Source organism: Photobacterium sp. NCIMB 13483, from assembly GCF_003025475.1.
GTDB classification, from domain to species: Bacteria; Pseudomonadota; Gammaproteobacteria; order Enterobacterales; family Vibrionaceae; genus Photobacterium; species Photobacterium piscicola.
On sequence record NZ_PYLV01000006.1, the window covers coordinates 57,672 to 115,112 of the forward strand.

At 41.0% G+C, this 57,441-nt stretch carries 60 protein-coding genes (2 of these 60 running past the window's edge); 22 read left to right on the forward strand and 38 right to left on the reverse strand.

Annotated elements, in window-relative coordinates; all coding sequences use genetic code 11:
* From rpoZ to C9I86_RS07020, 3 genes are all read right to left on the reverse strand, one after another.
* On the reverse strand, positions 1–94 hold the start of the coding sequence (rpoZ, locus tag C9I86_RS07010) for a DNA-directed RNA polymerase subunit omega (RefSeq protein ID WP_036789323.1). 185 nt of this gene lie to the left of the window's left edge; 94 of the gene's 279 nt are visible here — the first part of the coding sequence; it begins with the start codon at positions 92–94; its stop codon lies off the left edge, out of view.
* A gap of 51 nt (positions 95–145) precedes the next feature.
* Positions 146–772, reverse strand: a complete 627-nt coding sequence (gene gmk, locus C9I86_RS07015) for a guanylate kinase (RefSeq protein WP_045035896.1) — start codon at positions 770–772, stop codon at positions 146–148.
* Between the two features lie 210 nt (positions 773–982).
* The gene (locus tag C9I86_RS07020; RefSeq protein WP_080159205.1) at positions 983–1,846 is read right to left on the reverse strand and encodes a YicC/YloC family endoribonuclease; all 864 of its coding nucleotides are present in this window, start codon (positions 1,844–1,846) and stop codon (positions 983–985) included.
* 257 nt (positions 1,847–2,103) lie between these two features.
* On the opposite strand from C9I86_RS07020, the gene rph reads away from it, so the two are divergent.
* On the forward strand, positions 2,104–2,820 hold the full coding sequence (gene rph / locus C9I86_RS07025; protein ID WP_080159204.1) for a ribonuclease PH: 717 nt from the start codon (positions 2,104–2,106) through the stop codon (positions 2,818–2,820).
* Positions 2,821–2,982: 162 nt separating this feature from the next.
* A complete protein-coding gene (pyrE, locus tag C9I86_RS07030; protein WP_107276005.1) occupies positions 2,983–3,627 on the forward strand; it encodes an orotate phosphoribosyltransferase in 645 nt (214 codons plus the stop codon).
* A 90-nt stretch (positions 3,628–3,717) separates the two neighbouring features.
* Here pyrE and slmA read toward each other — a convergent pair whose 3' ends face one another.
* The 3 genes from slmA to coaBC all read right to left on the reverse strand — a co-directional run bounded on the left by slmA (position 3,718) and on the right by coaBC (position 6,224).
* Positions 3,718–4,308, reverse strand: coding sequence for a nucleoid occlusion factor SlmA (slmA, locus tag C9I86_RS07035; protein ID WP_036789332.1), 591 nt, complete (start codon positions 4,306–4,308; stop codon positions 3,718–3,720).
* Positions 4,309–4,541: 233 nt separating this feature from the next.
* The gene (gene dut, locus C9I86_RS07040) at positions 4,542–5,000 is read right to left on the reverse strand and encodes a dUTP diphosphatase (RefSeq protein WP_080159202.1); all 459 of its coding nucleotides are present in this window, start codon (positions 4,998–5,000) and stop codon (positions 4,542–4,544) included.
* 9 nt (positions 5,001–5,009) lie between these two features.
* A complete protein-coding gene (gene coaBC, locus C9I86_RS07045; protein ID WP_107276006.1) occupies positions 5,010–6,224 on the reverse strand; it encodes a bifunctional phosphopantothenoylcysteine decarboxylase/phosphopantothenate--cysteine ligase CoaBC in 1,215 nt (404 codons plus the stop codon).
* Positions 6,225–6,461: 237 nt separating this feature from the next.
* Between coaBC and radC the strand changes: the two genes are divergently transcribed.
* From radC to C9I86_RS07080, 6 genes are all read left to right on the forward strand, one after another.
* A complete protein-coding gene (gene radC / locus C9I86_RS07050; protein WP_080159200.1) occupies positions 6,462–7,136 on the forward strand; it encodes a DNA repair protein RadC in 675 nt (224 codons plus the stop codon).
* A 171-nt stretch (positions 7,137–7,307) separates the two neighbouring features.
* Entirely contained in the window at positions 7,308–7,544 is a 237-nt protein-coding gene (gene rpmB, locus C9I86_RS07055; protein WP_045039707.1) for a 50S ribosomal protein L28, read from the forward strand.
* Positions 7,545–7,557: 13 nt separating this feature from the next.
* On the forward strand, positions 7,558–7,725 hold the full coding sequence (rpmG, locus tag C9I86_RS07060) for a 50S ribosomal protein L33 (protein WP_005371942.1): 168 nt from the start codon (positions 7,558–7,560) through the stop codon (positions 7,723–7,725).
* Between the two features lie 245 nt (positions 7,726–7,970).
* On the forward strand, positions 7,971–8,465 hold the full coding sequence (locus tag C9I86_RS07070; RefSeq protein ID WP_080158805.1) for a hypothetical protein: 495 nt from the start codon (positions 7,971–7,973) through the stop codon (positions 8,463–8,465).
* Positions 8,466–8,487: 22 nt separating this feature from the next.
* The gene (gene mutM, locus C9I86_RS07075) at positions 8,488–9,297 is read left to right on the forward strand and encodes a bifunctional DNA-formamidopyrimidine glycosylase/DNA-(apurinic or apyrimidinic site) lyase (RefSeq protein WP_107276008.1); all 810 of its coding nucleotides are present in this window, start codon (positions 8,488–8,490) and stop codon (positions 9,295–9,297) included.
* A gap of 132 nt (positions 9,298–9,429) precedes the next feature.
* The gene (locus tag C9I86_RS07080) at positions 9,430–10,434 is read left to right on the forward strand and encodes an NAD-dependent epimerase (RefSeq protein ID WP_080158803.1); all 1,005 of its coding nucleotides are present in this window, start codon (positions 9,430–9,432) and stop codon (positions 10,432–10,434) included.
* 52 nt (positions 10,435–10,486) lie between these two features.
* On the opposite strand, the gene coaD is transcribed toward C9I86_RS07080, so the two are convergent.
* Together coaD and C9I86_RS07090 are read right to left on the reverse strand one after the other, a co-directional pair.
* Positions 10,487–10,969 (reverse strand): pantetheine-phosphate adenylyltransferase, encoded by a 483-nt coding sequence (coaD, locus tag C9I86_RS07085; RefSeq protein ID WP_107276009.1) that lies wholly within the window; start codon positions 10,967–10,969, stop codon positions 10,487–10,489.
* Positions 10,970–10,979: 10 nt separating this feature from the next.
* Positions 10,980–12,053 (reverse strand): glycosyltransferase family 9 protein, encoded by a 1,074-nt coding sequence (locus tag C9I86_RS07090; protein ID WP_080158801.1) that lies wholly within the window; start codon positions 12,051–12,053, stop codon positions 10,980–10,982.
* An 89-nt stretch (positions 12,054–12,142) separates the two neighbouring features.
* Between C9I86_RS07090 and C9I86_RS07095 the strand changes: the two genes are divergently transcribed.
* The gene (locus C9I86_RS07095; protein WP_080158810.1) at positions 12,143–12,871 is read left to right on the forward strand and encodes a 3-deoxy-D-manno-octulosonic acid kinase; all 729 of its coding nucleotides are present in this window, start codon (positions 12,143–12,145) and stop codon (positions 12,869–12,871) included.
* Positions 12,872–12,873: 2 nt separating this feature from the next.
* Here the strand turns inward: C9I86_RS07095 and waaA are convergent, their stop codons facing one another.
* Positions 12,874–14,154, reverse strand: coding sequence for a lipid IV(A) 3-deoxy-D-manno-octulosonic acid transferase (gene waaA, locus C9I86_RS07100; protein ID WP_107276010.1), 1,281 nt, complete (start codon positions 14,152–14,154; stop codon positions 12,874–12,876).
* Positions 14,155–14,303: 149 nt separating this feature from the next.
* On the opposite strand from waaA, the gene C9I86_RS07105 reads away from it, so the two are divergent.
* Positions 14,304–15,341, forward strand: coding sequence for a CDP-glycerol--glycerophosphate glycerophosphotransferase (locus C9I86_RS07105; RefSeq protein WP_199190755.1), 1,038 nt, complete (start codon positions 14,304–14,306; stop codon positions 15,339–15,341).
* Positions 15,342–15,409: 68 nt separating this feature from the next.
* Positions 15,410–16,180: a glycosyltransferase family 2 protein gene (locus tag C9I86_RS07110; protein ID WP_107276012.1), complete on the forward strand. Its 771-nt coding sequence runs from the start codon at positions 15,410–15,412 to the stop codon at positions 16,178–16,180.
* 53 nt (positions 16,181–16,233) lie between these two features.
* On the opposite strand, the gene C9I86_RS07115 is transcribed toward C9I86_RS07110, so the two are convergent.
* The 9 genes from C9I86_RS07115 to lpxM are packed head-to-tail and all read right to left on the reverse strand — an operon-like array spanning position 16,234 to position 25,008.
* Positions 16,234–17,361, reverse strand: a complete 1,128-nt coding sequence (locus C9I86_RS07115) for a glycosyltransferase (protein ID WP_107276013.1) — start codon at positions 17,359–17,361, stop codon at positions 16,234–16,236.
* A 7-nt stretch (positions 17,362–17,368) separates the two neighbouring features.
* Positions 17,369–18,334 carry a WavE lipopolysaccharide synthesis family protein gene (locus C9I86_RS07120; RefSeq protein ID WP_107276014.1) on the reverse strand — a complete coding sequence of 322 codons (966 nt, stop codon included), beginning with the start codon at positions 18,332–18,334 and terminating at the stop codon, positions 17,369–17,371.
* Positions 18,327–19,058, reverse strand: a complete 732-nt coding sequence (locus C9I86_RS07125; RefSeq protein ID WP_080158795.1) for a glycosyltransferase family 2 protein — start codon at positions 19,056–19,058, stop codon at positions 18,327–18,329. The genes C9I86_RS07120 and C9I86_RS07125 overlap by 8 nt, the downstream gene beginning before the upstream one ends.
* On the reverse strand, positions 19,055–20,644 hold the full coding sequence (locus tag C9I86_RS07130) for a capsular biosynthesis protein (protein WP_080158794.1): 1,590 nt from the start codon (positions 20,642–20,644) through the stop codon (positions 19,055–19,057). Before C9I86_RS07130 ends, C9I86_RS07125 begins: the two co-directional genes overlap by 4 nt.
* Positions 20,635–21,015 (reverse strand): HAD hydrolase family protein, encoded by a 381-nt coding sequence (locus C9I86_RS07135; RefSeq protein WP_080158793.1) that lies wholly within the window; start codon positions 21,013–21,015, stop codon positions 20,635–20,637. Before C9I86_RS07135 ends, C9I86_RS07130 begins: the two co-directional genes overlap by 10 nt.
* Before the next feature lie 17 nt (positions 21,016–21,032).
* A complete protein-coding gene (locus tag C9I86_RS07140; protein ID WP_107276015.1) occupies positions 21,033–22,115 on the reverse strand; it encodes a glycosyltransferase family 4 protein in 1,083 nt (360 codons plus the stop codon).
* A 2-nt stretch (positions 22,116–22,117) separates the two neighbouring features.
* Entirely contained in the window at positions 22,118–22,867 is a 750-nt protein-coding gene (locus C9I86_RS07145; protein ID WP_107276016.1) for a glycosyltransferase family 25 protein, read from the reverse strand.
* Positions 22,860–24,053, reverse strand: a complete 1,194-nt coding sequence (locus C9I86_RS07150) for an O-antigen ligase (protein WP_158258930.1) — start codon at positions 24,051–24,053, stop codon at positions 22,860–22,862. Before C9I86_RS07150 ends, C9I86_RS07145 begins: the two co-directional genes overlap by 8 nt.
* Positions 24,054–24,060: 7 nt before the next feature.
* Positions 24,061–25,008 (reverse strand): lauroyl-Kdo(2)-lipid IV(A) myristoyltransferase, encoded by a 948-nt coding sequence (gene lpxM, locus C9I86_RS07155; protein ID WP_107276018.1) that lies wholly within the window; start codon positions 25,006–25,008, stop codon positions 24,061–24,063.
* Between the two features lie 307 nt (positions 25,009–25,315).
* On the opposite strand from lpxM, the gene C9I86_RS07160 reads away from it, so the two are divergent.
* Positions 25,316–25,993, forward strand: coding sequence for a TetR/AcrR family transcriptional regulator (locus tag C9I86_RS07160; RefSeq protein ID WP_080158788.1), 678 nt, complete (start codon positions 25,316–25,318; stop codon positions 25,991–25,993).
* Positions 25,994–26,041: 48 nt separating this feature from the next.
* Here the strand turns inward: C9I86_RS07160 and envC are convergent, their stop codons facing one another.
* Together envC and gpmM are read right to left on the reverse strand one after the other, a co-directional pair.
* Entirely contained in the window at positions 26,042–27,334 is a 1,293-nt protein-coding gene (gene envC, locus C9I86_RS07165; RefSeq protein WP_199190756.1) for a murein hydrolase activator EnvC, read from the reverse strand.
* A gap of 7 nt (positions 27,335–27,341) precedes the next feature.
* Positions 27,342–28,883 carry a 2,3-bisphosphoglycerate-independent phosphoglycerate mutase gene (gene gpmM / locus C9I86_RS07170; RefSeq protein ID WP_107276019.1) on the reverse strand — a complete coding sequence of 514 codons (1,542 nt, stop codon included), beginning with the start codon at positions 28,881–28,883 and terminating at the stop codon, positions 27,342–27,344.
* A 373-nt stretch (positions 28,884–29,256) separates the two neighbouring features.
* Between gpmM and C9I86_RS07175 the strand changes: the two genes are divergently transcribed.
* The 4 genes from C9I86_RS07175 to cysE all read left to right on the forward strand — a co-directional run bounded on the left by C9I86_RS07175 (position 29,257) and on the right by cysE (position 32,342).
* Positions 29,257–29,694 (forward strand): rhodanese-like domain-containing protein, encoded by a 438-nt coding sequence (locus tag C9I86_RS07175; RefSeq protein WP_080158786.1) that lies wholly within the window; start codon positions 29,257–29,259, stop codon positions 29,692–29,694.
* Positions 29,695–29,824: 130 nt separating this feature from the next.
* A complete protein-coding gene (gene secB / locus C9I86_RS07180; protein ID WP_060997786.1) occupies positions 29,825–30,295 on the forward strand; it encodes a protein-export chaperone SecB in 471 nt (156 codons plus the stop codon).
* A 21-nt stretch (positions 30,296–30,316) separates the two neighbouring features.
* Positions 30,317–31,327 (forward strand): NAD(P)H-dependent glycerol-3-phosphate dehydrogenase, encoded by a 1,011-nt coding sequence (gene gpsA, locus C9I86_RS07185; protein WP_107276020.1) that lies wholly within the window; start codon positions 30,317–30,319, stop codon positions 31,325–31,327.
* A gap of 199 nt (positions 31,328–31,526) precedes the next feature.
* Entirely contained in the window at positions 31,527–32,342 is an 816-nt protein-coding gene (gene cysE, locus C9I86_RS07190) for a serine O-acetyltransferase (RefSeq protein WP_080158785.1), read from the forward strand.
* An 89-nt stretch (positions 32,343–32,431) separates the two neighbouring features.
* Here cysE and C9I86_RS07195 read toward each other — a convergent pair whose 3' ends face one another.
* The 3 genes from C9I86_RS07195 to C9I86_RS07205 all read right to left on the reverse strand — a co-directional run bounded on the left by C9I86_RS07195 (position 32,432) and on the right by C9I86_RS07205 (position 35,058).
* On the reverse strand, positions 32,432–32,896 hold the full coding sequence (locus tag C9I86_RS07195) for a tRNA (cytidine(34)-2'-O)-methyltransferase (RefSeq protein WP_080158784.1): 465 nt from the start codon (positions 32,894–32,896) through the stop codon (positions 32,432–32,434).
* A gap of 96 nt (positions 32,897–32,992) precedes the next feature.
* A complete protein-coding gene (cpxA, locus tag C9I86_RS07200; protein WP_080158783.1) occupies positions 32,993–34,366 on the reverse strand; it encodes an envelope stress sensor histidine kinase CpxA in 1,374 nt (457 codons plus the stop codon).
* On the reverse strand, positions 34,366–35,058 hold the full coding sequence (locus tag C9I86_RS07205; RefSeq protein WP_107276021.1) for a response regulator: 693 nt from the start codon (positions 35,056–35,058) through the stop codon (positions 34,366–34,368). Before C9I86_RS07205 ends, cpxA begins: the two co-directional genes overlap by 1 nt.
* Positions 35,059–35,259: 201 nt before the next feature.
* On the opposite strand from C9I86_RS07205, the gene C9I86_RS07210 reads away from it, so the two are divergent.
* A complete protein-coding gene (locus C9I86_RS07210) occupies positions 35,260–35,742 on the forward strand; it encodes a CpxP family protein (protein ID WP_107276022.1) in 483 nt (160 codons plus the stop codon).
* A gap of 507 nt (positions 35,743–36,249) precedes the next feature.
* Complete coding sequence (pfkA, locus tag C9I86_RS07215) at positions 36,250–37,212, forward strand: 6-phosphofructokinase (protein ID WP_080158780.1); 963 nt, start codon at positions 36,250–36,252, stop codon at positions 37,210–37,212.
* Positions 37,213–37,360: 148 nt separating this feature from the next.
* Here the strand turns inward: pfkA and tpiA are convergent, their stop codons facing one another.
* The 7 genes from tpiA to C9I86_RS07250 all read right to left on the reverse strand — a co-directional run bounded on the left by tpiA (position 37,361) and on the right by C9I86_RS07250 (position 44,052).
* Positions 37,361–38,131 (reverse strand): triose-phosphate isomerase, encoded by a 771-nt coding sequence (gene tpiA, locus C9I86_RS07220; protein ID WP_080158779.1) that lies wholly within the window; start codon positions 38,129–38,131, stop codon positions 37,361–37,363.
* A 222-nt stretch (positions 38,132–38,353) separates the two neighbouring features.
* On the reverse strand, positions 38,354–38,650 hold the full coding sequence (locus C9I86_RS07225; RefSeq protein ID WP_080158778.1) for a DUF3135 domain-containing protein: 297 nt from the start codon (positions 38,648–38,650) through the stop codon (positions 38,354–38,356).
* A 125-nt stretch (positions 38,651–38,775) separates the two neighbouring features.
* Entirely contained in the window at positions 38,776–39,519 is a 744-nt protein-coding gene (locus tag C9I86_RS07230; RefSeq protein WP_080158777.1) for a ferredoxin--NADP reductase, read from the reverse strand.
* Between the two features lie 13 nt (positions 39,520–39,532).
* Positions 39,533–40,150, reverse strand: coding sequence for a metalloregulator ArsR/SmtB family transcription factor (locus C9I86_RS07235; RefSeq protein WP_080158776.1), 618 nt, complete (start codon positions 40,148–40,150; stop codon positions 39,533–39,535).
* 211 nt (positions 40,151–40,361) lie between these two features.
* Complete coding sequence (glpX, locus tag C9I86_RS07240; RefSeq protein WP_080158775.1) at positions 40,362–41,369, reverse strand: class II fructose-bisphosphatase; 1,008 nt, start codon at positions 41,367–41,369, stop codon at positions 40,362–40,364.
* A gap of 216 nt (positions 41,370–41,585) precedes the next feature.
* Positions 41,586–43,112: a glycerol kinase GlpK gene (glpK, locus tag C9I86_RS07245; protein WP_107276023.1), complete on the reverse strand. Its 1,527-nt coding sequence runs from the start codon at positions 43,110–43,112 to the stop codon at positions 41,586–41,588.
* A gap of 88 nt (positions 43,113–43,200) precedes the next feature.
* A complete protein-coding gene (locus C9I86_RS07250; RefSeq protein WP_080158773.1) occupies positions 43,201–44,052 on the reverse strand; it encodes an MIP/aquaporin family protein in 852 nt (283 codons plus the stop codon).
* Between the two features lie 595 nt (positions 44,053–44,647).
* On the opposite strand from C9I86_RS07250, the gene zapB reads away from it, so the two are divergent.
* Entirely contained in the window at positions 44,648–44,890 is a 243-nt protein-coding gene (gene zapB / locus C9I86_RS07255) for a cell division protein ZapB (protein ID WP_036789682.1), read from the forward strand.
* A 104-nt stretch (positions 44,891–44,994) separates the two neighbouring features.
* On the opposite strand, the gene rraA is transcribed toward zapB, so the two are convergent.
* The 7 genes from rraA to priA form a co-directional block, all read right to left on the reverse strand.
* Positions 44,995–45,480, reverse strand: a complete 486-nt coding sequence (gene rraA, locus C9I86_RS07260) for a ribonuclease E activity regulator RraA (RefSeq protein ID WP_107276024.1) — start codon at positions 45,478–45,480, stop codon at positions 44,995–44,997.
* An 87-nt stretch (positions 45,481–45,567) separates the two neighbouring features.
* On the reverse strand, positions 45,568–46,476 hold the full coding sequence (locus C9I86_RS07265; protein WP_107276025.1) for a 1,4-dihydroxy-2-naphthoate polyprenyltransferase: 909 nt from the start codon (positions 46,474–46,476) through the stop codon (positions 45,568–45,570).
* A gap of 149 nt (positions 46,477–46,625) precedes the next feature.
* Positions 46,626–47,957 (reverse strand): HslU--HslV peptidase ATPase subunit, encoded by a 1,332-nt coding sequence (gene hslU / locus C9I86_RS07270; protein WP_107276026.1) that lies wholly within the window; start codon positions 47,955–47,957, stop codon positions 46,626–46,628.
* Between the two features lie 10 nt (positions 47,958–47,967).
* Entirely contained in the window at positions 47,968–48,495 is a 528-nt protein-coding gene (gene hslV / locus C9I86_RS07275; protein WP_080158769.1) for an ATP-dependent protease subunit HslV, read from the reverse strand.
* Between the two features lie 182 nt (positions 48,496–48,677).
* On the reverse strand, positions 48,678–49,280 hold the full coding sequence (locus tag C9I86_RS07280; RefSeq protein WP_080158768.1) for an SPOR domain-containing protein: 603 nt from the start codon (positions 49,278–49,280) through the stop codon (positions 48,678–48,680).
* Positions 49,281–49,449: 169 nt separating this feature from the next.
* Positions 49,450–50,475, reverse strand: coding sequence for a DNA-binding transcriptional regulator CytR (gene cytR, locus C9I86_RS07285; RefSeq protein ID WP_255418369.1), 1,026 nt, complete (start codon positions 50,473–50,475; stop codon positions 49,450–49,452).
* A gap of 182 nt (positions 50,476–50,657) precedes the next feature.
* Positions 50,658–52,859, reverse strand: coding sequence for a primosomal protein N' (gene priA / locus C9I86_RS07290; RefSeq protein ID WP_107276027.1), 2,202 nt, complete (start codon positions 52,857–52,859; stop codon positions 50,658–50,660).
* A gap of 267 nt (positions 52,860–53,126) precedes the next feature.
* Between priA and rpmE the strand changes: the two genes are divergently transcribed.
* Complete coding sequence (gene rpmE / locus C9I86_RS07295; RefSeq protein ID WP_080158765.1) at positions 53,127–53,339, forward strand: 50S ribosomal protein L31; 213 nt, start codon at positions 53,127–53,129, stop codon at positions 53,337–53,339.
* Positions 53,340–53,459: 120 nt separating this feature from the next.
* Here the strand turns inward: rpmE and metJ are convergent, their stop codons facing one another.
* Positions 53,460–53,777: a met regulon transcriptional regulator MetJ gene (gene metJ / locus C9I86_RS07300; protein ID WP_036789456.1), complete on the reverse strand. Its 318-nt coding sequence runs from the start codon at positions 53,775–53,777 to the stop codon at positions 53,460–53,462.
* Positions 53,778–54,084: 307 nt separating this feature from the next.
* Between metJ and C9I86_RS07305 the strand changes: the two genes are divergently transcribed.
* Positions 54,085–55,251, forward strand: coding sequence for an O-succinylhomoserine (thiol)-lyase (locus C9I86_RS07305; RefSeq protein ID WP_107276028.1), 1,167 nt, complete (start codon positions 54,085–54,087; stop codon positions 55,249–55,251).
* Positions 55,251–57,441, forward strand: partial view of a bifunctional aspartate kinase/homoserine dehydrogenase II gene (locus C9I86_RS07310; protein WP_107276029.1) — the 5' portion only. The gene runs 224 nt beyond the window's last position; 2,191 of the gene's 2,415 nt are visible here — the first part of the coding sequence; the start codon lies at positions 55,251–55,253; its stop codon lies off the right edge, out of view. Before C9I86_RS07305 ends, C9I86_RS07310 begins: the two co-directional genes overlap by 1 nt.

A 57,441-nucleotide genomic window follows, 5' to 3' on the forward strand; every position in this document is an offset into this window, starting at 1 on the left:
TTTGCATTTGACGTGCGCGGCGAGCAGCAATTTGGATCAGATCGAAACGGTTGCCAATTTTATCAACAGCGTCTTGAACGGTTACGCGTGCCATGGAGGACTCCAGTGGTTATTAAATTAGGAATAGAAAATTGTACAAAATAACTTACTGATCTGCTAGTAGCGCAGTCAACATGCTTCTATATTTAGCAGTTTGCTTGTCTTGCTTCAATCGTTCTGCACGAATAATTGCTTTAAAGTCAATTAACGCGACATCGAAATCATCATTAACGATTACATAATCGTATTCGTTATAGTGTGAAATTTCTGAACGAGCTTCTTCCATACGACGGGCAATAACGGCTTCGCTGTCTTGACCACGGGTATTAAGTCGACGCTCCAATTCCTCTTTTGACGGAGGTAGGATAAATAAGCTCTTGGCGATAGGCATTAGTTTACGGATTTGACGCGCACCTTGCCAATCGATATCTAAAAAGACATCAATGCCTTTATTCAATTGCTGTTCAATCCATGGACGAGAAGTACCATAGTAATTGCTAAACACTTCGGCATGCTCAAGGAATGCACCTTGTTCTACCAAGTCGGTAAATTCTTCTACGCTAACGAAATTGTAATGAACGCCGTTTTCCTCGCCCGGGCGCATGCCACGAGTCGTATGGGACACGGATACTTTCATGTCATAGGTCGGGTTAGTTTCAAGAAGGGCATTAATCAAACTTGATTTTCCAGCACCACTTGGGGCCGACACGATGTATAGAGTACCTTTGCTCATTGCCTATTTTCACTCAGTGATAGAAGGGCGCGAAGATTATCACGATCTGCGCATAATTGAAATTAGCTGATTGCTTGAAAATTCATCTTTTTATTGAGTCAATACAACTTAAGCCTAGCTGGCTTTAATGATATTTCATAATCAGACTACATTTTCAAACAACTTTCCAAGCTAAATAGCATCAGCTTGGAAAGTTTGGGCAAGGGTTACTTACTCAATATTTTGAATCTGTTCACGCATTTGCTCGATCAATACTTTTAGTTCAACGGCAGATGCTGTGACGTCAGTATTAATTGATTTTGATGCCAATGTGTTTGATTCACGGTTAAATTCTTGCATCATAAAATCTAGACGACGGCCACATGCGCCACCTTTAGCAAGAATCTTTTGGGTTTCTTTTACGTGAGAGTCAAGGCGATCAAGCTCTTCGGCGACATCACTTTTCTGTGCCAGCATGATCAGCTCTTGTTCAATACGGTTACTATCAAGATCGACTTTTGCTTCATCAAGACGTGACATAATACGCTCGCGTTGCCATACCATTATCTGTGGCATTAGCGTACGAACTTTAATGGCTTCTGTTGAAATAGCGGCTAAACGATGATCGATTAATTGTTTCATGTTATCGCCTTCGCTTGCACGGGCGGCAATAAAATCATCCATTGCTAGCTCAAAGCCAGTTAATAGATCTTTATTAATCATATCTAAATCTTGTTCTGGTGCTTCCATCACTCCTGGCCAATTAAGCACTTGGAATGGACCAATATTACCTTCACCCGCAGTTTCTGTTACCCAACGAGCTGCATTAATAACTTGTTTGGCTAGTGCTTCATTGATTGTCAATTCAGTATTAGTGGCAGTGTTGGCTTCGTAGCGAAGGTTACATTCGACTTTGCCACGTGCTAAACGTTTACGAAAACGTTCACGCAATACCGGCTCAAGGCTACGGAATTGCTCTGGCATACGAATGTAGGTTTCAAGATAACGTTGGTTTACTGAGCGGATTTCCCACACAGCAGTACCCCAGTCGCCTTTTATTTCGCGACGGGCGTAGGCAGTCATACTATGGATCATTGGCTTGTGGCCCTTAGGTTATGATGGTTGCGGCGGCTAAACTTAGCGCATTTAACGGTAAGTCAGGTCTTCTAATAACAATAGCGATGCGTCGTAACCGAGTTTTATCATTATATGCGAAATCGCCGCTTACGGGCTACTGTTGTGAATGCAAAACAAGGTTGAATCTATCGTTTAAGCGGTGGTTTTCTCGTGCACTGGGATTGAGATGTCGCTATAATCGCCGGTTAATATCATCCAGCCAAAGGGAAATCCCGATGCGTCCAAGCGGAAGAAGTGCCACTCAGGTACGTCCAATCACTATTACTCGTAACTATACAGCCCATGCTGAGGGTTCAGTATTAGTTGAATTTGGCAACACCAAAGTAATTTGTACTGCCAGTGTTGAAGAAAATGTGCCGCGTTGGCTTAAAGGTAAAGGCCAAGGTTGGGTGACTGCAGAATACGGTATGTTGCCACGTGCAACCCATACCCGTAACCGTCGTGAAGCCGCGAGTGGTAAGCAAGGCGGTCGCACCATGGAAATTCAGCGTCTGATTGCACGTAGTTTACGTGCTGCGGTTGATTTAAAAGTCCTTGGTGAACAAATGATCACGGTTGACTGTGATGTGATTCAAGCTGATGGCGGTACACGTACTGCTTCTATTACAGGTGCGATGGTTGCTTTAGTGGATGCAATTAATTATATGCTTGAAAAAGGCATGATTAAGAAAAGCCCACTTAAAGGCATGGTTGCTGCTGTTTCGGTTGGTATCTATAAAGGTGAACCAATTTGCGATCTTGAGTACCTTGAAGATTCAGCTGCTGAAACTGACATGAATGTGGTCATGACCGAAGACGGTAAAATGATTGAAATTCAGGGTACGGCTGAAGGCGAGGCATTCAGTCATGAAGAGTTATTGGCAATGTTAGCGCTGGCGAAAGACGGTATATCCGATATTATTTCGATGCAGAAACAAGTATTAGAAAATTAGTTATTGAGCGGTTCCTATTAAGGAGCCGCTTTTTTTTATCTAAAATTTATAGGCTATAGGAATAGTCATAAGTTTTAGCTGCAACAGTTTTACATTCTTCGCAATGTAAAGGTTGTGTCCATTTCAACATTGTAAAACACGAAAGTCGTTTAAGGAGCCACAATGAAAGCATATCAGCGTCAGTTCATCGAATTCGCCCTAGAGAAAGGTGTCTTAAAGTTTGGTGAGTTCACTCTGAAGTCCGGCCGTAAGAGTCCGTATTTCTTTAATGCGGGTTTATTTAATACTGGTCGTGATCTTGCACGTCTAGGCCGTTTCTATGCTGAAGCATTGGTTGACGCTAACATTGAATTTGATGTGTTGTTTGGCCCTGCGTATAAAGGGATTCCCATTGCAACTACCACCGCTGTTGCATTAGCGGATCACCATGATGTAGATACGCCATATTGTTTTAACCGTAAAGAAGCGAAAAATCACGGTGAAGGTGGCAATCTTGTTGGGAGTGATCTTGTGGGGCGCATTATGTTAGTTGATGACGTTATTACCGCAGGCACAGCTATTCGTGAATCAATGGAAATCATTAAGGCGAACGGTGCTGATTTAGCGGGTGTGTTAGTCGCTATCGATCGTCAAGAAAAGGGCCAAAGTGAATTGTCTGCGATTCAAGAAGTTGAACGTGATTTTAGTTGTGCAGTCATTTCAATTGTGTCGCTAGGCGATGTGGTCACGTATTTAAGTGAGCAAACAGGTATGGAGCAGCATTTAGCTGCTGTAACGGCCTACCGTGTTCAATACGGCGTTGAATAACCGTTTAATTAACTAGTTATTATAAAAAAGCGAGGGTCAATGGACGCTCGCTTTTTTTATGGTGCTTTATAATGTGGTTTGTCAGTGTGATTAACCTAACTGACCACTAAGCAATTGCCAGTAGTCATCAAAATTTTCAGTTGGCTTATATTTAAAGCTTGAACGAACATAACGACTAAGACTGCCTTCAACTTGACCTAATAGCTGTGCTGCTAAAATCGATTCATCAACAGGAAAGCCTTTACCTTCTCGTAATTTACGTTCTTTTAGTATTTGGCGTAACTGTGATTCAATACGTTCAAATAATTGGTTGATGCGTGATTGTAAGCGATCTTGTTCAAACATCAGTGCGTGACCTGTCATGATACGACTGAGGCCAGGGTTACGTTCACCAAACATTAAGATTAGTTGTAGCACCATACGCAGACGAGTAAGGGTATCTTTTTCGTCATCAAGAATGCGGTTAATTCGAGTAGTAATTGAATCTTCGATAAATTCAATCAGGCCTTCAAACATCCGTGCTTTACTTGGGAAGTGGCGATAGAGTGCAGCTTCCGAGACCCCAACATTAGCCGCCAGCATTTTGGTCGTAATACGTTGGCTTCCTTGATTAGATTCCAACATATGAGCAAGACACTGAAGTATCTCTTCGCGGCGATTGCTTTTTTTGGTGCCAGCCATGAATTATCGTTCCTTTGCAAAATGAGACTGTCCATGGACAGCATGAAACCCGCCTATCTTAGCGATGCCATTGCGTCGTGAAAAGCGATCGATGGTAAATGTATGCAGTTTATCAGCAAAAAAAGCGCCACCGTCAAAAGTTGCGCTTTGTGCTTGATCGTTATCGGTTATTTTATCATCAAAACCGCTTTATGCGTTAAAAGCATAATTGGCATGTATTGATTGAGGTGGTTTTATTTTCGGCCTGAGTGACCGAAACCGCCTTCACCACGATGGCTTGCATCATCAAAATCCGTAACGATATTAAATTGCGCTTGTACCACAGGAAGGAAAACTAACTGTGCAATACGATCGCCCGGCTCGATAGTGAAAGTGGTATCACCCCGGTTCCAAACGGATACCATCAATTGACCTTGGTAATCAGAATCAATCAGACCGACAAGGTTACCTAAAACAATACCATGTTTATGACCAAGACCTGAACGCGGTAAAATTGTTGCCGCTAGATTAGGGTTGCCAATATGAATAGCTAAACCTGTTGGTACGAGGTGGGTTTCACCTGGGGCAACGATTAATGCTTGATCAAGACATGCACGTAAATCCAGTCCAGCTGAACCTGTCGTTGCATACGCAGGTAATGGAAACTCTGTTCCAACGCGTGGGTCAAGAATTTTAAGATCGATAGTATTCATAATTATGCTCTAGTGCGTGACATGTTGATAAAGGCTAACAATTTCGGTAAGCAATTGCTGACCAAGATCGGTTTTAGAGGCTAATGGTAATGTTTTATCGCCATTAGGCCAGTATAAATGTAAGGCGTTGTTATCACTGTTGAAGCCTTGCCCTTGGACAGATACGTCATTGGCGCAAATTAAATCGAGGTTTTTATTGGCTAATTTACCACGAGCATAATGTTCAACATTTTGTGTTTCAGCCGCGAAACCGACAGTAAAGGGACGGTTTTCAGTAAGAGCGGCAACACTGGCAACGATATCTGGGTTTTTCACTAGTTGAATGACCATTTCATCATTGCCGTCTTGTTTTTTCATTTTTTGCGGCGCGACATGGGCGGGGCGGAAATCGGCAACCGCGGCACAGGCAATAAAAATATGGTTATTGATTGCTTGTTCTAATGCGGCTTGATGCATCTCTTCAGCGCTATTGATGTTAATACAGGTGACGCCATTAGGAACGGCTAAGTTAACGGGACCACTGATTAAGGTTACGTTTGCACCACGTTGTGCTGCGACCTGTGCGACGGAATATCCCATTTTACCTGAACTGTAATTACTCAAATAACGTACAGGATCAATGGCTTCACGTGTTGGACCCGCAGTGATAACAATGTTTAGGCCACTAAGATCGGCAGGACGGAAAAAATCTTCACAGTGATGGACTAATTGCATCGGCTCTAACATTCGCCCTGGGCCAACATCGCCGCATGCTTGTTCACCACTGGCAGGTCCCCATAACATCGCGCCACGTCGTTGCAGAGTAACAAGGTTCTCTTGAGTGGCGATATTACGGTACATCTGTTGATTCATTGCAGGAGCGACGGCAATGGACGCATCCGTGGCTAAACACAGTGTTGAGAGTAAGTCATTTCCCATACCCGCGCTGATACGTGCGATTAAGTCTGCAGTTGCGGGCGCCAGTAAGACTAAATCAGCCCATTTAGCTAACTCAATATGTCCCATGGATGCTTCAGCGGAAGGATCTAATAAGCTACTTGAAACGGGGTTTCCCGACACTGCTTGCATCGTTAATGGTGTAATGAATTCTTGTGCTGCTTTAGTCATGACGACTTGAACTTGTGCGCCACGTTCAATTAAACGACGGGTCAGTTCTGCGCATTTATAGGCAGCGATACCGCCGCTAATGCCGAGAAGGATTTTTTTTCCTGCCAGAGTTTGCATGGTTTTGCCTGTGTTTAGATGCCAATAAATTTTGCAGACACGATAGCATCAAACGTATTAACGGTCATTGACTGCAATTCATCGTTTTATCTTTAGAGGTGATCGTTTCGAGGTTCTATTGCTGTAATGCGAGGTGTTAAGCATAAACTTTGGAGACGCTTTCATGGAACATTGATTGTAAAGTTGTATAAAAGTAGCAGCCTGTTTTGCTAATAGTTGATCAATACAGGAGGGAATATGTCGCTTAAGCAATTGCCATTAGCATCTCGACCGCGAGAAAAATTATTATCTCACGGTAGTGATGCGCTTACTGATGCCGAATTATTAGCTATTTTTTTACGTACAGGCATAAAAGGAATGAATGCGTTGGAATTGGCGACGTATTTATTACAAGAATTTGGTTCATTACGCGCTTTGCTGGCGGCAGATAAAGAAACTTTTTGTCAGGTTAAAGGCTTAGGCCCAGCGAAATTTGCACTTTTAAAGGCCGTTTTAGCTATGGGGGATCGATATTTAGAAGAAATTTTAAAAAAAGATAGTGCGCTCACAAACCCACAAAATACTCGCCAATATTTAGTCAAAAAATTACGTCATAAACAGCGCGAAGCCTTTTATATCCTATTCCTAGACAATCAACACCGAGTGATTACGGGAGAGATATTATTTGAAGGAACACTCGATTGTGCGAGTGTTTACCCACGTGAAGTTGTAAAAAGATCGTTAGAACTTAATGCAGCCGCGTTAATTTTAGCGCATAATCACCCATCAGGCGTTGCTGAACCTAGTCAGGCTGACCATCGAATAACCCGCAAGATCAGCGATTCGCTGGCTTTAGTCGATATTCGTGTTCTGGATCATTTTGTTGTCGGTGAAGGGGATGTTATTTCCTTTTCCGAGCGCGGTTGGCTATAAAATAGACAATTATCGAAAAAAAAAGTGAGAAAGGATCTGCTCGGGACTTGAGCAACTGGTTTTGACTTAGTATAATGCGCGACCTTTGATAGCTGTGGTTATATGTGAAATTGCATTTCACATTAAATTTCCATGGTAGATATCGAGCGAAACGATTTGGAGAAGACAGTAATGTCCCGAGTATGCCAAGTAACTGGTAAGCGTCCTGTAACGGGTAACAACCGTTCACACGCACGTAATGCCACCAAGCGTCGTTTTCTGCCGAACCTGCAAACTCATCGTTTCTGGGTAGAAAGCGAAAAACGCTTCGTTAAACTACGTCTTACTGCTAAAGGTATGCGTATCATTGATAAGAAAGGTATTGATACCGTTCTTGCAGAGATGCGTGTCCGCGGCGAGAACGTTTAGAGGAATTTGAACAATGGCTAAAGGCATTCGTGAGAAGATCCGTCTAGTATCATCAGCTGGTACAGGCCACTTCTACACTACCGACAAGAACAAGCGCAACATGCCAGGCAAATTTGAGATCAAGAAATTTGATCCAGTAGTTCGCCAGCACGTGCTTTACAAAGAAGCTAAAATCAAGTAATTGATTTTTAAATCTTTGATAAAAACCCAGCCTAGCTGGGTTTTTTTATATTTAAAATTCGGTATTCTTTCCTGCTTTCCCTGCTTTCCCTGCTTTCCCTGCTTTCCCTGCTTTCCCTGCTTTCCCTGCTTTCTTGCGATAAATTTTATTCTCGTCATTAAACAATAATCTAATTGTCTGTTGTTATTGATGATGGCAATGTTATCTTAACCCGCATCAATAAAGACGTATAGGAGCGCCTGAGCATGCGGTTAACGCGACGTGGATGGAATAACGTCATCATTATTGGTGTTTTAGTTTTTATCGCTGTCATACAGCTGCCAGAGCTTATTCGTACTCGTCTAATAATACCTACCGCGCCTGTATCATCATCAACGGTGATCCCATTATTTGCGCAAAATCGTATTATTCAACGTTTATTGTTGCCTGCAATCACTTTTCAGCATGCTGATACGGGATGGCAAAGCCAACCTACGGTGACGTTTGATATTGCTACTTTGATTTCACGCTGGCAAACATTAGTGGGGACAAAGGTAAGTGAGCACCAGTTAGCTGCTTTAAAAAGTCAGCTGACAACGCCGCGCACGATTGAAGTGTGGCTGGTTGGTCATTCTCTGCCACAACGGATCACTGCCTATCAATTACCTTATTTTTGGTTGTTTAACAACGGTAGCGGACAGTGGTTAGCGGTGACTGTCGATGCTGATTTTCTCTTTCCACCATTATCGTCAAAATTATAATGATTATTGGAGCAAGATAACGATGCCTGAATTACCTGAAGTGGAAGTGACTCGTATGGGGATCACTCCCCACGTTGTTGGACAAACAGTGACAAAAATAATTATTCGTAATGCCCGTTTGCGCTGGCCGATTCCTGATGCAATTAAAAGTATTGAGGGCCAAGTGATTCGAAAAGTCACGCGCCGAGCAAAATATTTATTATTAGAAACCGATATTGGGTATGCGATTGTCCATCTTGGTATGTCAGGTAGTTTACGTATTTTACCTGCGGGTTCTGCCGTAGAGAAGCATGATCATGTCGATGTCGTTTTAGGCAGTGGTGAGATTCTACGTTATAACGATCCTCGTCGCTTTGGCGCATGGTTATGGCAACAGGCAGGGGAAAGTCATACTGTGCTAGAGAAAATGGGCCCAGAGCCATTGAGTGACGATTTTAATGTGGATTACTTAGTTACCAAAGCAAAAGGAAAGCGTAAAGCGATTAAATTACTGATCATGGATAATCATATCGTAGTGGGTGTAGGTAATATTTATGCCAATGAGTCATTGTTTGCCGCGGGGATAAATCCGCAATCGCCAGCAGGAAAAGTCTCAATCGCACAATTGCAGTTATTAGTTTTTGAAATCAAAACCGTTTTACAAAAAGCTATTGCTCAAGGTGGCACGACCTTAAAAGATTTTAAAAATGCAGATGGTAAGCCTGGATATTTTGCTCAAGAGTTGCAAGTCTATGGTAAAGGGGGTCAGCCTTGCCCTCGTTGTGGTGAGCTTTTAACTGAAATAAAGCTTGGGCAGCGAGCCACTGTTTTCTGTGCTGACTGTCAAGGTTAACTCAATTGTCTAGTTAGTTTTCGTTAACGATGGGTTCATTTTTATTGAGCAAAAATAATGGTGGGAATTGCTATCATTGCTAAATGATTTATAAAATAAATTGCATGTTGATATTACTTTAAGGGCTAGGAAATGAAATATTTAGTGACCGGTGTTGCTGGTTTTATTGGTAGTGCTGTTACCGAGCGTTTATGTCAACAAGGCCATCAAGTGGTTGGTATCGATAATCTTAATGATTATTACGAAGTAGCACTTAAACACGCACGTTTAGCCCGTATCGAACACCCAGATTTTACCTTTATTGAAATGGATCTTGCGGATCGAGAAGGGATCGCAGGCTTATTTGCTGAGCATCAATTTAATCGTGTTATTCATTTAGCGGGTCAAGCGGGCGTTCGTTATTCAATAGATAATCCAATGGCTTATGGTGATAGTAATTTAATTGGCTATTTGACTATCCTTGAAGGTTGTCGTCGTAATAAAGTAGAGCACTTGGTTTATGCTTCATCAAGTTCGGTGTATGGCTTAAATCAAAAAATGCCGTTTGATACTGCCGACAGTGTTGATCATCCGGTATCATTGTATGCCGCAGCTAAAAAAGCCAATGAATTGATGGCGCACAGTTATTCTCATCTTTACGGTCTTCCAACCACAGGCCTACGTTTCTTTACGGTATATGGTCCGTGGGGACGTCCAGATATGGCATTGTTTAAATTTACTAATGCGATCATGGAAGGCAAGGAAATTGATATCTATAACAATGGTGATATGAGCCGTGATTTTACTTATATCGATGATATTGTTGAAGGTGTGATGCGTATTCAGGATGTGATTCCACAGCCAAATCCTGAGTGGACAGTAGAGACTGGCTCACCAGCAACCAGCTCTGCACCATATCGTATTTATAACATTGGTCATGGTAGCCCGGTCAAATTAATGGACTATGTTGAAGCACTAGAAGCATCATTAGGTGTTGAAGCCAAGAAAAACTTTATGCCCATGCAACCGGGCGATGTTTACATGACATATGCTGATACTGACGATTTGTTTGCAGCAACGGGGTATAAGCCTGCGGTTGAAGTAAAACAAGGCGTACAGGCTTTCGTTGATTGGTACCGTGAGTATTATAATAAGTAAGCTGTGAAGATTGAGAAGAAAGGGGGAGCCAATGTGCTCCCTTTTTTTATTATTATTTTATGAATTTAGCAAGTAGGGCTTGTGTGATCAATGGATCAACAAACTGACTTACATCCCCTTTATGTAATGCGACTTCTTTTACAATAGTCGATGAAATAAATGAATTTTCTTCTGCTGGGGTTAAAAATACCGTTTCAAGCTCAGGCATCAAACGACGATTCATATTGGCTAATTGAAATTCATATTCAAAATCAGACACCGCCCGTAACCCACGCACTAAAATATTAGCATTGTGCTCTTTGGCAAAATTAACTAATAACCCTGAAAAGCCAACAATTTCAACATTAGGCAAATGTGCTGTAATTTGTTGAGCCAGTTCGACCCGTTCTTCTAAAGTGAATAATGGTTTTTTGCTGGGGTTAAAAGCAACACCGACAATCACATGATCAAACATCGCAGCTGCGCGCTCAATCAAATCAAGGTGACCGTTAGTGATTGGATCAAAAGTGCCTGGGTAGATAACACGAGTAGTCATAATGGGTTACTTATTTTGTCTGTGAATGTAAAGTTTCAGCGCTAGAGAGTGATGCAATAATAGCATCCAGTTTCTCTGTTACCATCGCAACACTAATTTGTGGCATGATATCGTTACCTTTGACGCGAGATCCCCATGGTAATTCGCCTAATGGTTTGCCGTAATGTTGTTCAGCGACTTGCTGGTAAACACTGACCGTATATGGCAATGATAAATACGGTCCAGTACGAGCTGGATTACTATGACCATAGAGTCCAATGACGGGTGTGTTTTGGGTGGTTGCTAAATGGGCTGGACCTGAATCTGGCGCTAGCACAACAGTTGCTGCACGTAATAATGCCGTCAGCTGTAATAGGGTTGTTTTGCCGATTAAATTAGTGATAGGTACTTGGCTATGACTGATAATGTGTTGGCCTAATTGTTGCTCACGTTCACTGGGTGAGCCGCAAAGTATAATGGCTAAGCCTTTGGTTGCCGCATAATCGGCAATAGCTGCATAACGTTCTGGAAGCCAATTACGTTCATCTTTACTGGCGGCGGGAGATATCACTAATGTTGGTTGTTGAATATATTGTTCAGCAACACTGTTATCTTCAGTGGTAAGTGGAATATTCCATTCTGGTGTAGTAAAGGGAACCCCAATGTAACGTGCAAAGTCCGCCATGTTATCAAGTACATGGATACTGTTTGTATTGGGTAGGTGTTTATTGGTAACCAACCATTGGCCTTCTTTGGTGCGGTTTTTACTAAACCCAACACGATACTTAGCTTTAATCCCTAAAGATAGTACACTGGCACGCAAGGCGACTTGCATATCCAATAGCGCATCAAAACGTTGTGATTTGAGTTGTTGCCAAACCTGTTTAATGCCATGCCAGCCCGCTTTTTTATCAAAACTGATCACCGTAATATTGGGTAAGGCATTGACTAATTGTGCTTCAACTTTACCGACAACCCACGTGATTTCAGTGGTTGGCCATTGGCGTTGGATAGCTTGGACGACAGCAATCGCATGGCAAACGTCACCAATAGCAGACAAGCGTAAGATACAAATTGAACGTGGTGGCGTTGAGAACAGAGCCATGGGGTTACCTTATTAAAAGTGGTTGGTGAATTATGCCGCTAGCTATTGAAATTGTAAAATATTCAACAATAAATGCGAGAGAGGCTGTAGTGCAGGAAATTATCAGTAACAACCAGGCCATTTGGTTTGATAGCGATTATCTAAGTGCAGATCCGCATGGTTGCTTTGATATTGAGTATTGGCGTCAGCGTGATGCAGTTATTGGTTCAGCCAAAGGGCGTGGCACAACATGGTTTGTTGCCGATGAAAAACTAGAAATGGCATTGCGTCATTATCACCGCGGTGGGCTGTTTGCTAAAGTGAACAATGATAGTTATTGGTTTACTGATTGGAAGACGACTCGCAGTGGAGCTGAATTAGCCTTATTAAAATTATTACGTGATGGTGGGGTTAATGTACCTCGACCTATTGCTGCGCGTGCAGTTAAAAGGGGTATGGCTTATAAAGCGGATATTTTGGTTGAGAAAATTGCCAATAGTCGTGATTTGGTGGCATTGCTACAAACTCAAACATTAGCTGCGACAGTGTGGCGTGATATTGGTCAAATGATCGGTAAGATGCATGATTTGCAAGTGTGCCACACTGATTTAAATGCCCACAATATTTTACTCGATGATAGTCAGTGTCCGTGGCTGATTGATTTTGATAAGTGTGATTGTCGTGACGGTGATGATTGGAAAGTGGATAATCTGACACGTTTAAAGCGCTCTTTTCTCAAAGAAGTCGATAAACGTGCGATTAAGTGGTGCGAAGATGATTGGACCGCTTTATGTAATGGTTATGCTAACAAAAGTCAGCTGCGTATTACTATTGGTTAGTACTAATGATTGGTTAAATACGGGCTAATATTAGTGACTGTTTTGTCCACGGCACCTTGATTTTCTAATACGATCCTTTGGCCCTGCGCGCCCATTTTTTGCTGGCGTTCGGGGTCATTAAATAACGCGATTAGTTGCAATGCGAGCTGGTGGCTATCTTGACAAATTTCAATTGCACCAGCGGTTAACAATTGTTGAGTAATATCTTCAAAGTTATAAAAACTGGGACCGGTAATTGCCGGTTTAGCGACGGCAGCAGGTTCTAATAAATTGTGACCACCCACTTTTTCTCCAACTAAACTTCCTCCCATAAACGTCACATCAGCTGTCGCTAGCATGACTAACATTTCCCCCATTGTATCAGCGAGATATAATTGAGTGTTCGCTTTAATTGGGGTGGTGTCTGTGCGACGATGAACATTTAAATCACGATCTATTGCAAGTTTTGCCACACTATCAAATCGTTGCGGATGGCGAGGCACAATAATTACTAATGCATTTGTAAATTGTTGCTGTACCAGTTGATAAGCATCAAGTACTTGTTCATCTTCACCTTGATGGGTACTTGCGGCAACAAAAATAGGCCGCTGCTTACCGAGTTGCTGGCGTAGACTCTGAGCTTGCTCAAAAACAGTGTTTGCAATGGTAATGTCGTATTTGATTGAGCCAGTAACCGCGATTTGATGTTGTTGCGCACCAATGTCGATAAAGCGTTGAGCATCATCATCATGTAAACACAATATTTTATCTATTTTATTGAGTAATTGATGAGTGAAGAAACTAAATGAGTGATAGCGCTTAGCTGAGCGCTCGGATAAACGCGCATTAACAATAATCGTTGGAATTTTTTGGTTGTGAACACAGCTCAAGGTATTGAGCCATAATTCTTTTTCAACGATCAGGAATAATTGAGGCTTAATTGTTTTTAAAAATCTTCTTACACACCAAGCAAAATCAATTGGCATGTAACGATGTTCAACTAATTCGCCTAATTTAGCCACTTGTTCAGCACCAGTGCTGGTGGTTGTGGTTACAACAATAGCTTGTTCAGGATAGGCTTGTTTGAGTGCTTTGATGACAGGTACAATCGCGATAGCTTCACCAACAGAAGCTGCATGAATCCAAATTGGTGCAGTTGCCGTGGCGAGGCGAGGAGTAAAACCAAAATGCTCTTTCCAACGAGCACCAAAACGGGGTTTGCCTGGTTTGGTTCGATAAAGTCCCCATAATAATAGAGGAGCAGCTAAAGCTAATAGTAGGGTATAAAAAACGCGAACTAGCATGGTGGCTCTACCTGTAACAATAAAATCCTATTATAACCAGCAATCAAAAATCTTACAGCTTGATGATTCAGTGGCTAATTAAGGTAGAATGTTTTTATCTTTTATGGACAAAGAGTACGACTATGACTCATTCACCTCGGCGGTACTTAATGTATATCGCTCAAAATTATTCATTTGCTATTTTACGACCGTTACAACAAGCGATCTTGAAGCAAGGTGGGCAGGTGTGTTGGTTTTTTGAGGGGAATGATGTTGAAGGTGATTTCTTACATGCTGATGAGCAACGATTAACCTCTGTTGCGGACGTTAAAGCTTGGCAACCTGATGCTGTTTTTGTGCCAGGTAATGTTGTACCACGTTGTATTCCTGGAGTAAAAGTTGGTGTGTTTCACGGCTTTAATGCTGGAAAATTAAACCGTCGAGGCCGAGAAGACCATTTTGAAATTCGTGGTTGTTTTGACTTATATTGTACTCAAGGGCCAGATACAACTGCACGGTTTACACAATTAGCCCAGCAATATGGTTTTTTTAAAGTAAAACAAACCGGTTGGCCGATGCTTGACCCGTTATTTACTGAGCCCGCATTCAACCCATATTGTGCGGTAGATGATCCACGCCCAACCATCTTAATGTGCTCAACATTTTCCCGTAATTTAACCTGCGCACCCCATTTATATGAGACAGTTAAGGCATTGGTTGCCACGGGGAAGTGGCGTTGGTTAGTGCAGTTTCATCCTAAAATGGCGGCTGAAACGGTTGCACAATATAAAGCCTTACAAGGGCCTAATTTGACGTTTGTGGAAACAGATAATGTGATTCCTGTATTGCAAGCAGCGGATGTAATGTTATGTGATACTTCATCGATTTTGTTAATGTTTTTATTACAAGGTAAGCCTGTTGTTACCTTTAATAATCAACATCCGCTACCCCATTTATTGAATGTTACTACTACTAACGAAGTAGAACCTGCATTGAGTGAGGCATTGACCTATCCGGTGGATTTAATGGCGAATATCAAACATTATTGTCAGCAAATTCATCCTTATCAAGATGGGTGTTCAAGTGAGCGGGTTTTAGCTGCAACGAATGCACTGCTTGATAATGGCTTACTCGAACTTAAATCAAAACCACTTAATATCGTACGTGAGTTTAAAATGCGTAAGAAGCTTGGTTATTGGGGGCTGTAAAATGGCATTATACCAACAGCATTATCAATATATGTTGAATTTGAACACAGAAAATAAGGAGTTAGTTGATGGCAAATAAGCATTCTTTATCCGTTATATTAATTACAAAGAATGAAGCGGATCGGGTTGAACTATGTTTGCAATCTATCGTTGATATAGCCGATGAAATTATTGTATTAGACAGTGGTTCAACAGATGAAACTGTGGCAATTTGTCAGCGCTATACCGATAACATTACTGTGACTGATTGGCCTGGGTTTGGTAAACAAAAACAACGAGCATTAGATAAAGCCAGCGGTGATTGGGTGTTGTCAATTGATGCAGATGAAGCTTTGGATGAACAAATGCAACACGCTTTAGTTTCATTGCTAGCTCAAGATTCGATCATGGCCACAGCATATCGCTTACCTTGGGGAGTGACGCTGTATGGTAAGACCTTGAAATATGGACGTAGTGCTCGTTCAGTCTTACGCTTATTTAAGCGAGATGGTGCTCATTATACATTAGATGAAGTACATGAAACGGTAATACCAAGTGCAGGAACCACAGAAGTTCTGAGTGGATTGTTATTACATTACACTCACCGTGATTATGGACATGGCTTAGATAAAGCAGCACAGTATGCGTGGTTAGGTTCAAAGAAATACCATCGTAAAGGCAAAAAATCGCACGGGTTAGGTTTAGCGTTATTACGTGCAATATGGACCTTTGTTTTGATTTATATTATTCGTCGTGGCTTTCTTGATGGTAGCGTTGGTTTTATTGTTGCAATGACCTATGCACAGGTGAGTTTTAATAAATATGTCGGTTTATGGTTACTTGAGCATGATCGTAGCTAATAAACGGTGGCTTAGTTATTAATGAAGGAGAGTATCTACTCTCCTCTATAAAGTTATTGTAGAGCTAATTTTAATTGTAAATTAGTTATATGACTAAAAGAGAGTTTATCGATAATATTCTCAGATGGATATATTGGAGTATGAACAAATTGCTTTATTTTATTGGCTAAGGCAATAGGGTCTTGTTTGGGAACAATACCTTGTTGTAACTCCCCGGTTAATATCTCGGTGATTGGCCCACAGTCAGTTGCAATAACAGGAACTCCGCAAGCAAGAGCTTCATTTATTACTAAAACAAAGCCTTCTAAATCAGAGCTTAAAACAAAAAACTCACAACGGTTCATCCATTTAAACGGGTTGTTATCAAAACCTTTTAATAGTACTTTTTGATTTAAATTTAACTGTTCTATTTTTTTCTCAAGCATTTTACGTTGATTACCTTCCCCTAAAATAATTAAAGGAAGATCAATGTCTGCAAGGTGATAGGCATCGATTAATACATCAAATCGTTTTTGATGGCTCAAACGACCAACAGCAAGAATAAATTTACCATCAAAGTTTATTTCATCTTTTGATTTTTCTAATAAGTCTTTTTTATCGCATGGATTGTATATTGTTTCTAAACATTTTAATGGAATAGATAACTGTACTGATTTATTCAATATAGGATCTTTAATAAAATCAGAGACAGTAAAAATCTTTTTATTTAAAAATAATTTTTTAAATAAAAAGTTATAATAGAGATTGTTTTTTTTAGCTAATACATGTGGTAAATGTAAGCTATAGACAACTTGAGACAAATTTAGACTGTGAAGCCGATTCATTGATCGAGCGCCGTTTACAAATATAGCATCAAAAGGTTGTTGTGTTTTTTGATACGCCATAAATATTTTTTTATATACAGCTCCTGCCCATAAGTGCTCACTTTGAGGGAATATCTTGCGTAAAAATATTTTATAAAATAAAAAATATAATCCAATAAACGGATGCTTAAAAAGAAATTCTTTTATTGGTAGTACGTGATATGTACACGGAAAATCCAATTGAAAATCTAACCCTTCTTCAAGTGCTAATAATGTAACATCATTACCTTGTTGAGCGTGGTAGCGAGCAGTATCAAGGGTGATTTTTTGAATACCACCACCTTTGAAATTATGTGTAACAAAAAGAATCCGTACCATATTGGTTTTAACCTAACGTATAATTTTTCAGTTTAAAGACTAATTTACTCAAGGGTAATTTGAAGAGACGTCTTAATTCGAGCTGGCGTTGATCTTTATCGATGCTAATCGTAACTGTACTATCACAATATTTTTTATATAGCTTGAGCCAATCAATATGACTGTATTCGTTGGCGCGTTTTAGCTTCCTCTGTGAAATCTTTCTTAATCCTAATCCCATTGTTTGCGGATCGGCAATAATAACGTTATTAGCTAAAAAACGCTCCCAAACAATAATATCATACTGATTAACATCAAATCGATGTTTAAGCAGTGGGGTCGTATTGGGTGCTATATTTTTTAACCATATCTGACAGTAAGTTTGCTCAGCTTCAAGTACAAATGGTGTTCCCGTTACTTTTTGGGCTTGCTCAATGAGCTGCTGTGAAAAATCATGCTGATTAAATTCGGGTTGTTGCCATATTAATTTCAGATCAGCTGTACGTCCATAATAAAAGAAATCACTTGGACTCATAATAACGCGATGACCATGGGAGCTGCGCCGGAAAAGATTTGAATTGATGACAACTTTTTCGCTGAAAATTTGTTGGCCTAATTCTGTTTTAGCAAACTGTTGTTGGATTGCAACAAATTGACTTCCGTCTAAAAAGTTATCACTGCGTAATTTAACAGCATAAGGAGTAGTGACCGCGGCTAAACCCGCTTGAGTTGATACTATTTGACGTTGGTAGTTGAGTGGGCAAAATCCATCGTGGTTTTGACCCGGATCTTGACTGATAATTAACTGATCGTAATCAAGGCCACTCAAATCTTGATCTGGCCATGTTGATAAAATAATTCTAGCGCCAGGCAAGTGAGTTCGAATACTGCTGAGGCTGCGCTGAGTTATTCCTTCTTCATGGTGAGTTCGGCCTTGATAATTTTGTACTGGACCTTGAACCACAACCGTAATTTGTTGAAAAGTATTATTCATGGGGAGCTCCCAAGAATGCTTTGTACTCTTCTGGAACACCACAAAATATGACGTCGTTGTTATCAATTAAATGATAGTGAATTGCATGGTTGGCTGCAATAAGATCATTATAAAGTGGCGCGATATACAGCTCGCCTTTTGCCCATTCTGTTTGTGGTTTGGCTAAGTATTGTTGATAGGCTTGGTTAAATAATTGGCAATCAGCAAAATAATACAGACCGGTACTACATAAATCAGAGATTGGTTCTTTTTCGGTTGTTTTTATTACGCGCGATGAGCTGTCATTTTCAGCTAGAGCAAAAGACCAATTATCCCCGTGACCTTTAAAAACCTCTAAATAACCATCCCATTTTTCAATCTCAGCAGGATAGCGAAATCCTAGCCTAAAAGTATCGATATTGAAGATAGTCACAGAGCCTTGGTAATTAGGTAATGATTGTAAACCAAGGTACACAGTTTCAGCTTGGCCACGAGTCGGCTTATCAAGTACAAAAATATGTGCGTCTTTAATGTTTAAGCGTGCAATTTCTTGTTCGACAAATGCAACAGTGTTATGGACATCTCGCACAATAAATAAAAATGATTCCGTCGCAAAATAATGCGAAAAGCTATTGATGGCATGTGCAAAAAGTGTTTCGCCATGTGCATTTAACATGTATTTGGGTTGTGTAAATCCCGCATTAAAAAAGCGTGAACTCAGTCCTGCCATTGGAATAACAATCATGATTTTGAATCCAGAATTAATTGATATAAGCGAAATGCATTCGCCATTAATGCTTGTTGACGCATAGGATCATCAGCATGTAACGGTAACATTGAAAGAAATAATTGAATTTGCATGGCGTATAACGCATTTTCATCTAATTGATAATGCTGTTTTATCGACGCAATAAATAATTGTTGAATCGGCAAAATATGCGGTGGTGTATCTATGGTAAATGAAATGTGTTGTTGTGTTATCTTTACGTCATAGTAACCAGCAATAATCCAATCATATAAGCCTAGAATTGAATGGCTTAGTTTCGCTAAATCATAGCGAGTATCACCGTAGATAGTGAGTTCATTATTTAGATCTATACCTCGAGGATCAATGGTCTTAATTCTTCCCATTCTGAAGTCATATAAAATATTACTAAAACAAAAATCGCCATGTAATACCGTTGCAGGGGTATTTTTTGTTGGTAAATATTGTTGACTCAATGTGAGTAATTGCTCAAATGATGCTGAAAATTGATCGTTATAGTGCCACTGTTGTTGAAAATTAAGGTTATGGCTTAAACAATATTCCGTTAAGCGTTGCGTGGTTTTCTCTTCAAATAGTGCGGTCAAACTTGAACCTTGAGTCGTATTCTCAGGTGCAGAGTGTTGCTGGCAACTATTAATAAAATCAAAACAACTATCGAGGATTTGTTGCCATACTAATTGCGGTAATTTAGAAAAAACAAATAACTCATTGAGTGCAGTATAGTGTAAATATTCGAGTTGATAAGATACGTGATTTGCTTGCTGCTGAAAGCCTAAAAATTGAGGTAAAAATATACGCAATGGTGCTGGAATATGATCAAACCACAGAGCTTCAGCCAGTATTTTTTGTTTTTTAGAGCTAGATTTTGTGATCCATTTTTCATTAATTTCTAATTGGTTAAATGCACGTTGGGTCGTGAATTTAGCTTTTGAACGGTAATAGGTATTTAAATGGCCAAAATCAAGCCAATCAGTAACGGGCATAGCCGTTAGGCCATATTTTTGATGATAGAAATTTAAGCTTTCAATGAAATCCCAATGTGCCATTGTCAATGATTTAAGCAGCTGATGTGGATGGCTAAAGTGAAAGTAACCGCAGACCGCGAGTGTTTGATTGAGTTGTTCGCGGTTGGTGACGGTATTAAGCCACTGAGAGTTATCATTAGAAATTACCGCCCAATCATAACTATTTTCGACTGGAGCAATAGTAATGATATTTTTATCTGTTGGTAAATTTGGCAATAATGTATCACCAAATAAAATACTTAGTGATTGGTCGGGCGTGTAATCAGCCAGTGTGAGCGCTGATACTAAAGATGCACCAAGGGATAAACCATCAGGAATATATAATAATGTCACATGATGGTCGGCTAACCACTGTAAATCATGTGGTTCTGGGGCAAAACTTTCTGGCACACTTAAATAAACATGCTTATTCGTTGGGGCACTTTTTACTTGGTGCTGAAAAAGACGTCGGTTACCAAGCGGTAAAAACGATGGCGGCAGTGCACCAAATTCAGATTCTAGTTCTTGACCAATGTAAGCTGCTGACATGATTAAGAACATATTTTTTCCTTATCAAGCAGCGCATTAATTTCATCAAGTGATAATGAAGTAAATTCAGATGGGCGAATGGCTTTATCATCAATGTAAAATCCTTCATGTCCGCACCAAGGTTTACCAACTAAAATTTCATCATAAGGAACCTGATGTTTATTCAACCAAGCAGTAATAATCGGTAAAGTGTGAATATTAATTTGGCCGATATTGCCATTGTAAGTTCGCATATTACGAGCGGTACTGATCGTAATAGTAAAACCTTGACGATGATAATGTTGTAATTGCGCAATAACTTCTAGATTAGGGGCAACATTTTCGTAATCATTGGTATTGGCTAATGTAATTGTGCCATCGAGATCAACAATCAGTTTTTTCATTATAATTGTGGCCTTTATTATTTCTGTTGAAGGATACGGTTAAAATACGCGATATGGTTACGCACCGTTTCTGTGGCATTAAATTCAAGGTCTAACTTTTCTTTTGCTGCAACACTAAACTGGTGGATTTTATTTTTATCATTAATCAGTTTATTCATTGCTGCTGCAAATGCGGCCGCATCGCCAACAGGAACAACATATCCCGTTTTACCATCATCAACTAATTCTGGTGAACCGCCTGTTGTTGTAACAACCGACGTGGTGCCATTTGCCATCGCTTCTATAATAGTACGCGGTAAGCCTTCACCACTGATTGACGGTTGTACTTGAAAATCCGCCATCGCCATAATCGAAGGGACATCTTGACGATGACCGATGATGTGAATACGTTCAGCCATTGGGCTTTGTTTTATTTCATCAAAATGAGGTTCAAAACCACTACCGATAAGCAATAGATGAAAATGAGGGTTTTTTATGTGGTGAGTCGCTTCAATCAGCACCGATATGCCTTTGCTGGGTCTAACGTGTGCCGCACATACCGCTATAATATCGTCATCAGTAAGATTAAAGCTATCTCGAGTGGTTGGATCTACGTTATACCATGCTAATTGATGGCCTTTATAAATAGTCACCACATTATCGGGGTTACACAGTACATGTTGACGAACGTCATCACGTACTGCATTTGAAACGCAAATAACACCTTGAACTTTGGGATGAAGATGAGTGAGATAAGCCGTAGGGTCATGGCGATATAGCCCACCTGTGGTTCCACGGTAAGTGATCATCTTTGCTTGAGTACCAATACAGGCAAAAGCTGCATTAGGAATAGTTTTTGAATTAAAGCCATAGCAAATGTCGTACTTACCTGTTTTTAGTTCATGGTGCAATGTACGTATAGTTTTAGGACAGATTTTCTTGGTAGGATAACAATCAATGATTTTAATTCCATGATCTCGAAAGCGAGCGACGTAGTCAGCATCACCTTGAGTGGCAACTGTTACTTGATGTCCTTGCTTCACCATTTGAATAAACATTTCCGCTTCAGGGCGAACGCTGTTCCATGCATGGTTATATGAGCTAGCAACTAGAATTTTCATTGTTATCTCTTAAATGTCATTTGAAGGATGAATTTAATATTGGCTGATTCACGGCGCATTAATTCTTTGAGATTAAAGATCTCGCGTTTTATTTTACAACGTAAGCTGCGAGGTGCTTTTTTGCCATAGCCAATGTCAGAATCAAAAACGGGGTCATTGGTTAAGCAGGCTGGTACTGTGCCATAGCATTCTAGTTGATTGACCCAAAATCGATCCATATAAATATCGACAGCCATATACCATTTATTGGAATGTTGTAATAGTTTTTGTGCACCAGAGGGAGTGAGTAAATACCCGGTTGCACTCATATGACCTTTGCTGAATTTATAAATACTCGTATTAGACAGAATCATTTGCTTGAGCTTGAAAAAGCTAGGTCTTTTATTATCAAACAGACGAATACATTCATATTTTTTTGTCAGTAATTCAATGTTATTAATAATATCCATAAATGGTTTTGGATAAATCAGTGCATCATCTTCTAAAATAATAATTGGATGATTTAATTCAACACATTTTTGCCATAATAAATAATGACTAGCATAACAACCAAGTTGACCTTTACTTAGGGACTTGCCTCGATAGGCTTGGCTTAATTGATCATCATACATAGCAAATAGCGGATGATTATCTTTATGACCATTAACCGCATCAAAAAAGGTATAATTCAGGCCTAATTGATCTAATTGTTGACTGATGTTTTCCTTTCGATGAACTGATGATGGAATATTAATAATAAAAATATTAGTCATGGTTTACATGCTCATTGTTTGAGGTTGTTGTAAAACACCCAAGCCAAAAAAGATACATAAAAATAGTTTGTCCGTGATTAAACGGAACATCAGTTAAAGACGCGACAGCAAATAATGACACTAAACTTATAGTTATATAGCGTTGTAATGGCGACGCACTTTTTAATAAACGTAATGGTAGGATAAAAAGACAAAGCAGTAGTATTAAGCCAATAATCCCTTTTTTAACAATATAATCTATAAATTGATTATGAAAGTGTGCTGGTTGGTAAGTATATAACACTTGAGATATACGGCCTTGATGAAACAGTTTATCTAGTACCTGTATATATTGATCACCTTGACCGAGTAGTTCATGATGTTCAATTATCATCGGGGCTGATTGCCACATTTGTAATCGTAATCCAATTGAAGTGTTCATATTACCCGATTTGATATCATTATATTCTTGTTGTGTCTGTGATAATCGCTGATATATTAGAGGCTTACTGATGACTGAAACGCCAATAATCACAACAAAAGCGAGCATTATACTGCGCCAAGTGATTTTTATTTTTTTAGTCGTCATAAAGACAATTAATATTACGGCAAGTGCAAAGATGAAACCAAGCCAAACACCTCGGCTTTCGGTAATAATCAGTCCATAACTACTGAGTATAAAGGCCAAGAAGGTAACTGTTTTTTCTTTATTGTTAGTTAATGTTAGGCTGAGACTTAATGCGATCACGCTAATACTAGCAATTAACGTACCGTAAGGTATTGCATTTATAGGCCAAGTATCACGACTCCAATGCATATAAATCATACAATAATAAGTGACGCAAAAACTGATTAAGGCACTAATAACAGTAAGCCAAATAATGAGTTTTTGGGTTAATAGTGACGATGGGAAAATCGCGACTAGTAGGGTCGCAGCTATAAAAGCTCTTATTTCACGAGAGCTTAGGCCATGATAAACATATGAGAATAAAAAATAGCCACAAATTATAAACAGTAGCCATAGTAATTTATTGGTTGATAAATTATGTTTTAATGTTGTGGCACCATAAACAATTAATGTAGTTATTAAGGATATAATAACCATTGCTACCATGGTTTTATCACCATTACGTAATATTAGCATTCCTGTCGATAGCCAAATAAAAGGTAATAATATTAGTCCATTAATTAAATGTTTTTTAAACATGTCATTCTCAATTATAAGGTTTTTCATTATTATTTGGACGCGTCTTCAACAAGCGTAAAATCCACATGTATTGTTCTGGGCGCTGATTAACATATTGTTCAATACATTGATTCATCATTCGCGCATCTTGTTCTTCTGTCTCTGCAGGGAAGGGCTGTGCAGGATAAAAGTCCAATTCATACATGCCAGTTTCACTGTTGTACATTGCAAATAACGGTACAATTTTAGCGCGGCTTAATTTTGATAAGCGACCAAGACCTGCCATTGTCGCTTTGGTGGTACCAAAGAAATCAACGAATACACTGTGCTCTGGACCTAAGTCTTCATCTGGTAAGTAGTAACCTAAATAACCTTCTCGAATGGACTTAATAAACGGCTTAATACCACCACTTCGCTCATAAACACGACCACCATATTGCACCCGTTGGCGATGCATAAGCCAATCAGAAACTGGGTTCTTTTGTTTTTTTGCCATTGCTGAAACGGGTAATCCGCGCGATGCTAACAGTACTGCTGGAATATCAATTGCCCAAGTATGCGGTACCAACAAAATGACACTTTGCTGCTGCTCTGTAAGGCTGGTGAGGTTTTCCATGCCACGAATAACGGTATGTTGTTCAAGCCATGCTTTATTACGCACTGATAGTGATGCGAATCCAGACAGAAAGCTGCCGGCAGTGATCAGGTTTTGCAATAAAATATGTTCGCGTTCAGCGTCTGATTTTTCAGGGAAACACATCTTTAGATTGACGCGCGCGCGATGGTTGGCGCCACTTTTTAGTTTGATAGCTTGTTTTGCAAAAACAGTCGCTAATGAACGTCGTGCACCATGAGGCAGTAAGCTCAATAGTGAAGCAATCATCACTGCGAGCCATGTTCCCCAATAACGCGGGTGCACAAAAGACCACTCAAACTGAGGGTTATATGCTTGCTTGTCGTAATGGTTTTTAGTCATATGAATTACATCTATCTCACGAAGTTATAGTGTTGGCGAATATCTGCCATCATGTATTTGAGTACTTATGTTTTCGTTATTATTACGGTCATCTTGTTTATATTCTACCTTTATTAAACAGGAGAGAAAATGACAACGTAGTTAACCATTATGTTGGTGTATCCGTAGTAATAAATCATTCACTTAATGAAGATGATCCCTCTTTATAGGATGAAATAAAGGCATGGTTTTTATAGCTTCACTAAGTGGATAAACACTAAATTATGATAACATTATATTCACTGCAAGGGCGAAGGATGATGATGAAATGAAAACCCGAGATCGAATTATTCATGCAGCATTAGCGTTGTTTAATGAGGATGGTGAACCTAGTGTGACCACTAATCATATTGCTGCTGATTTAGGGATCAGCCCCGGTAATTTGTATTATCATTTTCGTAATAAAGAGCAAATTATTCATTGTATATTTGACCAATATGCCATTGATTTAAAGGTGAGTTTTGAACCTGTTGCTGTGGTAGAGGCGATTGAGGCAAGCTTGTTACGTTATCTTGATGCGGTATTTTTATTGATGTGGCGTTACCGTTTCTTCTATGCCAATTTACCGGATATTTTACGTCGAGATGCTGTTCTTCAAGATAAATATTTGGCAGTGCAGACTCAGTTACAGGTTAATATTAGCCAGATAATGATTAATTTTCGTGATGCTGGTCTACTTGCACTTGCTGATATTGATCTAAAAGTATTAGCTGATACGCTAAAGTTGGTCGCTTCATCTTGGATCAGCTATCAAACCACTCAAGCACCAGGGGCTAAAATTACTCAAACAGTGATTTATCATGGTGTTCAACAAATGCTAAATATTGTACGACCACTAGCAACAGAGTTAGGTCAGCAGCGGGTTGCTTCCTTACAGCACTATTATTTAGAGCAAGAACAACAGTATTTAGAACAACAACAAAAGATCACTACCCGTGGTTTGTGATAAAAAAAGGTTGGCTCATGGCCAACCTTTTTAGTTTAAATGCTTAATCTAGCGCGTTAACCATGGTCGAGGATCGACGGGCGTGCCTTTACGGCGGATTTGGAAATATAATCCGGGTTGTTCTTGGCCACCACTGTCACCCACTAAGGCTATCGGCTCCCCAGCTTGCACTGAATCACCAATCTTTCTGAGTAGCGTTTGGTTATAACCATAGAAACTCATATCACCTTTACCGTGATCAATGGCAATCATTAAGCCGTAACCACGCAGCCAATCGGCAAAGACGACTTTACCTGAGTATATCGCTTTGACTTGGCTACCAATCGGTTGACTGATGACCATCCCTTTCCAATGCAGTTCACGTTGTAATGGCGCGCCATAATTGTGAATGATGGGTCCGCGAAGGGGCCATTGCAGTTTACCTTTATAGCGTGCTAATCCATCCATTGGTACTTGCATTTTAGCGTAGCGTGCTTTGAGTTGTTTTGCTTGTGCTTCTGCAATCGCTCGTGCTTTTGCCTCTTTCGCTGCTGCAATACGGGCTTGAGCTTCGGCTTCAGCTTTTGCGCGTGCTGCGGCTTCAGCTTTTGCTCGAGCAATAGCTTCTGCTTTCGCTTTGGCAATTGCCTTGAGCATGTTTTGCTCATCCGCTCGTAAATCAGCGAGAGCCTCAGTACTGGTATGGATCTGTGATTTTATTTTATTTAGTGTTTGTTGACGCGATTGCTGTTGGCTATCAAGTTTTTGTTTTTGCTGGTTAAGTTCAGCTAGAGCTTGTTGGCGTTCAGCTTTTTGTTCTGCAAGGGTATGGATTTTAAGTTGTAATTCTGTTTTGGTCGCATCCAGTGCATCAATAGCGGATGCGCGTGCTTTGCTGACATACTCGGCATAGGTTGTCATACGGTCTAATTTTGCCGTATTTTCACCACTGAGCAGATTGGCTAGATCACTATTATTTCCTTGGCGGTATTGCGCATTGATTAGCGTTTTTAATACACCAATTTGTTGCTGTTGCTGTTGTTGTAGTTGCTGTTGTTGCTGTTCTAACTTGGCAATTGATTGGGTTATTGTTGTCAATTGGTCATTAGTTTGGTGGATTTTATTGGCAGTTTGAGCGATATCCAGTTCGTGTTGTTTAAGTTGTTTTTGTAATACAGCATAGTTTTGCTGTTTACTATCCAGCTGATTTTTTTGGCGTGATATTTCCTGTTTTACGCCATCAAGCTGTTTTTGACTGGATGCTGCACATGGGGCTGCAAATACCACGCATAGAAAAGCGCCAGTGCATAAAGCACTGGCGCGGATTTTTAGGTTGAGGTGTCTATTAATAATATCCCGCATGGGATAATTATTTCAGATTGTATAGCACCTGACCAGACATCTCTGCAGGGATTTCGATATCTGTTAGCGATAGCATAGTTGGTGCTAGATCAGATAGCTTACCGTTTGGCTTAAGATCAAGGTCTTTATTACCCACGTAAATTAATGGCACTGGTAAGTTAGTGTGTGCAGTATGGATACCACCGGTTTCAGGGTTAACCATCATTTCTGCGTTACCGTGATCGGCAGTAATTAATAACTGACCATCCATTTCTTTGATTGCAGCGACAACTTGACCAATACAGCTATCAAGTGCTTCACACGCTTTAACAGCAGCATCGTAAACGCCAGTGTGACCAACCATATCACCGTTAGGGTAGTTACAGATAATAACGTCAAATTCGCCGCTCTTAATTGCAGCAACTAATTTTTCAGTTAGCTCTGGTGAGCTCATTTCAGGTTGAAGATCGTAAGTTGCCACTTTTGGTGATGCAACGAGTGAACGAGATTCACCGTCAAATTCATCTTCTTTACCGCCATTAAAGAAGAAAGTTACGTGTGCGTATTTTTCTGTTTCAGAAATACGTAGCTGTTTTTTACCTTTCTTCGATAGCCACTCACCTAATGTGTTTTCTAGGCTTGCTGGTGCGAAAGCTGTGGTTAGCTCAATGTCTGCAGCATATTGTGTTAGCATTACGAAATCAGCTAATTGAGGGAACTGAGCACGAGCAAAGCTAGTGAAGTTAGGCTCAAATGTACGAGTGATTTCACGTGCACGGTCAGCACGGTAGTTCATGAAGATAACGCTATCGCCATCAGCCATGATTGCTGCTTCTTGGCCTTCAGCACGTAGTTCAGTTGCTTTAACGAACTCATCATTCTCGCCACGCTCATAAGCGGCCGCTAGACCTTCAGTTGCGTTAGTAAAGGTAAATTCACCTTTAGCAGCAGTTAGTAAGTTGTAAGCAACTTCAACGCGATCCCAGTTGTTATCACGATCCATTGCGTAGTAACGACCTACAAGAGAAGCGGTACGGCCTTTACCTAGTTTTGCAAATAGGGCATCGAAACGCTCTAGTGAGTGCTGCGCGCTACGTGGTGGTGTATCACGACCATCAAGGAATGCATGTAGGTAAATTTTCTCTGCACCACGGTTAGCAGCCATTTCAATTGCTGCTGCAATGTGGTCTTCGTGGCTGTGTACGCCACCTGGAGATACAAGGCCTAGAATATGAACCGCTTTACCTGTATTTACTGCTTTATCAATAGCATTAACAAGCGCTTCATTTTCAAAGAATTCACCATCGCCAATGGCTTTAGTAATGCGAGTAAGATCTTGATATACCACACGGCCAGCACCAATATTGGTATGACCCACTTCAGAGTTACCCATTTGGCCTTCAGGTAGACCTACTTCTAGGCCTGACGCTGCGATAAGTGTATTGGGATTGTTCGCCATTAACGCATCCATTACGGGTGTGTTAGCGTTTGCAATCGCATTATTTGAGTTATCTTCGCGGTAGCCCCAGCCATCTAAAATAACAAGTGCAAGTGGTTTCTTCGCAGACATATCCTGTCCCTCTTCGAATTAAATAAAATACATCAATTACCTTAATAGGCTCAGTGTTCTAAATACCTTTTAAGGTAATTGATATAATAATTATCACGATTTTACTACAAAAGCACATCAAAGCAGTAGCAGTAGATGCAACTAAATCTTTGCTTGCTTGTTTGTACTCCCCGTCGAATATAGGCATTTATTCATTAAAGTGTAAGCTCTGGATCACAGTTTTTTTCTATTTCATTGATAGGTCATCAGTCAATAAGCTTTTATACTCAAGGTCGCTGTTACAAGATCAGCAACCTAGGTATACTCACAGTCATTTTTTTAAACCGTAATATCATGGCTTGCGATAGCGAACCATGACAACAGAGTAAAGTAAATGCATCAATATATTGAATTTTTAACAAGTAACCCTGTTTTATCATTGGCTTGGATTGGTATTGTTATCGCACTAATTAGCATGATGGTAAAAGAGAAAAATGCTAAATATAAAACAATTGGCATTAATGAAGCGACGGCATTAGTCAATAACGAAGAGGGCGTATTCCTTGATATTCGTAGCCGTGATGAGTTCCGTAAAGGTCATATTGTAGGTTCAGTTCACATTTTACCAAGTCAAATCCAACGTCAAAACACCCCAGAGCTTGAAAAACACAAAGCTGCCCCAATTATTGTTATATGTAAGACGGGTCAAGTAGCGCAAGAGACTGCAAACCAACTAAGTAAAGATGGTTTTACTAACGTTAACGTTTTAAAAGACGGTCTTATTGCTTGGAATGAAGCTAACTTACCGCTTGTTGCAAGCAAGAAAAAATAATTTTATTCGATGTGATTTTGCAGTGTTATGAATGTGAAATGACGATCTAAATTGATGCAGCCTGTGGAATGCACAGTTGCTAGTATAATTAATAACTCGTGGTAGCGAGTATTTATAAAGGACTCCAAAAATGGCTGAAGCAGCAAATACCGAAGCACAACAAAACTTCCAAATTCAACGCGTATTCCTAAAAGATGTGTCTTTTGAAGCGCCAAATTCACCAGACGTTTTCCAAAAAGAATGGAATCCTGATGTGAAATTGGATCTTGATACTCAAAGCCGTGAATTAGCTGAAGGTGTATATGAAGTGGTACTTCGTCTAACTGTAACGGTTAAGAACGAAGAAGAAAATGCATTCCTATGTGAAGTACAACAAGGTGGTATTTTCACTGTTGCTGGTATGGAAGCGCCACAACTAGCACATTGTCTAGGTGCGTTCTGCCCGAATATCCTATTCCCATATGCACGTGAAACAATCTCTAGCCTAGTGGTTAAAGGTACGTTCCCACAATTGAACCTAGCACCAGTAAACTTTGATGCTTTATTCATGAACTACTTAGAAAACCAAGCTGAAGCAAATACTGCTAATTCAGAAGCTTAATTTGTAAAAGTGACCAATATAATGAACGTTAATAATACGATTTCGATGGCAGTGTTAGGCGCTGGATCTTACGGGACAGCATTAGCAATTGCATTAGCCAGAAATGGTGCCAATGTCATTTTGTGGGGCCATGAGCCGCACCATATGGCGCAATTGGAAATCGATCGTGCCAATGAAGCGTTTCTTCCTGGGGTAAGCTTTCCTGAGTCGTTAATTTTAACGTCAGACTTGCAAGCAGCCATTCAAGGTAGTCGTGATGTGTTAGTTGTTGTACCAAGCCATGTTTTTGGTGGCGTATTAGCACAAATTAAACCTTTCTTGCGTCCAGATTCTCGTATCTGTTGGGCAACGAAGGGATTAGAACCTGATACAGGGCGTCTACTTAAAGATGTTGCAGTTGAGGTGTTGGGTGATCAAATACCACTTGCGGTATTGTCTGGACCAACTTTTGCGAAAGAGTTAGCTGCAGGTATGCCTACTGCGATTGCTGTTTCTTCACCTGATACTGATTTTGTGGCTGATTTACAACAAAAAATTCATTGTGATAAGACATTCCGTGTCTATAGCAACAGTGATTTTATTGGAATGCAGCTGGGTGGCGCAGTTAAAAATGTGATCGCGATTGGTGCAGGAATGTCTGATGGTATTGGCTTTGGTGCCAATGCCCGTACGGCGTTAATTACCCGTGGTTTAGCTGAAATGTGCCGTTTGGGAGCCGCGCTTGGTGCGCAACCAGAAACCTTTATGGGAATGGCAGGTTTGGGTGATTTAGTTTTGACATGTACTGATAATCAGTCCCGTAATCGCCGCTTTGGTTTAGCGCTCGGTCATGGCTGTAGTGTTGAACAAGCTCAGCAAGATATTGGTCAAGTAGTAGAAGGTTATCGTAATACCAAAGAAGTGTGGTTATTAGCACAACGCCATCAGGTTGAAATGCCAATTACCGAACAAATTTATCAAGTACTTTATCTTGGTAAAGACGCTCGAGAAGCAGCAAAAGATTTACTCGCACGTGAGAAAAAGTACGAATAAAGTTGCTTGTTCAGGGTGATAACTGATATCTATAAAATAACGCGAGCTTAGGCTCGCGTTATTTTTTATAACTGTACTAAAATACAATAACGTTCAGTATTTTTGATTGTGTAACGTATACCCTATTAAAGCGCCTATTAATTGATGATTAATGATGGCATTGGTTTGATTAATATAAAGAAGTGGAACCGAGGGACTCGTGAAGGAATGTCAGCAATATCAGTTATGGTTAGAGATCGAGCAAGAAGCACGACAACAAGCCGAACAAGAACCTATGCTTGCCAGTTTTTATCATGCCACAATTATTAAGCATGAAAATTTAGCGTCAGCATTGAGTTATATCTTAGCCAATAAACTGGCAACACCCTCGATGCCAGCAATGGCAGTACGTGAGGTAATAGAAGAAGCATTCGTTAGTGATAGTAATATTGTTGAAGCTGCCGCTTGTGATATTCGTGCGGTTGTAGAGCGTGATCCCGCCATTAATGCTTACTCTATTCCATTACTTTACCTTAAAGGTTGTCATGCTTTGCAGGGGTATCGCGTAGCCAATTGGCTATGGAAGCAAAACCGTAAAGCACTCGCGGTATATTTACAAAACCAAATATCCGTGGCTTGTCAGGTTGATGTTCACCCAGCAGCACAAATCGGTTGTGGCATCATGTTTGACCATGCGACTGGAATCGTGATCGGTGAAACCACGGTGATTGAAGATGAAGTATCGATTTTGCAAGATGTGACGTTAGGCGGTACTGGTAAAGAAAGTGGTGATCGTCACCCTAAAATTCGTCAAGGGGTAATGATCGGTGCCGGAGCTAAAGTACTGGGTAACATTGAAGTTGGTGCTGGGGCTAAAATTGGTGCATGCTCGGTGGTATTAGAACCAGTACCACCACATACGACGGTTGCTGGTGTGCCCGCAATTATTGTTGGTCGTCCTAAAACGGCAAAGCCTGCAACTGAGATGGATCAACAGTTTAATGGCAGTGATGACGTATTTAATCATATTGACTAAGTGATAATGATTAATTTATAAGTCATTAATATCATGAATAAAAAAGGCGATCGAATGATCGCCTTTTTGGTGCTCATTGATTAAAAATGCTAAATAGAGCCATTAAAATCTAATTGACGCCATGCTTCAAACGCAATAATCGCGACAGCATTTGAAAGATTTAAGCTGCGGCTATCGGGTTGCATTGGAATACGAAGTCGTTGTTCCAATGGTAGGCTGGCAATAAATTCAGCGGGTAAGCCACGAGTTTCAGGACCAAAAAGTAACACATCACCTTCGCCAAATTTCGCATTAACATGGTAGTTAGTGGTTTTAGTCGTACAAGCAAAAATACGACGTCCCGCCATCGCTTCCATAAATGCATCAAAGTTTTTATGGCGGTAAACATGGGTTAGATCATGATAGTCTAAACCTGCCCGACGTAATTTCTTTTCTTCTAAATCAAATCCAAGTGGCTCAATTAAATGTAAGTTGGCACCACAATTAGCACTAAGGCGAATAATATTGCCAGTGTTGGGGGCGATTTCAGGTTCATATAACGCAATATCAAACATAGTTATTCAGCTTCATTTGGTGCAAAAAGAGGTCATATTGTGACAAGCGTAACGGCAACAAGCAATCATCTTTATACGTAAGGTTAACCTTGTGTCTTAACGGGCTAACGGTAGTGTCATACTGATCCGTAAACCACCTAATGGACTTGATGTTGCTTTGATATTGCCACTATGCTGCCGTAATGCACTTTCTGTTATCGCTAATCCTAAGCCCGTTCCACCACTACTACGATCGCGGGCAGTTGAAACGCGATAAAAGGGCCTAAAAATATCATCAAGTTCATCATTAGGCACACCTTCACCATTATCATCAATGGTGATCAGTAATTGCTGTTGTTGAGGCGTAAAGGTAACTTCAATAACGTTATTGCCATATTTAATTGCATTACGAATAACGTTTTCTAAGGCACTAATTAATAAATTTGGGTTGCCTTTTAATGGCCAAGCTTGAAGTTGATTATAGGTTAATGTTTTATGGTGTTGTTCTGCTTCAAAGCGGGCATCTTCCAACATTTCATACCATAAGCTGTGACTGTCGATGATTTGTTGTTGTTGATGACTATTGACCTGCATACGAGATAGCTCTAATAGCTCACTGATCATTTTTTCTAATCGTTCTGCTTCAGTATCAATGCGGGATAGTTCGTTACTTTGACCTTGTTTGCGTTGTGCTAAAGCTGTCGCCATACGCAATCGCGTTAAGGGGGAGCGTAATTCATGTGAAATATCAGATAACAACCGTTGTTGACCGCTAATAATATTGTTAAGTGCATCAACCATTTGATTAAAACTGGCTCCCGCTTGTTTAAACTCTTGAGGCCCTTGTTCTAAGGTCGGATCCGCTTCAAATTCTCCGCGGGCTACCCGTTCAGCGGCTTGTTGTAAGCGTCGTGCTGGACGGGTGACAGCCCATGCCAGCCATAATAAAAAAGGCGTACTGACTAACATCGTAAATAATAATAATTTAAAGGGTTTATCCATTATTTGAACGAAGAAGGGCGGAGAGCCGCGCCATACCTGACCACGATACATATACAATGATTGTTGTTCAGTGGTGATCTCAAATGGACCCGCAATGAGCCAGCGTCCATAAAGTCGTTGTTGAGGTTTACTTGGATTATCGGCAATCGTAATAAAATTACGCAGCGCTTTAGTGTGTTTTTGTGGCGCAATAATATCGCCATCAATGGTTGTAAAATAAAGTTGACTACGATGGTTATCTCGGCGATGCGTCAGGGTTTTTATTCGTGTAATAAGGCTAGTATGACTTGATGGCGAGGGGGTATTTAAACGTTGATTGATTTGCTCTGCTTGAGATTGAAAACGCACTAATTGATGATCAGGTATCGTTTGTACTGAGCGTGGATCATATTGAAACATCAAGACGAGAGTGATGACGACCACTAATAATGTGGTCCAGAATATAGCGAAAATACGCCCATAAAGGTGAGTAAACCCAGGGATTTTCATTAGATAGCCTCAATTAATAAATAACCTTTACCACGCAAGGTTTTTATTAGCGGTTTGCCATCGCTACGCATGGGTAATTTTTTACGTAAATTTGAAACGTGCATATCTATTGCGCGATCAAATTGAGCAAAACGTTTTCCAAGTACTTCAAGGCTTAACTCTTCTTTTGCAATAATCTTACCTGGGTGTTGAACAAAATAGCTTAGAAGTGCGAATTCGGTACCCGTCATTTCAATCGGCTGTTGATTGTATAGTACTTCTTGTCGACCAGGATAAATGGTGAGATCTTGATAGATAAGGCATTCATTGTGATTGGCTTTTGTTTCGGTATTTGGTTGAGTTCGTCTTAGCACCGCTCGCATACGTGCCAGTAATTCACGATCACTAAAGGGTTTCGGTAAATAATCATCAGCACCAAGTTCAAGTCCGAGTACGCGATCAATTTCATCACCTTTAGCGGTTAACATCATCACCGGAGTGGTGTGTTTTTCTCGTAAACGGCGTAACATTTCGGTGCCATTCATTTTTGGCATCATCACATCAAGTAAGATTAAATCAATACTGTTGTCGATTTTTGCTAGCCCTTCAAGACCATTATTCGCTTCTTCTACCTCAAACCCTTCTAGTTCAAGAATATCTTTAAGAAGTGCGGTTAGTTCTATATCGTCATCAACTAAGAGAATTTTTGCCATAATGGTGTCCTGAAATGCAAAGGGGGTTACTCAATCAAGTTGGCTTAGTATCGCTAATCTTTGCTGGTACGCCAAGTTAAGCTGCATTAGCTTTACGCTAGTTTACATTTGCTAGACAGCATTTTACTTTCCAGCCGTTATGATAACTACCAAGCCATATACGATGGCAATTTATTCAATGATAGTGCTGGAGAAACAACGATGAAAATATTTAATAAAACACTTGTTATCGCAATGGCATTGCCATTAGCACTGGGTTCTATGTCTGCATTTGCAGGCCAAGATCATCAAGATCACCAAGGCCGAATGATGAAAGGTCATCATGGTGGCAAAATTTTTAGTCAGTTAGATCTTACTGCTGCCCAACAACAAGAAATGAAAACGTTACGCCAAGCGAATCGTAGCGAGCATCAAGCACAGCGAGTAGAGAATCATAAAACGATGTTGGCTGAGCGTCAGCAATTAGATAAGTTGGTATTAGCGAGTAATTTTGATGAATCAGCAGTACGTGCCATTGCTGAAAAGATGTCACAGCAACAGGTTGAACGCCGTGTGGCAATGCTAGAACAACGTCATAAGATGGTTAATATTTTGACGCCAGAGCAGAAGCAGAAATATGCTGAACTACAGCAACAACGAGCTGAAAAGCATTTAATGCGATTAGAGGCTAAAAATAGTCACTAAACATCAATAGATAAGCGTTCGACGCCATCCATTAGCCATAGTCTTTACTGTGGCTTTTTTTGTTTTTGATATTAAGTTTATTATTCGGTGATTTTTTTAAGATCTTTACTCTGAAATGGCCTCAGAATAAAGCAGTGATTGTATTTTTATGGTAGGTTTCGTTATTAATTTTTATCATAAAACAGCTATACTGCGTGATATTAGCTATTGTCTACATTTCTACAACCATTAACGGTACCCGCGATTGTTAGTTATGATTGGTTTATTCAAAAAATTATTACAATAATCATGATGACGGATGATAAGTATCGATGACGGGGAAGTGATGTGCTAGCGTGATATGAATCAACAAAATATTCCATTTAAATTGTAATACTTCTACATAAGTAGGAAAATTTCAGTTTTCACGAACACAGTCTGATAAGTATTGATTGTGATATCGAGAAGGGGAACCTCGGTATGTCGTGTTGGATTTGATTTTTCAATTCCCAAAGTCAGAGGGTAACCATGATTAAGAAGATTGGTGTTTTGACCAGTGGTGGTGACGCACCTGGTATGAATGCAGCGGTTCGCGGCGTAGTTCGTGCAGCGTTGACAGAAGATCTAGAAGTTTACGGTATTTTTGATGGCTACCATGGCCTATACAATAACCGCATTGAAAAACTTGATCGTCAAAGTGTATCCGATGTAATTAACAAAGGCGGTACATTTTTAGGTTCAGCTCGTTTTCCTGAATTCCGTGAAGTGGAAATTCGTGAAAAAGCGATTGAGAATCTGAAATTGCACGGTATTGATGCATTGGTTGTTATCGGTGGCGACGGCTCATACATGGGTGCGAAGAAGCTAACTGAAATGGGTTACCCTTGTATTGGTATTCCAGGTACGATTGATAATGATGTTGCAGGTACTGATTATACTATCGGTTACATGACAGCAATGAACACTGTTATCGACGCTATTGACCGTCTACGTGATACGTCATCTTCTCATCAGCGTATTTCAATTGTTGAAGTAATGGGTCGCCATTGTGGTGATCTAACACTAATGTCTGCGATTGCTGGTGGTTGTGAGTACATCATTACCCCTGAAACTGGTCTTGATAAAGATCAACTGATTGCGCATATCAATCGAGGTATCGCGAAAGGCAAGAAACACGCAATTATCGCTATCACTGAATTAATGACAGATGTTAACGCACTGGCTAAATTCATTGAAGCTGAAACTGGCCGTGAGACTCGTGCAACAGTATTAGGCCATATTCAACGTGGTGGTCAGCCTGATGCATTTGACCGTGTATTAGCATCTCGTATGGGTGCATATGCGGTTGAGCTACTACAGCAAGGTGAAGGCGGTCGTTGCGTTGGTATTCAATGCGAAAAACTGGTTCACCATGACATTATCGATGCGATTGAAAATATGCGTCGTCCAGTACGTAACGATTTATATGAGTTGGCTGAAAAGCTGTTCTAAAATTACGTTATAAAGATACTGAAATCATTAAGGTCGATATTTATATCGGCCTTTTTTTATCGGGTGATTTTTTTGATGCTGTACTTTATTTGCGATAATAAAAAGGCCACCCGTAGGTGGCCTTGATTTCATCAATCATTAAGAAAGATTATTTTTTTGCTTCAGCTGCTGCTTTAGCGATAGCTGCAAAGCTTTTCGCGTCAAGTGCTGCACCGCCAACTAGAGCACCATCGATGTCTGGTTGTGCGAAGTAAGCTGCAGCATTTTCAGGCTTAACAGAACCGCCGTATTGGATAACAACGTTCTTAGCAACTGCTTCAGATTTCTCTGCAATGTGAGCACGGATTGCTGCGTGAATGCGTTGTGCATCTTCAGCTGTAGCTGCTTTACCAGTACCGATAGCCCAGATTGGTTCGTAAGCGATGATAGCACCTTCAAGAGCTTCAACGCCTTGAGTGTTGATTACAGCGTCAATTTGACGTGCACAAACAGCCATTGTTTCGCCAGCTTCGTTTTGTGCGTCAGTTTCGCCGATACAAAGAACAGGTGTTAAACCATTTTCTTTTAGGAATGCGAATTTCTTAGCAACAAATTCGTCTGACTCGTGGTGGTATTCACGACGCTCAGAGTGACCGATGATGATATGAGTAGCACCAAATTCTTTCAGCATAGCTGGAGACATGTCGCCAGTGAATGCACCGCTGTTATGTAGGTCAGAGTTTTGAGCACCTAGGATGATTGCGCTGCCAGCGTCAGTCAGTGTACGCTCTGCAAGATCAATGAAAAGTGCTGGTGGAGCAACTGCAACGTCTACGCCTGTAACACCTTCAAGTTCAGCGTTAAGACCGTTTAGTAGAGCAACAACCATTTCTTTGCTGCCGTTTAGTTTCCAGTTACCCATAACTACAGGATGGCGCATAGTTTTTCTCCAAATTTAAATGACGTAATTAACTTAACTACGTAAAAATATACCAGTCGGAACTGAATTTTTACTGTTCAAAATCATTAATGTGCTTGGTTGTACCCTTTTCGAGACAAAAAGTGAACTACAAATAGAAAAATATTTCAATATATGCAGTTTTTTGTCGTTTTTTTGTAACGTATTGGCGGAATATGCTACCAAGGGTATCCAATGATTTTGTCATTTTAATGGCAGTATTTTTGCTTGTTGTGGTGGCGATTGTGATTGGAGTGCTTGATTGAAACGTTGTAATTGACGTTGTAATTCTTGCTGCAACAAAATGTTGCGATGGAGTGGGTTTTTAGCGTGGTTAATGAGGCGATCGATATGGCTTTGTTGTGCCTGTAATCGAGGTTGCATACTTGGGTTGGCTTGGGCAATGGTTTGGTCAATTAACCGTTGGCGTAATAATGCAAACTGGTGGGGATCGGTGGTAGCCAGTTGTACCAGTTGGTCGAAGTCAGGCAGTGAGTGCATCCGCTATTCCTTGATTTAGGATCTATCATAATGATAGTTGCTAGCCGCGATGGTGTTCTTATTATGGTTGAGATTGAGCCTGACGCTTCAGGCTCAATGAGGTGCAATATAGGGTAGAATAAGGATTACCAGTAGTGTTCCATGGTAATTTGTCCTGGTTTACGACGCAGGTTTTTAGTTAACCCTTTCGCTTCAAGTACCGCTTTAGTATCACGTACCATTTGTGGATTACCACAGAGCATAACTTGGCTATTTTCAGGGGTCAGGTATAAACCTACGTGACGTTCTAATAATCCATCAGCAATCGCTTGTGGTATGCGCCCTGTCAAACATAATGGGGCCGGTTCGCGGCTAACAAATGGTTGCACAATAAGCTGATCACCATATTGTTGTTTGAGGGCACTGATTTCAGCTTGATAACTAAGATCGGCAGCATAACGTACCGCATGGATCACAATAATCTTACGGTATTTATGCCAAACCTCTTTTTGCCCTAAAATTGATAAATAAGGCCCAATTGCTGTTCCGGTTGCAAACAGCCATAAGTGCTGACCCGTCGGCACTTCATCGAGGGTAAAAAAGCCACTGGCCCGTGCTGATATTTGAACGGTATCGCCAGTTTGTAATGCATGCAAGCGTGGCGACAGCAAACCATCAGCAACGCGAGTGGCATAAATTTCAATGTCAGAATCTTGAGGTGGGTTTACAAACGAGTAGGCGCGTTGGATCAAATTATCACCGATCATTATGCCAAGTTTAGTAAATTGTCCCGCTTTAAACGGTTCAATGTTCGCGCGTAGCGATAAACTGAATAAATCTTGGTTCCAGTGACGGTTAGCAATAACTTGTGCAGGGATCCAATCAGCCATAGTGGCCTCCTCGTTATTTGGATGTTATTCGATAAGCACAGCGCCTTTGGCCTGTAATAATGTGTTCTTGACGTTGAATATGTGTCTGCTCGCCTAATAGTTGTTGGAAAATAGCCAGCTCAGAGTGGCAAAGTGATGGGCAGCGAGTTGCAGCAAGACAAATAGGGCAATGATTTTCAATTAATAAAAAGCCGTTTTCATCACTGGTAAGCTCAGCCATATAGCCATCATGTTGACGTAACTCTGTAAGTGCGACGAGTTTACTTTTTAAATCAGGGCAATCAGCAATGGCTGCTTGGTAATGAGTTAATGTTTGTTGTTCTCGTTTTTCAATGATGGCTTGTAGCCCTTGCTGACCAAATAAATCACTGACGGCTTCTAGGGTTTGTACGGCAAGTTCGCCATGATGATTACTAAATTGTTGGTGGCCTTGAGATGTAAGTTGCCAATGGCGCGTTGGGCGGCCGACTTTGACTTTTACATCATAAGCATCCACTAAGCCTTGTTCTTCCATCGATTGTAGATGTTGACGAATACCCATGGTGGTTAACTGAAATTTATCAGCTAATACTTTGGCTGTAACGGGACCATCATATTTGATGTGATAGAGGATTTTTTCAATAGTTTTCATAATCAGTCATCATTGTTGCTCTTGTTATATTATGGGATCAGCTTATTAAATAAAGCAATATCTTTACAATATAATAATGAGTTAAACGTAGGACTTCTTAGGTTTAAGAATGGCGTATTTATGATGTGAGTGATCTGAAAATAAGGTTAGGCAGGTAAGGTGCGCTAAGAGAGATAAAAAATGCACCGAAGTGCATTTTTCATTGATAACATTAAAGCGTATGTTGCTTAACTGCGTCATGTTGACGGTTTAAGTCATAGCGTGATTGTATACGGCGCATGGTGCCGCATTTGCCGCTAATCAATAGTGTTTCAGTGGTGGCGATATCACCTTGACGCTGAATACCTTCAACTAAATCACCTTTAGTAATCCCTGTACCAGCAAAGATCACATCATTACTGCGTGCCATGTCTTCAAGGCGTAGTAGTGTGTTTGGTTCAATGCCCATTTCTTCACAACGACGAATTTCCATTTCACCTAAACGGCGGTTTTCCTCAGTGTCGCCTTTTACTTGATGGCGAGGCAGTAAACGGCCTTGCATATCACCACCTAATGCGCGAATAGCGGCAGCTGAAACGACTCCTTCCGGTGCGCCACCAATGCAATACATCACATCAACATCACTTTCAGGCATACATGTAAGAATAGATGCTGCAACATCGCCATCAGGGAAAGCAAATACACGCACACCCATGGCATGCATCTCAGTGATAAGTTGATCGTGACGAGGCTTAGCAAGAATAGTAACAACCAGCTCACTCAGTGGTTTGTTCAGTGCTGTAGCAATAGCGGCAAAGTTGTCAGCTAAGGGTTTATCAAGATCGATAACACCTTTAGCTTGTGGGCCAACAACCAATTTTTCCATGTACATATCTGGTGCTTTTAACAGGCTACCTTTTTCACCTGCGGCAAGTACAGCGAGGGCATTATTTTGCCCCATTGCTGTCATACGCGTACCTTCGATAGGATCGACTGCAATATCAACAGCACAACCACCACAACCCACATGCTCTCCAATATAAAGCATTGGTGCTTCATCGATTTCACCTTCACCAATAACAATCTCGCCATTGATATTAGTGTGGTTAAGCAGGGTACGCATAACTTCAACTGCGGCATTGTCTGCTGCAATTTTATCGCCACGGCCTAACCATTTATGGCCGGCAAGGGCTGCGCCTTCGGTAACACGAGCAAATGCTATTGCTAAATCGCCTTTCATGATAACTCCAGATATAGAAATCGGTAGGTTCAAGGATATAAAAATTCTGCGCAAATTCTAGCATAATTGGCTTATCAACACGGTGGGAAATTAGATTGTCTAGGCAGTGGATTGATGATCTAACGCAACGGAATTAGGATTATGTAGTTGTAATAAAAATAAAAAAGGCCCGCTATAAATAAGCAGGCCTGATCTTAGAGGGTATTAAGGTGATATTTACGCGTCGTCATCCTCTTCTTCGTCAAACGCCCAACCTTTGGCACATTCAACCGCACGTTGCCAGCCACGGTAACGACGATTACGTTTTTTATCATCTTCACATGGGGTAAAACTTCGATCTAATTGTGATTTGTGTTGAAGCTCATCAATGCTATCCCAGAAGCCAATTGCCAGACCCGCCAAGTACGCCGCACCAAGTGCGGTGACTTCGGTAACTTTTGGACGATGTACTTCTGTTGCTAAAATATCTGCTTGGAATTGCATTAAGAAGTTATTGGCAACAGCGCCACCATCAACCCGTAAAATATCAAGTTTAATGCCTGAATCTGCCTGCATTGCATCAAGTACATCGCGAGTTTGGTAAGCAACACTTTCAAGGGTGGCACGAATAATATGATTAGAATTAACGCCACGAGTTAGTCCGACAATCGCACCTCGGGCATAGGGGTCCCAATATGGTGCACCTAAACCAGTAAATGCAGGTACAACATAGACGCCATTAGCACTGCCCACTTTTTCTGCAAAGTATTCTGAATCGTTAGCATCACTGAGTAGCTTAACTTCATCACGTAACCATTGAATGGAAGCGCCACCCATAAAGACTGCCCCTTCAAGGGCGTAAGTAACATCACCTTTAGGGCCACAAGCGAGAGTCGTTAATAGTCCATTATGTGAGGTGACTTTTTCTTTGCCGGTATTCATTAATAAGAAACAACCGGTGCCATAAGTATTTTTAGCTTGGCCTGCTGAAACACACATTTGACCAAATAATGCTGCTTGTTGATCGCCCGCAATACCTGCGATAGGAATACGGGTACCGCCTTTACCACCAATGTTGGTTTGGCCATAAACTTCAGATGAGGGTTTAACTTCAGGCATCATTGATAATGGAATATTTAGGGCTGAAAGTAACTTTTCATCCCATTGTAATGTGTTGATATTAAATAGCATGGTACGAGAGGCGTTGGTGTAATCAGTAACAAATACACGCCCTTGAGTCATTTTCCAGATCAACCAAGTGTCGACAGTACCAAATAATAATTCGCCCGCTTCAGCTTGTTCGCGTGCGCCTTCAACGTTATCTAGAATCCATTTAACCTTGGTGCCAGAGAAGTACGGATCAACCACTAAGCCTGTGGCTTCACGAATATAATCCGTTAAGCCTTGTTGTTTTAACTCTTCACACATATCGGCGGTACGGCGACATTGCCATACGATAGCGTTATAGACGGGTTTACCGGTTTTTTTATTCCATACAATGGTGGTTTCACGTTGGTTAGTAATACCGATTGCAGCGACTTGATCGCTACGAATACCCGCTTTAGCTAATGCCTCCACCATAGTTGAACTTTGGGTCGCATAAATTTCAAGAGGATCATGTTCAACCCAACCAGCTTTAGGATAAATTTGAGTGAATTCGCGTTGTGACGAACAAACGATATTGGCATTGTGATCGAGCACAACGGCTCGAGAACTGGTTGTTCCTTGATCTAACGCCACAATATATTTTCGTTCAGTAGTCATGATGAGTTCCTCGTTATCTTTATTATATAGAGTCAGTTTTAATTGAGAGGCGAGGTAATGCCTCTTTATGGTGTTGATGGATTAAATTTTATGCTTCAACTGCAGGTGTATCAGTATTGCCTTCACATTTATTCGGTAGGGTACATTTGTTGCCTGGTAGATAAATCCCAATCAGTTTAGGGTAGGCCCAGCCACCAAAAAGTGCACCACAAATTGGCGCCAGGATAGGGACGATAAAGTAAGGAATATCTTTAGCACCAGTGAGTGCCACCGTGTCCCAACCGGCAAAGAAGGTCAGTAGTTTCGGGCCGAAATCACGGGCGGGGTTCATTGCAAAACCGGTAAGTGGACCTAAAGAGCCGCCAATAACAGCAATTAATAAGCCAATAAGCAGTGGCCCCATAGCACCACGTGGTGCTCCATTTTTATCATCACCAATAGCTAAAATGGCAAACATTAATACTGCGGTAATAGTAAATTCAACGGCAAATGCGCCACCAAAACTTAATGATGGGTGAGGGAATGTTGAAAAAATAGAGGCGGTATCAAGGCTAGCAACTGTTCCTCGAACAATATTATGGCTGGCTTCATAGTCAGTAAATAAGTTGCTGTATAGCCCATAAACTAAGGCGGCAGCGGCAAAAGCCCCTAATATCTGCGCCATAATATAAGGCAGGACTTTTCGTTTATTGAAGCCATGAAAACTGGCTAACGCAATAGTTACCGCTGGGTTTAAATGGGCGCCAGAAACCCCCGCCGTGACATAAATGGCAATGGCAACGCCAAGTCCCCACATAATACTGACTTCCCATTGACCAAAATCTGCACCGGTTAATTTCAGGGCAGCGACACAGCCAACGCCAAAAAATATCAGTAATCCAGTACCAATAAATTCCGCAAAACATTCTCCGACGAGCGCATTAGGTTTGGAACTTGTCATATTGTCAGTCCTTTTGATGGGTAATGTAGGGTATTGCGTTATCCTTCATGCGCTGTAATTTACAATAGTTACTTTTTTTTAAAATAATAACGGCTCAAAAATGTGCGTTCGAGCGTAAATTGTTTTCCAAAGTGAGCGTTTGGTGGCTTTTTATTGTCGGGTTGATGGCTTGAGATCATTGATAGTGATATTAGGCAGATGTAGTAATCATCGTTATTCACGATAACTGCGGCATATAAAATCGCAGGAGTAAATTATCATGGTAATGTGGAACAGAATTTGAGAAAGTTCATAGATACCACATTATTGATAGCGGAATGTGAAACGAGGCATTAAAGATATAAGGTAATGGAAATATGCTGAGGTCGTTGAATTTAGCTGTTTTTAGCGCCTAAATAAGGCTGATATTGGCTGACTTTGCAATAATTACATCAGACTTGTATGAATTTCATTCATTTGCACGAATGTGATGGAAATGTAGATGTCAGCAAGCCAATGCCTCGTTAGAATAGCGATATAAATATATATAACCCTGTCCGTAGAGATTACCTTGAATTGTTAAGGTAAATATATGGGCATAGATCAGGTGAACAATATGTCTCTAGAAATGTTGGAAAAATTGGAAGCCAAAGTTCAAATGGCTGTGGATTCAATTTCTTTACTACAAATGGAAATTGATGAACTAAAAGAAAAAAATGATAGCCTAGCTATGGAAGCACAAGAACTACGTTCTGGTCGTGAGAGTCTTGTTCAAGATAACGAAAAGCTACGTGGCGAGCATAACGTATGGCAAGATCGCGTACGTACGCTGCTAGGTAAAATGGATAGCGTAGAATAATCGCGTATTTATTTTAATACGATTATCGGCTCGGTATAGCTCCCTTAATGGGCAATATACCGAGCTGATTTTTTATGTCTGGTCACTGTCTTGTGAGGGACTGATTAGTCTATGTCTAACGCTTCGGGTGATAAAATAACCCCAGTATTGTCTGCATAAATATAATCTTCAGGTAAGAAAGTAACCCCACCAAAATTCACCGCAACATCAACTTCACCAATGGCTTGCTGATCAGCACCGACTGGAATTGCTGCTAGTGCCTGAATGCCTAGATCGAGTCTATCCAGTTCATCAACATGGCGCACGCTGCCATAAATAATTAATCCTTCCCATTGGTTTTCAACCGCCAATTGAGCGAGATCGATATCAATTAAAGCACGCCGTAATGAGCCACCACCATCGATTAACAATACCCGTCCAGAGCCTGGTAGAGATAAGGTGTCATGAATAACCCCATTATTCTCAAAACATTTAATGGTCGTGACTTGACCACCAAATGAACTACGGCCACCGTAAGAGCTGAACATAGGTTCAACCACATCAACTTGATCGAGATAGATATCACAAAGCTCAGAGGTATTATATTCCATGGGCAGGCTTCTTATTGGTAGCTGAAAACAAAAATGGTTTGTTTAAATTATAACCAGTTGATATCGCATTGCAATTTGTATCAGTGATTAAGCTAATACCATACCAATTGCAAATAATAGGTTGGTGATTAACGCACACTTCACCATGGTTGCCATCATTGGTCGCAAAGCGGCACCATTGGTTGATCGGTACACTTGTCGACCATGATTAATCAATAATGGTAGGCTTAAAATAAATAGCCATCCCCAAAGAGATTTTACTTCTAATAGGGCAAATAAGCTGAAAAATATCACACTAGTAGAGAGTAATACCAGGTGATATTTACGGCCCCATTGCGGCCCCATACGCACCACTAAAGTTTGTTTACCACACGCTTTATCATTATCAATATCACGTAAGTTATTGATATTTAGCACGCCGACAGCCAATAAACCACATGCCGTTGCCGGTAACATAATCAGTGAGTCAATCTGTCCCGTTTGAAGATAATACGTTCCTGCAACACCCAGCCAACCGAAAAATATCAGTACAGATAGATCGCCAAGACCTTGATAGCCATAAGGCTTATTACCCACGGTATAAGCAATCGATGCTGCTATCGCAAGTAAGCCCAAGATTAAAAAACCGATAATGTCATGCGGGTTCTTACAAGCCACTAAAATTAAGGTTAAGCCACTGATGGCGGTAAGAATGATATTTATAATCATGGCCTTACGCATTGTTGCTGCGGTGACTAAGCCTGATTGCATTGCCCGTTGTGGACCTAAACGGTCATCATTATCTGTGCCTTTAACGGCGTCGCCATAATCATTAGCAAGGTTAGATAGAATTTGTAATAACAAGGCAGTTAATAGCGCAAGAGCTGCAATACTTGCAGAAAAATTGTCGTGCCATTTTGCTACTGCGCTACCGCAGACAATAGAGGCGATGGCAAGGGGTAAGGTTTTTGGTCTTGCGGCATCTAACCAAATTGTCAGTGAAGAGGGTGAGTTCATAAATTAGATACTTAAAGTGAATACTGAAAAGGTATTATGGCGTAAATTTGGTCAGGCGCAAATTTATCCCATCAATGTTTGTTAAAGAACAAAAAAAACGGTGCGATAAAACGCACCGTTTATTGTGTTAACTGTTAGTCTAAATTCGATTATAAAATGAAGCGACTTAAATCTTCATCAGCAACGAATTCGCCTAAGCGTGCTTGTACATACGCGTCATCGATAAGGAATTTCTCGCCAGATTTTTCACTCGCATCATAAGAAATCTCTTCCATTAGGCGTTCCATAACCGTATGTAAACGACGTGCACCAATATTTTCTGTGCGCTCATTTACCTGCCATGCTGCTTCCGCTAAGCTTTCAATACCTTCAGCCGTAAATTCTATATCGACCGATTCCGTAGCCATTAGTGCTACGTATTGTTGCGTTAACGATGCTTTGGGCTCAGTAAGAATACGCTTAAAGTCATGACTGCTCAGTGCATCCAGTTCAACGCGGATCGGTAAACGACCTTGTAGCTCAGGAATTAAATCTGATGGCTTAGCAACTTGGAATGCACCTGATGCTACAAACAGAATATGGTCTGTTTTAACCATGCCATGCTTCGTTGATACCGTACTGCCTTCAACTAATGGTAATAAATCACGTTGTACACCTTCACGAGAAACGTCAGGGCCTGATGATTCGCCACGCTTACAAATCTTATCTATTTCATCAATAAAGACGATACCGTTGTTTTCAACCGCGAAAATCGCTTGTTCTTTTAATTCTTCTTGGTTTACCAGTTTAGCGGCTTCTTCTTCTGTTGCCGCTTTTAACGCATCTTTGATTTTCATTTTGCGTTTTTTACTGGTGTTACCAGCAAGATTTTGGAACATGCCTTGTAACTGGTTGGTCATTTCTTCCATGCCAGGAGGCGCCATGATTTCAACACCCATTTGTGGGGCTGCAATATCAATCTCGATTTCTTTATCATCAAGTTTACCTTCACGTAATTTTTTACGGAAAGATTGACGCGTTGTTGATTCTGTTGCGACTTCTTCGTTTTGTCCCCAAGCATCGCGTGCAGGTGGCAATAACACATCAAGAATACGTTCTTCTGCTAATTCTTCAGCATGTACACGGACTTTTTCAGTCGCTTGTTGATGTACCATTTTTACAGCGACATCAGTTAGATCACGAATAATCGTTTCAACTTCTTTGCCGACATAACCCACTTCAGTAAATTTAGTTGCTTCAACTTTAATGAATGGTGCATTTGCCAATTTCGCTAATCGACGAGCAATTTCTGTTTTACCAACGCCGGTTGGACCAATCATTAAAATATTTTTAGGGGTTACTTCTACACGCAGCTCTTCAGGAAGCTGCATACGACGCCAGCGGTTACGCAGTGCAATCGCAACCGCTCGCTTGGCTTTGTCTTGACCGATAATATGACGATCAAGCTCATGAACGATTTCGCGAGGAGTCATTTCAGACATTGCAACTTCCTTACTTAGTTTCTAGTTCTTCAATAGTGTGATTGTGGTTAGTAAACACACAAATATCACCCGCAATATTTAGCGCTTTTTCAGCAATTTCACGGGCGCTAAGATCTGTATTTTCCAATAATGCAATAGCGGCAGCTTGAGCGAAATTACCACCCGAACCAATCGCCACTAAATCATGCTCAGGCTGTACGACATCACCATTACCTGTAATGATTAATGAGCCGGTTTCATCAGCAACAACTAATAAAGCTTCAAGCTTACGTAGGGCACGATCGGTACGCCAATCTTTGGCTAACTCAACAGCTGATTTCAATAGATGGCCTTGGTGCATTTCTAATTTACGTTCGAAACGTTCAAATAAAGTAAAGGCATCCGCGGTGCCGCCAGCGAAACCGGCAAGTACTTTATTATTATAGAGACGACGAACTTTGCGAGCGTTGCCTTTCATTACCGTATTGCCAAGTGAGACTTGGCCGTCACCAGCAATTACGACTTTGTCGTTACGACGAACAGATACAATAGTTGTCACGTTAAACCCTCTTTGATTCAGCTCCGACGTTAGCCGGGATCATTAATGCTATTAGATCTGGGGATAGGGAGGCAGGTTTTCAAGGTGTATATAACAATTGCTGGGCGTGGTGATGTTAAGTTTTAGAGAATAAAAAAGGATGCCATGATGGCATCCTTTATTGTTATTCATACTAATGATGATTATTCCCAGAACCAAATTGCACAAGGGCTAATACCATGTTGTTGTAATTTATTCTGATCATTCATTGCTAAGCGTTTATTTTTGTAAGGACCAAGTACAACACGGTACCAAGTACCTTTATTGTTGGTTGATACTTTTATTTGACTGTTTAAGCCCTGAAACGCAATCATCGCCTTACGCTCATCTGCTTGAGATTGGCTGTGATAAGCACCGCATTGTAATAAGTAAGGTTTAGCTGGCTTCTCTTTTACAATGACTTTTTTCTGGGTTAATTCAGGAACAATGACTTTTTTATTTTCCAACTCTTGAATATAACGCCATTTTTCTTCTGGTTTTGGCGGTAAGGCATTGGTATTAACTTTTGCAGGTTGCTGCGGTTTGATAACAATAGCCGCAGGAATCGCTGGTTTCTGTTCAGGAACATCAGTACCAGAAAGGAAAAATAAACTCGTAATCAGCCCACACACTAAAATAACAGCGAAAGCTGCCCACTTGGTTGGAAAACCAGTTGTCGGCACTTTTTTGCCTTTAGGGTTAGCTTTTGCTTTTGGTGACGCTGGTTTCGCAGAGCGCCCACGTTTTACATAATCTTTAGTAGCCACGATATCGACAAATTAGTTTGGGTAGATAGATAGGACGCTATGTTACAAAGTTGGATTGATCCTGACCAGTTATTATCGCTGTTTCGTTGATAATTAACCCCATATTGTAACAAAGATGCCAGATTTTATGATCTCTGTGCAGTAACGTGTCAAATATGGGGGCGATCAATTAACGACTAGGTGGCGCTGCACTTTCACGAATAACCAGTTTGGCGTCTAATAATCGCGACCCTGCCTGAACATCTTTACCTTTGAGTAATTCTAGCAACATTAACATTGCTTGACGGCCAATTTCATACCGTGGTTGTGAGACCGTCGTTAATGGTGGATCACAATATTCTGCAAATTGAATATCATCAAAACCAACAATAGAAATATCATGTGGTACGCGTAAACCTAATCGTTTCGCCTGTTGCATGGCACCAATAGCCATGACATCAGAGTGGCAAAATAATGCTGTTGGTGGTTCGGGTAAAGCAAGTAATGCTGTGATTGCACGAGCACCTGCAGCAAAACTAAAATCACCTTTAATGGTGTAAGCCGGGTTTAGAGTGATGCCCCCACGACGAAGAGCTTGCTGATAACCTTGCTGACGAAATTGTGATAAAGCGGCTTTATCAGGTCCGGTGATTTGAGCAATGCGCTTATGGCCCATTTGAGTCAAGTAATTCACCGCATCAAAGGCAGCGGTTAAGTTATCAATGTGCACTGTTGGTAATTCAAGTTCCGGCGCATATTCACATGCCATGACTAATGGCGGCAGATTTTTTTGTTCAGGTTTACTGACGTCAAACGGTAAATTATTACCTAATAGCAACATACCATCAGCTTGTTTAGTAAAGACTAAATTAGCGAATGAATTTTCACGACGTTGTTGCTGACCACTGTCACCGAGCAACACTAAATAACCATTTTCCATTGCCGCTTCTTCAATACCACGAATGATTTCTGTGAAGTAGGGATCACAGATGTCGGGAACAATGGTAACGATAGTTTTCGATTCATTGCGGCGTAAATTGCGTGCTAGTGAGTTTGGTGAATATCCAGCTTCCATTACGGCTTGCTCGACCTTTTTCCTGGTTGAGGCCGATACTTTTTCCGGGTTCATGAGCGCGCGTGAAACTGTCGCGGTTGATACCCCGGCTAGCTGGGCAACGTCCTTCATTGTCGCCATAGTGCTTTCCTCTTGTGCTATATCTTACTAATTTACAGTTGGCTATCTGACGCAAAAATGTATTCAGATATGCTCGCCAACTAATTGTAACTGACTGAAAAACGTCAATTCATATACATATTGTAGAATGGATGCATAAGCTGAAACATGCTTTCAATAGCATAAATTACATTCGCTATGTGAGATGCATCGCATTGTGTAGTTTAAGTTAAATCTTGCGGTTCAACATCAATCGACCACCTAATTTTTTTCGCTAACGGTAAGAGCTGAATTGCAGGCTTAGCAATACTGAGTATTTGTTGAAGTTTATTTCTATTAGGTATTTGTAAAATTAATTGCCATCTAAATCGTCCAGCACGACGAGCAAGGGGAGCTGGATTTGGCCCTAAAACACAACAGTCTTGGTCATACACTGGGCTTGCTTCAAAAATCCCTCTTACTTGTTGTAAGAACTGGCACACAAGGTCGCTATCATTAGCTTCTGCACGCAATAACACTAAGTGAGTAAACGGTGGCAACAATGCTTGACGACGTTCCGTTAATGCAGCCTGAGAAAAAACGCCATAGCCTTTATGCAGTAATGATTGTAGCAGTTGATGTTCTGGATGGTGGGTTTGTAATAATACTGATCCTGGTTTACTGGCGCGACCTGCACGACCTGCAACTTGAATAAACAGCTGTGCTAATCGCTCTGAGGCGCGAAAATCATTACTGAATAATGCACTATCAACATCAATTAATGCCACTAAGGTTACATTGGGAAAGTGGTGGCCTTTAGCAAGCATTTGGGTGCCAATTAAAATTTGATATTCATTATTTTTAATGGCTTCTAAATAGTTTTCTAATGCCCCTTTACGACGAGTACTATCACGGTCAATACGTACTGTTTTAAATTCAGGGAATAATTCGGCTAATTGGGCTTCAAGTTGTTCTGTACCCACACCAACAGGTAACAACTGAGTAGAACCACACTGCTGGCATTGGTGCATGATCGGCCGCTGAGTGGCACAGTGATGACACCGTAATTCCCCTGATTGCTGATGGAGGGTGTAATACGCATCACAACGATCACACTCTGCGATCCAGCCGCACTCATGGCACATCATCGCGGGTGAAAATCCACGCCGATTAAGAAACAGCATCACTTGATTGCCCGCATTGAGGTGCTTACGCATTTCTGCAATTAATGGTGCTGATAACCCCGCGTTTAAATACAGGCCTTTGACATCAATAATACCATGACGTGCAGCACTCGCATTACCTGCACGTTTAGAGAGTGTCAGATAGTGATATTTGCCTGTTTGGGCGTTATGCAGTGTTTCCAGTGCTGGCGTTGCTGAACCTAATACTATCGGGATATTTTCTTTATTGGCTCGCATTACGGCCAGATCACGAGCGTGGTAACGTAAGCTATCTTGTTGTTTATATGAAGCATCATGTTCTTCATCGACAATGATAATGCCAAGGTTAGCAAAAGGTGTAAACAGTGCCGAACGGGTGCCAATAATGATTCCAGCTTGATTATCTCGTCCAGCAAGCCATGCCGCCATGCGTTCGCTATCGTTTAAACCCGAATGTACGGTTTCTAATGGCACCTTAAAACGGCGCTTAAAACGATTGATTGTTTGTGGTGTTAGGCCAATTTCTGGCACTAAAATTAACGCCTGTTTACCCGCCGCTAAAATGGGCTCAAGTAAATTAAGATAAACTTCGGTTTTGCCTGAGCCTGTAACACCATCGAGTAGATAACAGCCAAATCCTGGATTACTGTTTACCGTTGCAATCGCTAATGCTTGTTCTTCGTTTAAACGTGGTTTCTGTTCTGTAATTTCAAATTGTGGCAGCCACTGACGTTGTTGTGGTTGATGTTGTTGTTCGCTGATCCAACCTTTTTGCTCGACAGTTTTGAGGGTGGTGCTGCTGACGTCATGAGTGAGTAAGTTTTCATGACTGAGTGGACCATGACGTAATAGATTTAGGATTTGTGCTTGTTTAGGCGCGCGTTTTAAGCCATTTAGCGGCTGATCTCGACCTGTTTCAGTTAGGTGCCAATACTTTAGTGGCGTGGTTGATGCTTCTCGACCTTTACGCAGTAATGCAGGCATCGCATTGGCAAGGGCATCACCTAATGGATATTGATAATAGCTACTGGCCCATTTTAATAAGCTAAATAAAGCAGGTTGCCATAAAGGTTGATTATCTAATACTTGCTGAATAGGTTTTAACTGTTGAATAGGAAAATCAGAATCATGCCCGATAGCAACCACAATCCCGACTAATCGTTGTCGACCAAAAGACACCAGCACGCGACCACCAATAATTGGAGTGGTGTTGGGTTTGATGAGATAGTCAAAAGTTTTATCAAGTGGGACAGGTAAAGCAACGCGTGCTATTGGGTGGTTCATATTTTATCGCTTTAATTGAGCTTGTACTAAATAGTAACAGATCACGTGATAAGGGATAAGTACTGCTATGTTGCAACTATTATTGACTGTTTTAGTGATCAATAAAAGAGCGATAAAAAAACAGTGACTGAGTTGATCTCTGTGGAATGATTGATTACTATACGCCGCCTGATTTGTCGTAAATTAACGACAGACTATTTTATTAACCACGTGTGGTGCCCGGCTTTGGATCGGGAGAGCGACACGGCCTTAACTTGAGGTTTCCCCATGAAACAAGGTATCCACCCAGAATACAAAGCAGTAAACGCACGTTGTTCTTGCGGCAACACTTTCGTATTTAACTCTACTATGAGCAAAGACATCAACCTTGATGTATGCGATAAGTGTCACCCATTCTACACTGGTAAGCAACGTCAAGTTAGCTCTGGCGGTCGTGTGGACAAATTCAACAAGCGTTTTGGTGCGCTTTCTAGCAAGTAATTATTTGCCAGATGAATTTACAAAAAAGGGATGCGCAAGCATCCCTTTTTTTATGGCTGAGATTTGGCAATTATAAAAAAACCAGCAGAAGTGCTGGTTTTTTGCTATTTCATGTCCATATTATTCATTAATGTCTTCGTAGCTGATACCCATCGCTTCCATCAATGCTTTCGCTTCTGCGGGCAGATCGTCGGGGTGATCTTTACGAATATCATCATCAGTGGGTAGTGGTTGTCCTGTGTAGGCATGTAGGAAAGCTTCACAGAGTAGTTCACTGTTGGTAGCGTGGCGCAGGTTATTGACCTGACGGCGAGTACGTTCATCAGTAAGAATTTTGAGAACCTTTAATGGAATAGACACTGTAATTTTTTTTACTTGTTCATTTTTCTTACCGTGTTCTGCATAAGGGCTAATATATTCGCCATTCCACTTTGCCATGTTTTACCTTCTCAGCGATGTTTAATTAATGATGATAACAATGTCGCGATGACGGTTGTTAGTACATAGTCATGATAGGCGGCGATATTACGTGAACATCACTGATTTGTCCTCTACAGTGATAGACAACAGTTGCTAGATCACGACTATTTTTTTCAATGACTGAATTTTAGCGGGATTTACCGCTATAAGCAAAGACATATAGACGTCTAGAGGTGTTGACGTCTTGTTTTGATGTGGTTAAGGTTGTTAACAGCCATCATTATTTATTTACAGGGTTCACCCCCTTATAACAAGGAACGTTATTATGAGTGATAAGCAGCCTGCGACTATTGCCGTTCGTAGCGGTATTGACGTTGATTCACAATATAATGCAGTTGTGCCGCCAATTTACTTAACGTCCACCTACAGTTTTCCTGCACTAGGTGAGTTACCGCAATATGATTATTCTCGTTCAGGCAATCCAACTCGAAATACATTAGCTGATGCTCTGAGTGATATGGAAGGCGGCGCGGGGGGCATCGTCACCAGTTGTGGTACTGCTGCGATGAATTTATTGGTGTCTGCGCTTTTAGGACCTGATGATTTATTGATAGCTCCCCATGATTGTTATGGTGGCAGTTATCGATTGTTTAATACCCGCGCTCAAAAAGGGGACTTTAAGGTCCTGTTTATAGATCAGTCGGATCCTGATGCCTTAGCGGCAGCATTGGCACAAAAGCCGACGTTGTTATGGCTTGAGACTCCCTCAAATCCTTTAGTGCGCGTGATTGATATTACGGTGGTTTGCCAACAAGCACAGGTGGTTGGTTGCCAAGTTGCCGTGGATAACACTTTCCTATCGCCATTATTACAGCAGCCGTTATCGCTTGGGGCTGATTTTGTGGTGCATTCAACCACTAAATACATTAATGGTCACTCTGATGTGGTCGGGGGTGTTTTAATTGCTAAAGACCAAGCTGCAGCTGAAAATCTAAGTTGGTGGGCTAATTGTATTGGGGCGACAGGAGCCCCTTTTGATGCATATTTGACCTTGCGTGGATTGCGAACATTGGCGCCTCGAATGAGGATGCATGAAGAAAATGGGGCAGCAGTGCTGGCTTATTTGCAGCAACAACCCTTGGTTGGCACTATTTATCATCCAAGTTTGCCCACCCATCCTGGGCATGAGATAGCGAAGCGTCAGCAACGTGGTTTTGGCTCGATGATGAGTTTTGAATTTGCTGGAAGTTATCAACAACTGGCGTTGTTTGTTAAAACATTACAATTGTTTTCATTGGCAGAATCATTAGGGGGGACGGAGAGTTTAATTGCTCATCCCGCTTCAATGACTCACCGTGCCATGAGTGATGAAGCGCAACGAGCCGCTGGGATCTCTACTTCTTTGTTACGGTTATCGGTAGGTTTAGAAGACCCACAAGATTTGATTGCTGATCTTAAACAGGCGTTCGCTATTGCAAAGGAGGGCTGCTGATGAAAAAAGATCTGCGCCAATTACATAAATTTGGCGGAAGTAGCCTTGCCAATGCTGATTGTTATCGTCGTGTCGCTGATATTTTACGTGCGTATTCTAATTATAATGATTTAGTGGTGGTATCGGCGGCAGGGAAAACCACCAATCAATTATTATTATGGCTAGAACAATTAGTCACTGATGGCCGCTTAGCCCATGAAACCTTACTCTCTATTCGAGTATTTCAGCAGCAATTGATCAATGAGTTACTTGATCCTCAAGACGCAGAGCCACTACAACAGCAGTTATATGCGGAGTTGGCGTTAATTGCTCAGTGGGGACAATTAACCATGACGGCCGAGGTGAAAAATGCGGTTTTAGGTCATGGTGAATTATGGTCTGCACGGTTATTAAGTGCCTTATTAAACCAATGCCAATTAGCGGCGATAGATATTGATTCACGTTTATTTTTACGGGCCGATCATGCGGTGCAGCCTGAAGTGGATAAAGTCTTATCTGCACCATTATTGGATCAATTGTTAGCGCAATATCAACAGCAACGATTAGTGATCACTGGTTTTATGGCGGCGAATCAGCACCAGCAAACGGTGTTACTTGGTCGTAATGGGTCTGATTATTCTGCGACGATTATTGGTGCTTTAGCCAAGGTTGACCGAGTAACAATTTGGAGTGATGTCGCGGGTGTTTATAGTGCCGATCCTCATAAGGTCACCAATGCTTGTCTATTGCCCTTATTACGATTAGATGAAGCCAATGAATTAGCACGTCTTGCTGCGCCAGTTTTACATAGCCGAACACTTCAACCCGTCGCCCAAAGTAGTCTTGATTTAACCTTACGTTGTAGTCATCAACCTGAATCTGGATCAACACGGGTTGAAAGGGTATTAGCATCTGGTCGTGGGGCTAAAATTATTTCATCACTCAATGATGTGTGTTTAATTGAGCTTGATGTACCGCAAGGAATGGCGTTGGCACATACTCAACAAGATGTGCAGTTATTATTAGATCGAGTGCAATTACAGCCGTTGGCTCAAACTATGGATAAAGGTAAGCGGCGAATTATTTTGGCCTATACCCAAGAAATGGTAAATAGCGTGCTAGGGCTATTGCAAGATAGTGGCGTTGCGGCTGAACTTCGATTACGAGAAGGCTTTTCAATGGTTGCGGCAGTTGGTGCTGGCGTGTTGAATAATCCTAATCATTGCCATGGTTTCTATCAGCAACTTAAAGGCTTACCCGTTGAATTTATGACTGAGGCTGAATCAGGTTTAAGTTTAGTGGCAGTGCTACGTGATATTGAAACGGATAAGTTAGTCAATGATATTCATCAAGCGTTATTTCAAGCGCAAAAAAGCGTGGGTATTGTGTTGTGTGGTAAAGGCAATATAGGGAAACATTGGTTGGGGTTATTTGGTCGTGAAAAAGCGGCATTAGAGCTACGACACGGCATGCAATTTAATTTGATTGGCATTGTTGGTCAGCATCAATGTTGGATTAATAGTGCTGGAATTACGCCGCAAACAGCATTAGAGCAGTTTCAAGATCAGGCAACAGATTATCAATTACCGCAGTTATTGTCTCAGCTAGCAGCGGTTGATTATGATGATGTGGTTGTGGTTGATGTAACCGCAAGTCATCAGTTAGCTGCGTTATACCCACATATTGCAGCGAGTGGATTACACCTTATTTCTGCGAATAAAATCGCAGGATCAGCGGCGACGATAGAGTATCAGGCGGTGGTTGATGCGTTTGCTAAAAGTAGCCGTTATTGGTTGTATAACGCGACGGTTGGTGCTGGTTTACCTATCAATCATACCGTACGCGATCTGCGCGAAAGTGGCGATCGTATTTTAGCTATCTCGGGTATTTTTTCTGGCACATTATCATGGTTGTTTCAACAATTTGATGGTCGACAGCCGTTTTCTGAATTGCTTGAACAGGCGTGGCAGCAGGGGTTAACTGAGCCCGATCCGCGTCATGATCTGGATGGCAGCGATGTGATGCGTAAGCTGGTTATTCTTGCTCGTGAATCGGGGTTTGAAATTGACCCACAGCAAGTGCACGTTGAATCATTGGTTCCGCCGTGTTTACGTAAATTAACGGTTGATGCGTTTTTTGAGCAAGCACCAAAACTTGATGGTGTATTAGCTGAAAAATTAGCACGAGCAGCTCGTGAAGATAAAGTTTTAC

What these genes read in the sequence shown, in the direction of transcription:
- gmk (WP_045035896.1), bottom strand. Translation starts at nt 772, where the DNA reads ATGAGCAAAGGTACTCTATACATCGTGTCGGCCCCAAGTGGTGCTGGA.
- C9I86_RS07020 (WP_080159205.1), bottom strand. Translation starts at nt 1,846, where the DNA reads ATGATCCATAGTATGACTGCCTACGCCCGTCGCGAAATAAAAGGCGAC.
- rph (WP_080159204.1), top strand. Translation starts at nt 2,104, where the DNA reads ATGCGTCCAAGCGGAAGAAGTGCCACTCAGGTACGTCCAATCACTATT.
- pyrE (WP_107276005.1), top strand. Translation starts at nt 2,983, where the DNA reads ATGAAAGCATATCAGCGTCAGTTCATCGAATTCGCCCTAGAGAAAGGT.
- slmA (WP_036789332.1), bottom strand. Translation starts at nt 4,308, where the DNA reads ATGGCTGGCACCAAAAAAAGCAATCGCCGCGAAGAGATACTTCAGTGT.
- dut (WP_080159202.1), bottom strand. Translation starts at nt 5,000, where the DNA reads ATGAATACTATCGATCTTAAAATTCTTGACCCACGCGTTGGAACAGAG.
- coaBC (WP_107276006.1), bottom strand. Translation starts at nt 6,224, where the DNA reads ATGCAAACTCTGGCAGGAAAAAAAATCCTTCTCGGCATTAGCGGCGGT.
- radC (WP_080159200.1), top strand. Translation starts at nt 6,462, where the DNA reads ATGTCGCTTAAGCAATTGCCATTAGCATCTCGACCGCGAGAAAAATTA.
- rpmB (WP_045039707.1), top strand. Translation starts at nt 7,308, where the DNA reads ATGTCCCGAGTATGCCAAGTAACTGGTAAGCGTCCTGTAACGGGTAAC.
- rpmG (WP_005371942.1), top strand. Translation starts at nt 7,558, where the DNA reads ATGGCTAAAGGCATTCGTGAGAAGATCCGTCTAGTATCATCAGCTGGT.
- C9I86_RS07070 (WP_080158805.1), top strand. Translation starts at nt 7,971, where the DNA reads ATGCGGTTAACGCGACGTGGATGGAATAACGTCATCATTATTGGTGTT.
- mutM (WP_107276008.1), top strand. Translation starts at nt 8,488, where the DNA reads ATGCCTGAATTACCTGAAGTGGAAGTGACTCGTATGGGGATCACTCCC.
- C9I86_RS07080 (WP_080158803.1), top strand. Translation starts at nt 9,430, where the DNA reads ATGAAATATTTAGTGACCGGTGTTGCTGGTTTTATTGGTAGTGCTGTT.
- coaD (WP_107276009.1), bottom strand. Translation starts at nt 10,969, where the DNA reads ATGACTACTCGTGTTATCTACCCAGGCACTTTTGATCCAATCACTAAC.
- C9I86_RS07090 (WP_080158801.1), bottom strand. Translation starts at nt 12,053, where the DNA reads ATGGCTCTGTTCTCAACGCCACCACGTTCAATTTGTATCTTACGCTTG.
- waaA (WP_107276010.1), bottom strand. Translation starts at nt 14,154, where the DNA reads ATGCTAGTTCGCGTTTTTTATACCCTACTATTAGCTTTAGCTGCTCCT.
- C9I86_RS07105 (WP_199190755.1), top strand. Translation starts at nt 14,304, where the DNA reads ATGTATATCGCTCAAAATTATTCATTTGCTATTTTACGACCGTTACAA.
- C9I86_RS07110 (WP_107276012.1), top strand. Translation starts at nt 15,410, where the DNA reads ATGGCAAATAAGCATTCTTTATCCGTTATATTAATTACAAAGAATGAA.
- C9I86_RS07115 (WP_107276013.1), bottom strand. Translation starts at nt 17,361, where the DNA reads ATGGTACGGATTCTTTTTGTTACACATAATTTCAAAGGTGGTGGTATT.
- C9I86_RS07120 (WP_107276014.1), bottom strand. Translation starts at nt 18,334, where the DNA reads ATGAATAATACTTTTCAACAAATTACGGTTGTGGTTCAAGGTCCAGTA.
- C9I86_RS07125 (WP_080158795.1), bottom strand. Translation starts at nt 19,058, where the DNA reads ATGATTGTTATTCCAATGGCAGGACTGAGTTCACGCTTTTTTAATGCG.
- C9I86_RS07130 (WP_080158794.1), bottom strand. Translation starts at nt 20,644, where the DNA reads ATGTTCTTAATCATGTCAGCAGCTTACATTGGTCAAGAACTAGAATCT.
- C9I86_RS07135 (WP_080158793.1), bottom strand. Translation starts at nt 21,015, where the DNA reads ATGAAAAAACTGATTGTTGATCTCGATGGCACAATTACATTAGCCAAT.
- C9I86_RS07140 (WP_107276015.1), bottom strand. Translation starts at nt 22,115, where the DNA reads ATGAAAATTCTAGTTGCTAGCTCATATAACCATGCATGGAACAGCGTT.
- C9I86_RS07145 (WP_107276016.1), bottom strand. Translation starts at nt 22,867, where the DNA reads ATGACTAATATTTTTATTATTAATATTCCATCATCAGTTCATCGAAAG.
- C9I86_RS07150 (WP_158258930.1), bottom strand. Translation starts at nt 24,053, where the DNA reads ATGTTTAAAAAACATTTAATTAATGGACTAATATTATTACCTTTTATT.
- lpxM (WP_107276018.1), bottom strand. Translation starts at nt 25,008, where the DNA reads ATGACTAAAAACCATTACGACAAGCAAGCATATAACCCTCAGTTTGAG.
- C9I86_RS07160 (WP_080158788.1), top strand. Translation starts at nt 25,316, where the DNA reads ATGAAAACCCGAGATCGAATTATTCATGCAGCATTAGCGTTGTTTAAT.
- envC (WP_199190756.1), bottom strand. Translation starts at nt 27,334, where the DNA reads ATGCGGGATATTATTAATAGACACCTCAACCTAAAAATCCGCGCCAGT.
- gpmM (WP_107276019.1), bottom strand. Translation starts at nt 28,883, where the DNA reads ATGTCTGCGAAGAAACCACTTGCACTTGTTATTTTAGATGGCTGGGGC.
- C9I86_RS07175 (WP_080158786.1), top strand. Translation starts at nt 29,257, where the DNA reads ATGCATCAATATATTGAATTTTTAACAAGTAACCCTGTTTTATCATTG.
- secB (WP_060997786.1), top strand. Translation starts at nt 29,825, where the DNA reads ATGGCTGAAGCAGCAAATACCGAAGCACAACAAAACTTCCAAATTCAA.
- gpsA (WP_107276020.1), top strand. Translation starts at nt 30,317, where the DNA reads ATGAACGTTAATAATACGATTTCGATGGCAGTGTTAGGCGCTGGATCT.
- C9I86_RS07195 (WP_080158784.1), bottom strand. Translation starts at nt 32,896, where the DNA reads ATGTTTGATATTGCGTTATATGAACCTGAAATCGCCCCCAACACTGGC.
- cpxA (WP_080158783.1), bottom strand. Translation starts at nt 34,366, where the DNA reads ATGAAAATCCCTGGGTTTACTCACCTTTATGGGCGTATTTTCGCTATA.
- C9I86_RS07205 (WP_107276021.1), bottom strand. Translation starts at nt 35,058, where the DNA reads ATGGCAAAAATTCTCTTAGTTGATGACGATATAGAACTAACCGCACTT.
- C9I86_RS07210 (WP_107276022.1), top strand. Translation starts at nt 35,260, where the DNA reads ATGAAAATATTTAATAAAACACTTGTTATCGCAATGGCATTGCCATTA.
- pfkA (WP_080158780.1), top strand. Translation starts at nt 36,250, where the DNA reads ATGATTAAGAAGATTGGTGTTTTGACCAGTGGTGGTGACGCACCTGGT.
- tpiA (WP_080158779.1), bottom strand. Translation starts at nt 38,131, where the DNA reads ATGCGCCATCCTGTAGTTATGGGTAACTGGAAACTAAACGGCAGCAAA.
- C9I86_RS07225 (WP_080158778.1), bottom strand. Translation starts at nt 38,650, where the DNA reads ATGCACTCACTGCCTGACTTCGACCAACTGGTACAACTGGCTACCACC.
- C9I86_RS07230 (WP_080158777.1), bottom strand. Translation starts at nt 39,519, where the DNA reads ATGGCTGATTGGATCCCTGCACAAGTTATTGCTAACCGTCACTGGAAC.
- C9I86_RS07235 (WP_080158776.1), bottom strand. Translation starts at nt 40,150, where the DNA reads ATGAAAACTATTGAAAAAATCCTCTATCACATCAAATATGATGGTCCC.
- glpX (WP_080158775.1), bottom strand. Translation starts at nt 41,369, where the DNA reads ATGAAAGGCGATTTAGCAATAGCATTTGCTCGTGTTACCGAAGGCGCA.
- glpK (WP_107276023.1), bottom strand. Translation starts at nt 43,112, where the DNA reads ATGACTACTGAACGAAAATATATTGTGGCGTTAGATCAAGGAACAACC.
- C9I86_RS07250 (WP_080158773.1), bottom strand. Translation starts at nt 44,052, where the DNA reads ATGACAAGTTCCAAACCTAATGCGCTCGTCGGAGAATGTTTTGCGGAA.
- zapB (WP_036789682.1), top strand. Translation starts at nt 44,648, where the DNA reads ATGTCTCTAGAAATGTTGGAAAAATTGGAAGCCAAAGTTCAAATGGCT.
- rraA (WP_107276024.1), bottom strand. Translation starts at nt 45,480, where the DNA reads ATGGAATATAATACCTCTGAGCTTTGTGATATCTATCTCGATCAAGTT.
- C9I86_RS07265 (WP_107276025.1), bottom strand. Translation starts at nt 46,476, where the DNA reads ATGAACTCACCCTCTTCACTGACAATTTGGTTAGATGCCGCAAGACCA.
- hslU (WP_107276026.1), bottom strand. Translation starts at nt 47,957, where the DNA reads ATGTCTGAAATGACTCCTCGCGAAATCGTTCATGAGCTTGATCGTCAT.
- priA (WP_107276027.1), bottom strand. Translation starts at nt 52,859, where the DNA reads ATGAACCACCCAATAGCACGCGTTGCTTTACCTGTCCCACTTGATAAA.
- rpmE (WP_080158765.1), top strand. Translation starts at nt 53,127, where the DNA reads ATGAAACAAGGTATCCACCCAGAATACAAAGCAGTAAACGCACGTTGT.
- metJ (WP_036789456.1), bottom strand. Translation starts at nt 53,777, where the DNA reads ATGGCAAAGTGGAATGGCGAATATATTAGCCCTTATGCAGAACACGGT.
- C9I86_RS07305 (WP_107276028.1), top strand. Translation starts at nt 54,085, where the DNA reads ATGAGTGATAAGCAGCCTGCGACTATTGCCGTTCGTAGCGGTATTGAC.